The sequence below is a fragment of the Desulforegulaceae bacterium genome, from assembly GCA_034006035.1.
Classification (GTDB): Bacteria; Desulfobacterota; Desulfobacteria; order Desulfobacterales; family JACKCP01; genus JACKCP01.
The window spans coordinates 1-57671 of sequence record JAVETN010000013.1; the positions used below are offsets into that span (position 1 = coordinate 1).

The following is a 57671-nucleotide window of genomic DNA, read 5'->3' on the forward strand; positions in this document are numbered from 1 at the left end:
CAAGTCTTTCTGAAAGTATCCAGGAGATGATTCAGCAGTACAAGGTGTGATTATAAAAAATAATTGAAATTATTTGTGTTTTTTAATACCGGACAATAAATTTTATTGTCCGGTATTGTTTTATAAATACCATTGATCTAATTGAGAGTTATATTTTCGTGAAAATTAATTATGGTTAAAAGCAGGGGGATATATTGAGCAAAAAAAGTTATGGGATTGGAATAGATACTGGAGGAACTTTTACAGATTCTATTTTAAAAAACCTTAAATCAGGTGAAGTAGAATCTTTTGCAAAGGTTCCCACCACTCACTTTGATCTTGGAAAAGGAATAGAGGCCTGCCTTGAAGTTCTTTTGAAAGATAAAAATATACAAAAGGAAGAAATAGAGGTGATTGGGGTTTCAAGCACACTTGCAACCAATGCTGTTGTTGAAAAAAAGGGGGGAGATACAGCTCTTTTTATAATAGGGATTGAAAAACATATGGAGCTTCCTGTTGCTGGGTTTAAGTTTATTGAAGGAGGTCATGATGTGTTTGGCAATGAAGTTAAACCTCTAAATATGGAAGCTTTGGTTGACGGAATTCTTTTTTTTAAGGGAAGAGTAGATTCCTATGCTGTTGTATCAGCAATGAGTTTTGCAAATCCTTCCCATGAGCTTGTTGCAAAAAAAGCAATAATTCTTGTTGATGATAAACCTGTTTATATTTCTTCAGATGTAAGCACAGCTCCTGGTCTTGAAGAAAGGGCTGCTACAGCTGTTTTAAATGCAAGACTTATGCCTGTGATGGAAAACTTTATCAAAGGCCTTAAAAAAAGTGTTGAAAAATACGCTGATATAAAAACTCTTAAAATTATTGACGGAGAAGGCGGGTTTTTAAATTTTGACGAGGTAGTTGAGCGCTCAGTTAAAACCTTTGGAAGCGGGCCTGCCTCTACTGCTTACTTTGGTGGATTAAATTCTGACAATGCCATTGTCTGTGATATTGGAGGAACAACAACTGATATTTTACTTGTTGAAAATAAAAAGCCTGTAATTGACGACACAAGTAAAATTGGTGAACTTGATACCCATGTAAGAACAATAAGAATGAAAACAATAGGACTTGGCGGTGACAGCAGAATAGGTCTTGATTTTAGGAAAAAGCTTTTTATAGGGCCTAAAAGAGTGGAGCCCCTTTGTTTTAAAGATAAAATTTTATCTCCTGATAAATGGATGGAATCCTTTGAAAATGATCTTTTATTTTATTTAAATCTTAAGGAAGAAGCCTCTTTAGAAATAAAAAAATGTTTTGAAAAAAAAGAGTATTTAACAATAAAAGATTTTTATTTAAATATGGGAAAAAATGAAAAAACAAAGGAACAAATTCAAGACTTTGTAAATAGAGGAGTTTTAGGGGTTTGCGGTTTTACTCCAACAGATGCTTTGTGCATTCTTAAAAAAATTAAAGCTCCTTTTGAAAAAAACTCTTTAATTGCTGCTTCAATTCTTTCAAAGGAACTTGGGATTTCTGTAAATGAATTTTGTGAAAAAGTTCTTGGAATTATTGAAGATAAACTTGTTGATTCTATAGTTGAGTTTTTGACTTCACACTCTTCAGGTAAAAAAATTAAAGAAGTTTTTCCTGACTGGAGACAGAATAAGTATTTAAAAATAGAGTTTGGTTCAAAATTTCCTATTATTGGTGCAGGAGCTGCCTCGGGACATTTGCTGGAGGGTGTGGCCAAAAAACTTAATACCAAACTTATTCTTCCAAATTTTCATGAACTAGGCAATGCTCTTGGAGCATTAAGTATTGTGATTGAAAAATAGTTTTTATTTAAAATTAAAAATTCTTTTAAATTTTTAAAGCACGGACTCACCAATAAATTAAGTGGGGTCGTGCTTTTTTTGATCTAAATTCAACACAATTTAAAAAAAAAGAAGTTATTTTGTATAAGACTGAAAGAAGTTATTTTGTATAAGACTGATAAAAAAATAATGGAGATAAAAAAATGCAATAGAGTGCCTAATCTAAAAAAGAGTTACTAACTTCTTTTTAACAGAATAATTGTTTTTTTGCTAAAAAATGTTTAGAATAGTTTCACTGTATAGTTTACAATATCGTTGTTTAATTTATCTTCAATTTATAAGAAAGGGAGCTTTAAAAAGTATTTTTGTTAGTAAGTAATTTGTTTTTATATCGAACAATTATCTTTAATAGGCATTTGGCTATAATAAACTCAGTAGGAGGGGAAATGGGTTTTTTTAATAACTTAAAAGTTGGACTGAGGATGAGCATAGGGTTTGGGGTTTTGGTTTTAATAATTTTTTATATTGGCTTGTCATGGTATTTTGCAGGAGCAAGGAATATGGAAAATGTAAATGAACTTGCCGAAGAAAGACTTCCAGGTGTTATTGCTATCCTTACAATGGAATATGAGTTTGAAAAGGTTGTCAGGGCTCAAAGAACTCTTCTTAATCCGGAAAACCCAGCTGAAGTGATAAGCCGGCAGTATCCAAACATAGAAGATGCAAGGGCAAGATATAGAAAGGCTATGGATGATTATTTAAAATCTGAACAGACTGAAGAAGAAAAAAAATACTGGGATGAATTTACAACTCACCTGGCAAGGTGGGGTGAGTCAAATGAAAGATTTTTAGCTCTTTCCAGAAAACTGGACAATACAGGTATTTCAAATCCAAAAGATATTATGAGCCAACTTCAAAGGTTTAAAGGTGATCATTGTGAAGTTATGAGCAAGGCTCTTCTTTTGATTGTTAAGGGACAGGATTTTGAAGGAGAAGAAGATGCTGCCACCTGTGCTTTTGGACTCTGGCGTTCAGGGTTTTTTACAAGAAATTCGGTGATTAACAGTGTAATAAGCAGTGTTAATACACCCCATATTAGATTTCATCAGGCTGTGAAACAAGTAAAAGATGCTGTAGGAAAAGGAGATATTGAGCTTGCCCATAAAATTTTTGATGAAGAAATGAGGGTGAATGCTGAAATTATATTTGCAGGTTTTGATAAAATAATTGAAGAGATTTTTGAGGCCTATCAACTCAGGGAAGAAATGGCAAGGGTTGCAATGGAAGAAGTTCGTGAAATAGAATCTCAAACTTTAGCTGCCCTTGGAGAAATAGCAAGGATTCAGATTCAGGGTGCTGATGATCAGAAAGTTTTAGCCAACAGACAGGGAAGGGCAAATATGAGGCTTTCCCTTATCACCCTTTCCATAGGATTTGTTTTAGCAGTAATTTTTGGTTTTATTGTTACAAGAAGTATACTTGTCCCTCTAAGGCAGGGTGGGGAGCTTTTTAAGGCCATAGCAGCCGGAGATATGACACAAACAGTTCCAGAAGAGCTTTTGGAACAAAAAGATGAACTTGGTGATATGGGCCGTCAGATCAATGAAATGACCACTGCTTTGAGAAAGATGTTTAAAGATCTTGGAGAAGGTGTTGAAACTCTTGCCTCTTCTTCAACAGAGCTTTCAGCAGTTTCAGATCAAACAGCCCAGGGAGCCAAAGAATCAAGGGATAGGGCTGAAGCAGTTGCAGCGGCAGCTGAAGAACTGACAGCCACCACTGATTCCATGGTTGTTAAAATGGAAGATTCTGCAGGAAACCTCAATTCTGTTGCATCTGCAATGGAAGAAATGACTTCTACTATTGCTGAAATAGCCTCCAACACTTCCACTGCCCATAATAGCACTGAAGAATCTGTTCACCAGGCAGAAAGTTTTGCAGTAGTGATGAGAGAGCTTGGAGATGCAGCCCTTCAAATAGGAAAGGTTACTGAAACCATAACCAGTATTTCAGATCAAACAAACCTACTTGCACTTAATGCCACAATTGAAGCTGCAAGGGCAGGGGAGGCAGGAAGAGGTTTTGCAGTTGTTGCCGGAGAAATCAAGGATCTTGCAGCCCAGACTGCTGAAGCAACCCAGGATATAAGTGTAAGAATAAATGGTATCCAGGAAGCATCAAAAAGAGCTGAAACAGATATAGATGTTATTATCAGGGGAATTGGCAAGGTAAATGATATTGTGTCTGCCATAGCTTCTGCCATAGAAGAACAGACTTCTGCAATAGCCGAGGTAAGTACAAATATTAACCTTGCATCAGATATGGTAAATGAAGCAAGTAATCAAAGCAGTGAAATGAAAAATGTTTCTGAAGAAATTTCAAGGGATATGGCAAGTGTAAGTGCCTCTGCAGTTCAGGTTGAAGGAGCAAGTGCTCAGCTCCAGCAAACTGTAAGGGAACTTTCAAGTCTTTCTGAAAGTATCCAGGAGATGATTCAGCAGTACAAGGTGTGATTATAAAAAATAATTGAAATTATTTGTGTTTTTTAATACCGGACAATAAATTTTATTGTCCGGTATTGTTTTATAAACACTATTAGATCTAATTGGAAAACAGTGTTTATTTAAAATTAAAAAATTCTTTAAATTTTAAAAAGCACGGACTTACAAATAAATTAAGTGGGGTCGTGCTTTTTTGATCTAAATCAAATACAATTTAAAAAAAAGAAGTTATTTTTTATAAGGCTGATAAAAGATAATGGAGATAAAAAAATGCAATGGAGTGCTGAATCCAAAAAAGAGTTATTAAAAGTTCCTTTTTTTGTAAGAAAAAAAGTGAAAAACAAAGTTGAAGATTATGTCAAAAAATTAAATCTTAAGCTTGTGGAGCCAATTCATCTTGAAGAAGCAAAGAATAGTTTTTTGGAAAATATGGAAAAAGAAATAAAAGGCTATAGTCTTGAAGCATGTTTTGGAGAAAAAAATTGTAAAAATGCAATCAAGGGCAGCCCTGATTTTTTAAATAAAATAGAATCCCTTCTTGTTAAAAAAGACATTTTGTCTTTTCTTAAAAAAAATTCAAAGGGCCAAATAAAGTTTCATCAGGAATTTAAAATAAGTGTGTCTTTTTGTCCAAACTCATGTTCAAGACCCCAAATTGCAGGCATTGGTCTTATTGCAGCATCAAAACCTGTTATAACAAAGGAACCTTGTATTCAATGCATGGAATGTGTGAAGGTATGTAGAGAAAGAGCTGTTTTTTTTAAACAAGGCTCTTTAATAATTGATTATGGAAAATGTCTTTATTGCTCTGATTGTATAAAAAAATGCCCAACATCAACTATTGCTGAAACAAAAAAAGGTTTTAGAGTCCTTGTGGGAGGAAAGCTTGGAAGACATCCAAGGCTTGGCAGGGATTTAGGTGAAATTTATTCAGAAAATCAAGTTCTTAAAATAATAAATTCAGCAGCAGATTTTATGGTTTCACAAAAAAAAGGTGCAAAACGATTTTCAGATATTTTTAATGAAGAAATTTATGATTCATTGAAGCAAGGGGCTGAAAAATGAAAAAAATAATTTTTATTTTTATAGTTTCAGGGCTTATATTTTCAGGAGTTTTGATTGTAAAAAAAAGAAAAGAAGTTTTAAACTCTTTTACCTCGGTTTCTGAAAAAGAAGTTTTGGTTGATTTTGTAAAAATTAAAAAAGGAAGTCTTGATTTAAAATATAAAACAATAGCTGAATTAAATGCAGATGAAATAATAAAAATTATTTCCCGAACAGAAGGCCGCCTTGAGTTTATGGAAAAAGAAAAAGGAGACAGGGTTTCAAAGGGAGAACTTCTTGCAGTTTTAGATACAAAAATAATTTTACAAAGAATTGAAGCTTTAAAAGGTGAAATTGAAAAACTTAAATCTGAAGCTGATTTTTTTCAAAAACGATATTCAAGGAACAAATCCCTTTTAAAAGGCGGAGGTATTTCAATAGATGAATTTGATAAATTAAAATCAGATTATGAAAAAAGCCTTGGTCTTTTAAAAAAAGCAGATGCCGATAAAAAAGCTTTGGAAAAAGAACTTGGCTTTTCTAAAATTTACTCTCCTTTTGATGGAATAGTAATTGAAAAAAAAGCTAATAAATCAGAATTTATTCCAAAAGCTACTACTTTATATGAAATTGAAAACACCGGAAAAGGTTTTTATCTGCTTGTAAATGTCCCAAAAACTTTTTTACCTTTTATTTCAGATAATAAAATAATTTTAAATCAAAACATCAAAGAGTTTTCAACTTCAGTTCTAAAAATTAATCCAAAAATTGAAAATAACAAAGAAACAATTCAACTAGAGTCAAAAAGATTTAATTCAAAAGATTTTTATCTGCCTATAGGTACTAAAACAAGTGTTTTTCTCATAAAAAAATCTGTGTCAGGTTTTGTTGTGCCAATGAACACAATTCTTTCACTTAAAGATTTTGATTATGTTTTTAGAATTAAAAATAACAATAAAACAGAGAAAATTAAGATAGAAATCCTTGGAATTGAAGGAAATCAAGGGGTTATTTATTCAAATCTTCTTGATGAAGATGATTTGCTTGTATCAGGGTATCCTTCTTTTTTAATGACTCTTTCAAGAAATTTGGAAGTAAAACCTTTAGAAAGATAAAAGATGATGGACTTTTTTAAACAATATCAAAATTATCCTCATTTTATGATTTCAGTTTTTTGTATTGTAATGATTCTTGGGTTTACAGGGTTTAAAAAGCTACCCTTAAATCTTTTTCCAGATGCTGATTATCCCGGAGCTTCTGTGGTTGTAATCTGGCCAAATGCTCTGGCAGACGATATTGAATCAAGGGTTGCTAAAAAAATTGAAACAGCTCTTAAATCAATTGATATGGCAAGAGATATAACAACTATTTCAAAAGACGGGAGCTGTGTTGTAAATATTGAGTTTGAATATGGAAAAAACGCTTCCCTTGGAGCTTCTGAAGTATCAAATGAAATAAATAAAATAAGTTCCCAATTCCCCGCTGGGGTTCTTCCAGCAAAAATTTTTAAAATAACTTCAGCATCTGCTCCTGTGGCAGTTCTTGGTGTTTCGCCTAAAAACTCTTCCTTAGGGCTGGATGGTATAAGGCAGATTTGCGATAATGACATAAAGGAATATCTTTTAAACGCAAGTCTTGTATCAGATGTAGAAGTTTTTGGAGGTCAAATACCTGAAGTTCAGATTTTAGCTGATCCCCTTAAAATGGAAGAATATAATTTAAGTCTTAATGAGGTTATCCTTGCTCTTTCACAAAACAACTTAAATATCCCGGGTGGAATTATAAGAACTGATTCTCAGGAAATTTCAGTATCTTTGATAGGTGAAAAAACAAGAATTGATTTAATAAAAGATATTTCAGTAAAGGTTACAGACTCAGGCGAAACAATATATTTGTCTGAGATTGCAAAAGTAAAAATGGGGGAAAGTTTTAAAACTTATTTTTATCATGGCAATTTTAAAAAAGCAGTAGCCATAAATATTTTAAGAGCTGAAAATAGCAATACCTATGAAGCATACAAGCAGATAAAAGAGATTCTTCCCAAACTTCAAAAATCATATCCTGATTTTAATATTGAAATTACAGATACTCCCGGAGAAATAATAGAGCTTTCTGTTTCAAATATGATAAATGCCTTAAAAAGTTCAATTCTTTTAACAGGAATAGTGATTTTTATTTTTCTTGCAGGAACAAGGCCTACTTTTTTGACTCTTATTTCAATTCCAATAACTTTTCTTCTTACATTTGCGGGAATGTATTTTTTTGATATTGAGCTAAATATTGTAACTCTTACGGGAATAATTCTTGCAGTGGGGCTTCTTGTTGATGACACTGTTGTTGTTGCAGAAAATATTGACAGACATTTAAGAGAATATAAAAAGCCTGCAGTAAAAGCTTCGGTTGACGGGTTAAAAGAAGTTTTTTTAGCTGATTTTTCAGGCACAATGACAACCATTGCTGTTTTAATTCCTGTAATGTTTGTTGGTGGATACACCCAGCAGATTTTAAGGCCTCTTGCAATTGTTCTTACCATGGCTTTATTTTCTTCATTTATTGTGTCGGTTACCCTTATTCCCCTTTTGTTTCCCTATTTTAAAAAAGAAACAAAAATAGAAAAGCTTATTTCAAATACAATGGAAAAACTTTCTTCTTTTATTGTTTCACCCTGTATTAAATTTTTTGATTTTATTTTTAAAAAATCTGTAAATAAAAAATATTTTTTTATTATCCCCATGATTTTTGTTCTTGTTATAAGTCTTCGGCAAATTCCTCTTGCAGGAAGAAATCTTATGCCCCCAATGGATACAGGAATAGTGATAATAGATTTTAAAACCTGGCCGGGAACTCCAATTGATAAAACAGAAGAAAAAGCATTTGAAATTCAAGAAATTTTAAAAAAAATTGAAGGTGTAAAAAGGGTTTCTGTTTTAGGTGGTTCAGAGCCAGGCAAAATAAGTTTTGGTTCCAAAAGAACCACAAATGAAGCAAAAATTACAATAGCTCTTGTGGACAGGTTCCAAAGGGACAAATCCATTTGGGATATTAAAAAAGATTTGAGAAAATCCCTTGGACAAATTCAGGGAATAAAAAACTTTGAAGTTTATGAATACGGAGCAACACCCCTATCTTCAATTTCAGCTCCAATAGATCTTATGATTACTGGAAAAGATCCTGATATTTTAGATAAATATGCTGAAATTGTAGAAAAAAAGCTTAAAAAAGTTAAAGGGATTACAGATGTTTCAAGATCATGGAATAAAGACAAACCTGAAATAATGATAATTCCTGATTTTGAAAAACTAAAAAGACTTGGAATAACTCCCTTAGATTTGGGAAAATATTTAAATGCTTCCTCAACAGGAATTGATGCTTCTTTTTTTAATGTTAAAAATACCCAGGGCTTTTTTCTAAATTTAAGGTTTGGTCAGGCTGAGCAGGAAATAATAAATTTTTTAAAAAATTTATCAGTAAAAACAAATAAAGGATTTCTTCCCTTAATTGAACTTGCAGAATTTAAAACAGAATTTAAAAGGGAAACAAATACAAGAAAAAATTTTGAAAATTCTGTAAATATAAAAGGTTTTAGAGATCTTGCCCCAATTTCATTTATTCAAAAAGATCTTGATAAAATAATAAATGAATTAAGTCTTTCCCATGGATATGAAATTTTCCAGGAAGGTGAAAAAAAGGCAATGGATCAAAGCTTTGGAGGGCTTAAGTCTGCTATTTTGCTTTCCATTGTTCTTGTTTATTTTTTCCTTGTAATTTCAAACAAATCCTTTGTTCTTCCTTTTGTTATTATGCTTTCAATTCCCTTTGCCATGATAGGTGCTGTCTGGGCAATTCTTCTTTCAGGTGAAAGCCTTTGCATGCCTGCTTTTATGGGGCTGATACTTTTGTCTGGTATTGTTGTTAATAATTCAATTTTACTTCTTGATTTTATTTCAGAACAAAGAAAAAAAGGAGCCAGTCGTTTTGGGGCTGTGACCATGTCAATTAAAAAAAGAACAAGGCCTGTTTTAATGACTGCGGCAAGTACTATTGCCGGGATGCTTCCTGTTGCAATGAAGCTTGCTGTAGGGCTGGAAAGACTGGCACCTTTGGCTGTTGTTGCAGTGGGTGGGCTTGTTGTTTCCACTTTTCTTACTCTTTTTTTTATCCCTCTTTTTTATTATATAGCCGATGATTTACTGAACTTTTTTAAGAAATAAGTCATTATCACAGGGATTGGAAGTGTTTTAAGTTAGGACTTTCAAACAATTATTAAGATTTCTATTTGACTGAAAGTTTTAAATAAAAGTTGAAAACTGATTGAGATTGCTCAAGGATTTTGTTATTCTCATTTATACTTACTAAACTTCGTTTTTTGTGAACAAAAAATCAAAGGTGAATTTATTGAAAAAGAAAAAGGTAATCACCATATCTTTTCTTCTTTTCGGGCTGGCCGTTTTTATAGGTTTTCTTTTGACAGCTTTTACCTACAAGGTAATGACCATTACATCCACACCTGGATTTTGTGCGTCTTGCCATGAAATTGAAGCTGCTGTTCAAACCTGGAGAACTTCAACCCATGCCTCCAATGACAAGGGACTTCGTGCAACCTGCATGGATTGTCATCTTCCCAAGGCTGAAAACACAATTGAATTTTTTTATTTAAAGTCAAAGCATGGTCTGAAAGACGTTTTTGCACACTTTTTTTTCAAAGAATATAATACAGAAAAAATGCAAAATAAAGTTCATCAGGAAATGGAAAACAAAACTTGCATGAATTGTCATTCAAACCTTTTGTATATCCAAACAGACAGAGGTGCCATGAAGGCCCACAGGGAAGCAATATATTCAGAACCTCAAAGAAGCTGTATGGAATGCCATGCTCCTCTGGTTCACATAAAAAAGGAAACTTATTCAGCAGGAATAACGCTGAATTAAACTATACCGAGGGATAACAAGGAGAAGGAGTATTGTATGAAACTAAAATCAATATCAGCGTTTATAATTTTGATTTTTATTTTTGGGCTGGCTTATGCAGGTGTTGCAAACTACTCCAAGCCCAAGGTTATGAATGTTGAAAGAGCTATGCCTGAAGAAGCAAAAGCCTGTATTGAATGTCATAGTGAGCTTAACCCCGGACTTGTAGCAGACTGGGCAATGAGCAGACATGCTCACGCAGGAATTACTTGTTATGATTGTCACAGGGCTGAGCCCGGCGACAATGATATTAACAAAGCCCATAGAAAAGAATATAATAACAAGGATCTTCCCTATGGTGATTCAAAATATTATGTTCCCATCTCAACCATAGTTTCTCCAAAAGACTGCTCGCGATGCCATGCCCAGGAAGCAGAAGAATATGCAAAAAGTAAACATGCAAATACACTTGAAATTATATGGAAAATAGATCCATGGCTCAATGACGGAATGAACTCTGAACTTGAAAGAGAGTCGGGCTGTTATTATTGTCATGGAACTGTAGTAGAAATGGAAAAAGACGGTTCGTTTAAAGAAGGTTCCTGGCCCAATGTTGGTGTAGGTCGTCTTAACCCGGACGGAAGCCTTGGAAGCTGTACAAGCTGCCACACAAGGCATAGATTTTCAATTGGAGAAGCAAGAAAGCCTGAAGCCTGCGGTCAATGTCACCTTGGCCCGGATCATCCCCAGATTGAAATTTTCAATGAATCAAAACACGGTGATATTTACCATACTTTTAAAGATGAGTATAATTGGGACTCAGCTCCTGGAACCTGGTCTCCAGGTGTTGATTATAGAGGACCTACCTGTGCCACATGTCATATGTCAGGGGTAAAAGGAGTGAATACCAGTCATGATGTTACAGAAAGACTTTCCTGGGAACTTCAGTCTGCTTTGACAATCCGTCCTGAAAATTTTGAACCTTTTCCTGCTGATACAAACTGGAAAGAGGAAAGAGCTAAAATGGCTCTTGTTTGTCAGCAATGTCACTCAAAATCATGGACAGATGAGCATTATAGAAAAACAGACAATGTAATTAAAGAATACAATGAGGTTTATTATAAGCCTGCCAAGGAAATGCTTGATAAATTATATGCAGAAGGAAAGCTTGATGATTCAAGGATGTTTGATGAGCCATTAGAAATTGAGTTTTATGAGCTTTGGCATCATGAAGGAAGAAGAGCAAGAATGGGAACAGCCATGATGGCTCCTGATTATGCCTGGTGGCATGGATTTTATGAGTGCAAGAAAAGATTTAATCATTTCATGCATGAAGCCCAGCTTCTTTTAGACGGTAAAATAGATTCCAAAAAAGCAAAGAACTATCCTAATGCAACTGGTTCAAGAACAAAACCTGAAGCTCTTAAGTATAAAAAGTAGAAAAATATAACAAATCAAGAAACCGGGCAAAAAAGTCCGGTTTTTTGATTTAGATCAAAGATATATATCTTAATCTCTGCAATTATCAGTTCAAAACAATGAAATTAATAATTTATAAATAAGGAACTGATAATGATTTTTAAAAAACTTTTCAAAAGTAAAAAGAATTCAATCCCAAAATCAACAAAGGAGGTTTTGCCCATGTTTTGTTTTCAATGTCAGGAAACTGCAAAAAATCAGGGTTGTACAAAAAGAGGAGTATGTGGAAAATCAAATGACACTTCAAATCTTCAGGATCTTCTCATTCACAGCGTAAGAGGTATGTGCGTAGTTGGATCAAAAGCTGAGCTTAAAGGCGACAAACTGAATGATTGTGCAGGATTTGCTGCAAAAGCTATGTTTTCAACAATAACAAATGCAAATTTTGATAATGATAAGATTAATGCTCTTACCAAGGAAGCTATTTCAAGAAGAGATGCTTTAATTAAAGACTTTGAAATTAAAGGTGATTTGCCTGAGTCTGCCAAATTCAGCGAAATTACAGATGAAAAAGCTGCAACTTCAGGAATTCTTTCAGAGGAAAATCCTGATATCAGATCTTTAAGAGAAACTATTACCATAGGTTTAAAGGGGATCTGTGCCTATTATGAGCATGCCAATATTTTAGGATATTTTGATGAAGAGATTTCAAAGTTCATCATTGATTGTCTTTCTGCAACAGAGGTTGAAAAAGACGGAGACAAACTTCTTCAATGGCTTTTGAAAACAGGAGAGTTTGCAGTAACTACAATGGCAATCCTTGATAAAGCAAATACTGAAACCTATGGAAATCCTGAGATTACCCAGGTAAATATAGGAGCTGGGAAAAATCCTGGGATTTTAATAAGTGGCCATGATCTTAAAGATATGGAAAATTTGCTTAAGCAGACCGAAGGTACAGGAGTTGATGTTTATACCCATGGTGAAATGCTTCCAGCAAACTATTATCCTGCTTTTAAAAAGTATGAGCACTTTGTTGGAAATTATGGGAATGCATGGTGGAAGCAAAACGAAGAATTTGAGTCTTTTAACGGTGCAATTCTTATGACCACAAATTGTATAATCCCTGTTAAGGATTCCTATAAAGACAGAATTTTTACCACAGGAATGACAGGTTATCCAGGACTTGTTCATATTGAAAAATCTGAGGGCAAAGAAAAAGATTTTTCAGCGGTAATTGAATGTGCAAAAAAATGCAAGCCTCCTGTTGAAATTGAAACAGGAACTATTACAGGCGGTTTTGGCCATCACCAGACTCTTGCACTGGCAGACAAAATTGTTGAAGCTGTAAAATCAGGTGCAATTAAAAAGTTTGTTATCATGGCAGGATGTGACGGAAGAATGAAGTCCAGGGAATATTTTACTGATATGGCAAAAGCTCTTCCCAAAGACACTGTAATTCTTACAGCAGGATGTGCTAAGTACAGATATAACAAGCTTAATCTCGGCGATATAGGCGGAATTCCAAGGGTTCTTGATGCAGGACAGTGTAATGACTCATATTCCCTTGCTGTGATAGCTCTTAAACTAAAAGAAGTATTTGGAGCAGAAGACATAAATGATCTTCCAATTGATTATGCAATTGGATGGTATGAGCAAAAAGCTGTAACAGTTCTTCTTGCACTTCTTCATCTTGGATTCAAGGGTGTAAGAATAGGGCCCACACTTCCCGGATTTTTGTCTGAAAATGTTGCAAAAACTCTTATTGATACTTTTGGCCTTAAAAAAACTACAGATGTTGAAACAGACCTTAAAGATATCATGGGATAAATAAAGTTTTATAAATATAGCAGTAAAAAAATCACACCGGATTTTTCCGGTGTGATTTTGTTTTTTCTAAACTATAGAGTTGGGTTGTTTGTTTAGTCAGAATAAGATTTAAGTGTTTGCTGCTTTTCCAGGCTTGGTTCAGCCTTAGTGTTTATTTTAAAGCCCTGTTGCAGATTGTATTTTTTGATAAGATTATGGTATGATTAAAGACTTGGCAACAGGGAGTTGCAGTAATTCTTTCTAGTGATTAGATTGGAAAAGACTAAAGAGTTGAAAAATTTAAAATCTGCAAACTATAACTAAAGGAGATAAAATGGATCTTTCAACCAATTATATGGGGCTTAACTTAAAAAGTCCTGTAATAGCAGGAAGCTCAGGGCTTACAGGTTCTGTTGAAAATGTTAAAAAATTTGCTTCAAACGGTGCAGGTGCTGTTGTATTAAAATCAATTTTTGAAGAAGAAGTAAGGTATGAATATGCTGATTTTTTAGAAACTGCCAAAAAAAAATGGGGTGATCCTAAATATTTTGATTATGAAGGTCAAAGAAACCCCATTGAATATTATGATTATCTTATCCGCGAAGAAAATCTAAAAAAATACACTGAATTGATAGAAAATTGTAAATCAGAAACAGATATTCCCATAATAGCAAGTATAAACTGTTTTTTTTATTCAGTTGAATGGCTTGCTTATGCCTCAAACCTTGAGCAGGCAGGTGCTGACGCACTTGAGCTTAATATGTTTTTCCCTCCTACAGATTTTAAACATACAAAGCAGGAAAAAGAAGATCTTTATTTTAAAATTATTGATGAGGTTACCAAGGTAATATCAATTCCTGTTGCATTGAAAATCAGTCCTTATTTTACAGATCTAGGGCCTATGATTCAGAAATTGTCTCAAACAAAGATTAAAGGACTTGTTTTATTTAACAGATTTTTCAGTCCTGATTTTGATATTGAAAAGCTTGAAGTAAAACCTTCTTTTATGATGAGTACCCCTGCTGAGCTTGCTTTATCCCTTCGCTGGGTGGCATTTATGGCAAACAAAGTTGATTGTGATCTTTCGGCTTCTACAGGTGTTCATGATTCCGATGCTCTTATTAAGCAGCTTCTTGCCGGAGCAAGCAGTGTTCAGACTGTTTCAGCTCTTTATAAAAACGGAGCAGGCTATATAAAAGAAATGATTGACGGACTTGAAAAATGGATGACTTCCAAAAAGTTTACAAGTATTTCTGATTTTAAAGGAAAGTTAAGCCAGGAAAAAAGTTCTGATCCCGCTGTTTATGAACGTGCTCAGTTTATGCGCTATTTTGGGGGAAAGAAAAATATCATTCTTTAAATTTTTATCTGAATATTTAAAATAAAAAAATGCCTGAGTGATCTTGGAATCACAAATAAAACCAGGATTTACTCAGGCATAAAAGTTGTTCTTATCCTGTTTCTTTTGTTTTTCTAAATACAAACCATTAAAGATAAAGCTTCAGGCTGTTTTCCTCCATTTGCATATAAAAAAGATTTAATCGTAAACCATGGTTTAATTCTTAGATTGTTGTTTTATTTATCAATCATTCTAAATTCGGGACTATTAAATTTGTACAAATTTAGAAAAAAGATTGATATATTTGATCTGGATCAAAGAAAAAATAAATTAAGAGCTGTATTATGAGATAAAACACTAATAAGGAGGTAGTAAAGATGGCAATAAAAAATATTTTAAACAATGGTTTTTCAGAGAAGAGTTTGAAGATGACTCTTGTTCATGAATCAGAAAGTTTTAAAATTGTAAATTTTAATTTTAAAGAAGGTCAGTCTCTTCCTGTTCATTCCCATGATATTGATGGGGAAGCTTCGATTACAATTCTTGAAGGAGAGGGGAAGTTTCTTGGAGCCGACGGGGTGGAAATTCCTGGGAAAAAAGGTGATATGCTTATTACCCAAATAAGAGAACCCCATGGAATCAGGGCTGATACTGAAATGAAGGTTCTTGTAGTAATAGCTCCTCCAATTTGATGAAATTAACCTGCCGGGTATTTTTATTTAGCCCGGCATTAAGTTTTATTTTTCTTTTCCAAGGATCAGCTCTACCCATTGCCCACATCTTTTTTGCTAATTCCCAAGTTCTGGCTTGGGAACCTAAGACTCTGAAATGATAAATAAAATTTAAAGTACAGGAAGAATATCACCTGCACTGAGTTTTCCCTGAAGCCAGGATTCAATCTGAACCTTTAAAAGAGAGTATTTTCTAAATCCCTGATTTAAAACTTTAGTACCAGACTCATCTTGAAGAACAAGAGAGGGAAAAGCTCTTACACCAAGCTCTTTTGCTTTTTCAATGTCTTTTACTGCAAGTTCTTTGGTAACAGGATCATTAAATTTTGATGAAAAATAATTTTTGTCAATCCCAATTTCTACAGCAAGTTTTAAAAGAGTTTCAAATTCAAAGATATTTTCAAGTTTTTCATAAAAAGCTATGTGCATATTTTTGTAAAATTTATATGCAAGCTCTTCGTCTTGTAATTTTATAGCCTGAAATCCTATACATCCAGGGTCTGAAATATAAGGTGTTTCTCTTGCTTCTTCAATATTTACAGAAGCTTTGATATGCTTACCTGTTTTTGTTTCAACTTCTTTCCAGTTTTTCTTAAGAAGTCTTTTTAAGGCACGATCTAAAACTATTTCCCTTTCAAAAACAAGGCCTCCCATTAAATATGAAAAGCTCAAATCTTTTGAAAACTCTTTTTTTATTTCTTCAAAAATATCTGTAAATGCATAGCACCAGGAACACACAGGATCTCCAACGTAAAAAATCTTTTTCATTTTATCTCCCTGATAAATGACAAGGTTTTGTTTAATTTAAATTGCACACTTTAAATTGAAAATTTCATAAATTAATTTAAATATATAGAAAAAATATATTTAATTCAGGTTGAATATCTAATTGTCATAAAATTTACTTTTTATCAATACAACTGATAAGCAGTTTTATTTTCAATTTTTATATGGTGGTCAGAAATTCTTTTAATTTGTTCCATTGAATGTGAAACCATTATAATTGTGCATTCCTTTTTAAGTTCTTTTAAAAGGGTTTCAATTTTTTTTTCAGACTCAGGATCAAGAGATGATGTTGGTTCATCAAGCATAATAATTTCAGGTTTTGCAATAAGAGCCCTTGCAATGGAAAGCCTTTGCTGCTGTCCTCCGGAAAGGGATGAAGCAGGCATTTTAAGTCTTGATTTTACTTCTTCATAAAGATGAACTTTTTTTAATGTGGTTATTATTTCTGTTTTAAGATTTTTAGATTTAATTTTTGGAGCAGTTAAAAGCCTGAAAGGGAAGTAAAGGTTTTTTTCTATACTCATTGGAAAAGGATTGGGATTTTGAAAAACAAGTCCTGTTTTTTGTCTGAGCCAGGGAAGTGAAACAGATTTGTCAAAGATATCAATCCATTTATTATCAAGAAAAGAATGAATGCTTCCCTTTACTTTTGTATTTTCAAACTCTTCATAAAGCCTGTTTAGGCAAAATAAAAGTGTTGATTTTCCCGCTCCTGAAACTCCTGAAATAGCAGTTATTTTATTTTTTTTGATTTCAAGACTTATGTCTTTTAAAATATTGATATTTTTATATTTAAAAAAAAGATTATTAATTTTTATTTTCATTTTTTATTATGCCTGTAAAAAACAGCCTTTCTGATTAAAAAAGATAAAATAAAAAGAAAACAGCAAATAGAAACAAGTAAAACAGAAGCATTGTAAGCCATTAAAAGTTCGCTTTCAGATGAGTATTCTGAGGATGTATAGTAAATAAAAAATGGAAGAGCTTCGTATTTTTCAAAAATATTTCCTGGAATCCCTGAATTTGCAACCGCACCTGTAAGCATTATAACAGAAGTATCTTCAGCACACCTTGCAACAGCAAGAAGGATTTTACTTAAAATCTGGTTAAAGTTTTTTGGAAGAAGAACAAGTCTTATATTTTCAATTTTTGAGGCACCAAGCAAAACTGCTGTCAGTCTCAGGGCTTTATCCGTTGATTTTAATGCTTCTTCAGTGCTTTTTGCAATATAGGGAAGAACAAGAAATGAAAGTGAAAAACCAGAAGCTGCAATGGAAAAGCCAGGTCCTTTTCCATCAAATATTTTGTGAATTAAAAGAATAATTGAAAATCCAAAAAGTCCTGTAACAATTGAAGGCAGTCCTGCCAAAATATCAATTGATGTACTTAGAAATTTATATGTTTTTTTACCCGCATATTCACTTAAAAAAATACCTGTGCCAGTTCCTGCAGGAATGGCAATGAGCATTGATGTGATTATTATGAGAAAAGTTCCTGCAATTGCCGGAAAAAGCCCTTCAAATACAGGTTCATTAAGAAGTATTGCTTGTATTGGGTTGGCATTTCCAAATATTGATGATTTTGAAAAAGGATTTTCAGCTTTGATTAAAAGCCAGGAAATAAAATAAACAAGAACAGATGAATAAAGACAAAAACTTAAATAAGAAAAATATTTAAATAATCTTATTTTCATTAATAATCTCCTGTTTTTTTGTAAATAAGTTTTGATAAAATACTTAAAACAGCAGTTATTAAATAAAGAAGAATGCCACAGGCAAAAATTGACCCAAACTCAGGACTGTCATAATCAGCAGCCATTACAAGCCCTATATGAGCAGTAAGTGTTCTTCCGCTTTCAAAGGGAGATAAGGGAAATGAAATTGAATTTCCGGCAAGCATAAGACTTATCATTGTGTCTCCGATTGCTCTTCCCATTCCAAGAAAAATTCCTGAATAAATTCCGTTTTTTGCATTGGGAATAACCAAATATAAAAGGGTTTCGGTTTTTGTTGCCCCAAGAACAAGTCCTCCGGTTTTTAAAGATTTTAAAGATTTAATTATACTGTCATAAAAAAAGAAAATCATTGTTGGAGAAATAAGCAGTGCAAGCATTAAAGAGGCACTTAAAATACTGTATCCTGAACCTGTTGCCCCAATATTTCTTATAAAAGGAACAATAAGAAAAACTCCAATAAAAGCATAAACAATAGTTGGAATGGCAGAGGCTGTTCTAATTAGTGCAATTGAAGGTTTTTTTAAAAAGCGGTGTCCTGTTGAAGCTGCAAAGCAGGCAAAACCAAGGCTTAAAAAAAATCCTGCAAAAACAGCAGGAACAGCTATTATAAATGTAGTATAAATCATGGGTAAAATTCCGTATTTACCCTTACCTGGATTCCATGTGTCAAAAAAAATGGAAAGTCCCGATTCTTTAAAAAAAGGAATTCCAAGAAAAATAAGCAAAATCAAAATGGAAAAAATAACAGCAGCACCACAAATGGTTCCAAAATAAATTGTAAATTTAAGTAAAAGATCTGATTTGGCTTTGCTCTTTAAATTGAACAATTATAATTTATCTTTCAACAGGAATAAATCCTTTGGATTTTATAATTTTTTGACCGTCCTCAGAATAAAGATAATCTATGAACTTTTTGTTAAGTCCTTTTGCTTCACCTTTTGTATTGCTGAAAAGTCCCCTTGAAACATTGTATTTTCCTGATTTTACATTTTCAAGATCAGGGTATGCTTTGTTTAGAGAAACACCTTTAACATTATTGTCAAGATGGCCAATAGATATATATCCAATTGCATTTTCATCTTTTGAAACAGCAGTTTTCATGGCTCCGTTTGAAGAAATAAAAATGGCTTTTTGACTTATATTTTCTTTTAAAAGGGCTTTTTTCCAAAAAACTTCCCTTGTGCCGCTTGCTTCATCTCTGGTGTAAATGTTTATTGATCCGTTTTCACCACCCAGTGTTTTCCAGTTTGTAATTTCTCCGGAAAATATTTTTTGAAGTGTCTGGGTATTAATATTTGATATAGAATTTTTTTTGTTTACAATAATAGCAACCCCGTCAATTGCCCACCTGTACATGGAAAGGTTGTATTTTTCAATTTCATTTTTACTTGGTTTTCTACCTGAATTTCCAATATCAATAAGCCCTTCACCAAGTTTTTTTATTCCTGTACCTGAACCGCCCCCTCCAATTGTTATTCTAATATCCGGGTTAAATTTCATTATATTTTGGGAAGCTTCTTTTAAAACAGGAATATGGGCTGTTCCTCCGGCAATATCAATTTTTCCCTTTTCATTTTTAAAAGGTGAAAGACAATTTTGTGCAAAGCAGTTTGTGGAAATAAGAAGAAATACAGAAAAACTTATAAAAATTAATTTTTTCATTTTTATCCTTTATTTGATGATAGTTAATATTTGAATTCAACTATCTATCATTTGATAAAAATGAAATGCAAATTCATAATCTTAATTGAGATTTAAAAGAGAATAGAAAAATTCTATTGCTTTAAAAAATAAAAAAAGGTGTAAAAAGCTTTTATACTTTTTACACCTTTAAAAATCATTAAAAGGATTGTTTGACCTAAATTGAAAAGCCCCCAGGGTTTGATATTTTTAAATATAATAAGCTTGATTTATTAAAAACTTTTTAATTTAAAAATATGAAACGCTCAACTTAGGTTTGACTTAAATCAGCCAATACCGCCAAGGGCAATATTTAATATAAGAACAAGAGCTGCAACCGGTACAAAAACATATTTGGAATAAAATTCAAACCATTTGCCGAATTTGAAACCGTCTCCTTTGTTTATTTCTCTTCTTGCATTGGCAGTTCCGTAAATCCAGAAAAATACAAAAGCTGAAACAAGAGCACCAAAAGGAAGAACAAATACTGTTGTAATATCAGCCCATTTTCCAAAAAGATTCATATCAATATCAAGGGGGATTCCTATTACAAAGGCAAGAACAGAAAGAAGAACAACAGCTTTGGTACGAGACATTTTTGTTTTGTACATAAATCCTTCAACAGCAGGCTCAAGCATACTTATTGAGGAAGAAAGAGCTGCAAATACAACTGAAAGAAAAAAAACTATTCCAAAAAGCATTCCACCGGGCATTTGATTTACGATATTTGGAATTGTTATAAAAAGAAGAGCAGGCCCTGCTTTTGGGTCAAAATTAAAGGCAAAAACAGCTGGAATAATGACAAAGGCAGAAAGAAGAGAAGCCAAAAAATTAAAGGTTACAGTCTGAAATGCAGCCGAAGGAATTGAGGTTTCATCCTTTGCATAACTTCCGTAAACAAGCATGGTAGCTCCTCCAAGACTTAAGGTGAAAAAAGCCTGTCCAAGGGCCATTACCCAGGTTTCAGACATTGCTATTTTTGACCAGTCTGGCATTAAAATATATTTTATTCCTTCAAAAGCACCGTCAAGGGTAAGGGAACGGAATAAAAGAAGGATAAGCATTCCAAAAAATAAAGGCATGATAATTTTATTGGTTTTTTCAATACCTTTTGAAACTCCAAAAAATACAATTACAAGATTTATTAAAATGGCAATTCCATGCCAGGGAATTGATGTTGAACTTCCGGCAAAGCTTGAAAAATAATTTGCAATATCCATTGTGGCAAAATTACCTGAAACAGCTAGAAAAAAATATTTGATAAGCCAGCCTGTAACTATTGTATAAAAAATAAAAATTGAATAAATAGCTATCACAGGAATCAGTCCAAGTGCTGTGCCGTATTTTTTGTATTTTTCATTTTTGCTTTTAAACACATTTTCAAAGGCCCCTATAGCACCTTGCTTCTGACACCTTCCAAAAGCCCATTCTCCCATAAGTCCTATAGCAGCTATGCCAAAAACAAATAAAATATATGGTATAAGAAATGAAGCTCCTCCGTAAGCTCCAACCCTCCATGAAAAAAGCCAGATATTGCCAAGTCCTATAGCAGAACCAACACTTGCAAGTATAAATGCAAACTTATTGGTCCATGTTTCCCTTTCCATAAATCCCCCTGGTTAACTTTTGCTTATTTTGGTGAAAAAAACTTCTCTTGCTAGATATGATGCAATAAAAATAAACACTATATCTCTGGCTATATAATAAATATAATCAAGGTTTGTAGCCTCTTCAGCTACTGAAGTAAAACATCCGCATGAAATGTTAAGGCCCCTTGCTAAGTTGAAAATAAGACTACCTCCAAATGAAATAAGCAAAATAAGGGAGATAATCACAGCTCCTTCAAGGAAAAGCCCTGAGATAAGCATTATTGCAATTGTTATTTCAAGGTAAGGAAGGAAAAATGCTGTTAGATTAACAAGATAATCTGGAACTATTTGATAGTTCATTATTATTTCAGCAAACAATAGGGGGTTGATAACTTTTGAAGCTCCTGCAGCAAAAAAAATTATTCCCAAAAGAATTCTAGCAGTAAAAACCGAATGTTTTTTAAATTCTGTTTCCATTTTATCTCTCCGATAATATTCAGTTCCCTGTGAAAAAACCAGGAAGATTATCTTCTTTCCAAAGGCTCCAGCCGTTTATTAAAATATTTACATCTTCATAACCTAAATCGTTTAAAAATTCTGTTATTATATGACTTGAGTCACAGTTTCTTCCATCACAATATACTATTATTTTAATTGACTTATCAGGGTAGGCCGATAAAAAATCAAAAGAATATTCAAGGTAATTGTCAGCTGGGATATTTATAGCACCATCTATATGGGCTTTTTCATAAAACCTTTTACTTCTTGAGTCTATAAAAAGTCCATTTTTATTTTCAAAGACTGACTTGGCCTCTTCAAAGGAAATTTCTTTTTTGTTTATTTCAGATAACCTGGTTTCTTTAAAGGAAAATTCTATACCTGAAAAATAATACATCAAAAACCCTGATGACAAAGTTATTAAAATGATGCAGACTGTATCCTTTATGAAGTTTGGAGTTTTTTTAAGCAAGTTAAACATATTGAATATCCTGTAGTTTAAAAGATTAAACAATAAAAGTGAAATTGAGATATCATATTTTAGCTGTATTTTATACTTTTAAGTACTAAAAAGTTTTTAATGATTAAAGTTTAGGTGTTTCTATAGAAAGAAAATTACCATTGAGGTTTTTTAAAGTCTAGAGTTATAAGGTCTAAAAAAGGAGATAAAAATGACAGTTTTTGAAAATAGTGAGTCTTTTTCTAGGGAAGAAATAGATAAAAGAAAAAAAGCAATTTTTGATTCAATGGGAAAAAGAACTCAGTCAGCTATTTTAAGAAAAGGTTTTGATTCATGGGATCCTTTTGAGGAACCAAAACATCCGGTAGAAATAAGAAAAGATAAGACAGGTAATACGGTTTCAGGAATAGTAGAAAAGTTTTTTAATGATTTCCCTGAAAAAAAAGGGGATAGTGCCTATAGAAAAATTGTTGAAGAAATGTCTCTTGGAGTTATAACAGGAGATGATAAAATAAAGGCACGTTATGTTTTTTCAATGTGGTATAAAAAAGTTCTTGAAGAATCAGGAATTGAAGAAGATTGGACATAAAAAAGGCAGTTAAGTTTGGCTCAAATAAATTAGAAGCCAGACCTTTAACATAATGGAGAGTTTAATTTTATTTGGGAAAAAACATAAGCATTAAAGTTTAATGTCAAACTCATAAAACTTGTTTGTCAGCCTTATATAATCTTCAAGTTCAAGGTCTTCACCTCTCGATGAAGTAGAAAGGTGAAGGCTTTTAAAAATTTCTTCAAGAAGAGCCTTATCTTTAAAACCTTTTCCAAGTGAATTTCTCAAAGTTTTTCTTCTCATTCCAAATGAAAGCTTTACTATTTCATGTAAAAGTTCGGGATCCTTTGCCTTGATTTTATTTTTTTTGTTAAAATCTATTAAAATTACACTGGAGTCAACTTTAGGCCTTGGGTAGAAAAGTGTTGGCTTTAATCCTGCAATTATTTTGATATCAGAATGATATTTGAGAACAATGGAAATTCGCCCATAATCTTTTGTGCCTTTTGGTGAAACTATTCTTGTTGCAAGTTCCTTTTGGAGCATAAAAACACATTTATCAATTTTTTCTTTGTGATTAATTGCCAGAAAAAGTATTTGAGAAGAAATATTATAGGGCAGATTTCCGATAAGATAATTTTTTTTGTCTTTACTCAAAAACTTGGTCAAATCAGTTTTTAAAATATCTTGATTAATTACTTCAACATTTGTGCAATTGTTTTTGTTTAATTCTTTTTCAAGTATTGGAATAAGTCTTTTATCTTTTTCAATTCCAAATACAAAGTCTCCCCAGTTTGATGCAGCTTTTGTCAATGCCCCAAGTCCAGGGCCGATTTCAATAATGTTTGAACCTTTTTCTATCCCTGATTTTCGGATTATCATTTCAGGAGTTGAAGGATCCACTAGAAAATTTTGACCATACTCTTTTTTAGGAAAATATCCGTATTCTTTAAGTATTTTCGATGGGTTTGTCATTCTATGGTAATATCCTCTTCATTTCTCAGTCTTTTTACCCAGTACTTTGAAATAAAATATGAGGCTATTGCAGATGGAAGACCAAGAACAACCCCTCCAAAAAGCATTGAATAAAAAATATACATTTCTGATTCTAAAAGAATTTGTATCTGCTCGATTTTTATTCCAAGTTTAATTTTACTGCCAATTATATCTATAAGTTCGTAAAGAATACCTATGTCTGCATGCTCAAAACCAAGAAGACTGATACCTGTATAATATGAGGCTGCATAGAAAAGAGGAATGGTGATGGGATTGCTGAGCCAAACAGCTATCATTGCTGCTCTTTTGCTTCCTTTTACAAAGAAGGCTAAAGTAATTCCAAGAATTGTGTGAAAAGGAACAAGAGGGGAAAAGGATATAAAAGTTCCTGCTGCAACACCTCGGGCAATGTTTTCTGCACTTCCATCAAGGGTTGCAAGTTTCCATAAAAATTTTTGAAATCTTTTCATTTATCTGCAAATCCTCAAAAGTAAATTTTAAGGTAAAATGTTTTGGTTTGTTTCATACCTTTAGAGATAAATTTTTGCAATTGAAAAGGCAACTATTTTTAATCATTTTAAATAATGGCCTTGTACCCTTGTTTAAAATTTAATATATTAAGGAAATAAAAGATGATTTTTTTCCATTGTTTTATTTTAAATAAGTTTTGTGTGTGAAAACAATATTAATTGCAGGGATTGTTTTTTGTAAAGAATATGGAGAGAAAATGAAGTTTCAAGACATTGGAGTAAACTATAGGTATAATTTAAAGATTGTTGGAAAAGTCGGTTTTTATTCCGCAATTGTTTTAATAATTTAAAAGGAGCTGTTAATGGCTGGGAAAAAAAATAAAAGTATCGGGTTTTTGATTTCTGAACTTATGGAAGAGTACAATATTCCCACTAAAAAAGATTTTGAAAGACTTAGTCAAAGAATTGATGAACTTGAAAACCTTTTAAAACAGGTAACTCTAACATCTTCATATCGAGTTGGAAAGGTCTCTTCTTTACCTCGCAAGGGTAAAAAAATAACAGCAGCTGAAATGGTTTTTGATATTGTCAGAAATCAAAAAAAGCCTGTTAATTTTAAATTTCTCAAAGAAAAAACAGGTTTTGAAGATAAAAAACTGAGAAATATAATTTTTAGATTGAATTCTACAGGTCAAATAAGACGAGTTGAAAGGGGAGCTTATCTTCCTGTTGAATCAAAAGAAGAATGAACTTAAATTTGTTTTTTTAAACATTGCTGCGATTATAAGCTGAATAAAAACCGGTTTTGTCTTGTTTTTAGCATCAAGTTAAAAACTGATCCCTTAAATGTTCTGCTATTATATTAAGGATGAATTTATATCTTTCCTGGCTGAAACAACTTTTTAGTTTTCTATTTTCCTCTATTTTTTTCAAATTCTTCAGGCTAAAAGTTTATTTGTCGATACTGGAATTTTCAGTATAAGCTTAAAAGACTGTTGTCTTGCTTCCTTATGTTTTGCAACCCTTGTAAATTAAAATACTCAGGTTATATTCAAAGATGAATTTATTTTATTGAAACTATAGTTGTTACCAATTTTTTTATACATTTTTGAAAGGTTTTTATTCTATGTCAGATAAGAAAAAGAAATTTAATGAAGGTGATTTGATTTTTGGGCATAAGCTTTTACGAAAAAAAAGGCTTGAACTTATCAATGCTGATTATTTTGAGTTTATTCATGAAAATACCAAGGCAAAGCATATCCATATAAAAAGTAGCGACAGGGAAAATGTCTTTGGAGTTGCTTTTAGAACAGTTCCAAAAGATTCAACAGGGGTTGCCCATATACTTGAACATACAGCCTTGTGTGGTTCACAAAAATACAAGGTCAGAGACCCTTTTTTTTCAATGATTAAAAGGAGTCTCAATACTTTTATGAATGCATTTACAGCCTCAGACTGGACAATGTATCCTTATGCTGCTCAAAATGAAAAAGATTTTTATAATTTAATGGGTGTTTATCTTGATGCTGCTTTTTTCCCAAATCTTGATAAATTAAGCTTTATGCAGGAAGGGCATAGGCTTTCTGTTGATGAAAAAGGCGAGCTTTCCTACCAGGGAGTAGTTTTTAATGAAATGAAAGGTGCAATGTCATCCCAAAACCAGGTTATGGGACGTTCCCTTTTAAATGCTCTTTACCCTGACACAACCTATGGGTTTAACTCAGGAGGAGAACCCCTTGAAATTCCAAATTTGACTCACAAAGATTTAAAAGACTTCCATAAGATTCATTATCATCCTTCAAATTCCTGGTTTTTCACCTATGGAGATCTGGATATTGAAAAGCATTTAAAATTTATTGATGAAAATGTTTTAAGTCGTTTTGATTCAATAGATCCTGGAACTGAAGTTTCTAATCAACCCAGGTGGGATAAGCCAAAAGAACTTGTTTATACCTATCCTGCAGACGGTGAAAAAAACATTGAAAAAAAATCCCAGGCAGCTGTTGCCTGGCTGACTTCTGATGTTACAGACAGCTTTGAAACTTTAGTTCTTTCACTGCTTGACCAGATTCTTCTGGGTAATTCAGCTGCTCCTCTTTATAAGGCTTTGATAGATTCAAATCTTGGTTCATCTCTTACAGATGTTTCAGGCTTTGACGGGGATAATAAAGATACTTTTTTTGCCTCGGGACTTAAAGGAATAAATCCTGAAGACGCAAAAAAAGTGGAAAAAATAATTTTTGATGTATTTAATGACCTTTATGAAAATGGAATTGATAAAGAGCTCATTGAAACTGCTGTTCACCAATTTGAATTTCACAGAAGAGAAATAACAAACACGCCCATGCCCTATGGAATTAAAATGTTTCTTGGGATTGGAAGCACCTGGTTTCATGGCGGGGATCCCCTTAGTGTTCTTTTGTTTGATGAAAATCTTGAAAAAATAAGAAAAAAAGCCTTAAATGAAAATTTTTTTGAAGGATATATTAAGAAATATTTTATTGATAATCCCCACAGAGTTTTAATGATATTAAATCCTGATCCTGAAAAAGGTAAAAAAGAAGCCCAAAAAGAACAAAAACAGCTTGAAGAAAAAAGAAAGAGTTTAAGCGATTCAGATATTGAAAAAATAAAAGAAAGAGAAAAACAGCTTAATTTTCTCCAGGAAACAAAAGAAGATCTTTCATGTCTTCCCAGTCTTGAAATTTCAGATATTTCAAAGGAAGTAAAAAAAGAATCTCCTGATAAAATTTCTCATGATAAAAAAATTTATTATTATGAAAAACCCACTTCAGAAATTTTTTATTTTAATTCTGTGTTTGGAACCGGCCATTTGCCTCCCGAACTTATTGAATATGTTCCTCTATTTACCTTTCTTGTTTCAAAAACAGGAACAAAAAAGAGAAACTATATGGACTTTACAAGAAAAATTGATGCTGTTACAGGCGGATTTGGATTTTCTCCCATGGTAAGAACTTCTGTTTTTGAAAATAGCTCAACTTTTTCATCCATAGGGTTTGGGGCAAAATGCCTTGAAAGATATCAAAAAGATATGTTTGAGCTTAGTGCAGAACTTATAAGTGATTTTTCCTTTGAAGATACACAAAGAATAAAAAGCCTTTTGCTTCAATTTAGATCAGGGCTTGAGTCTTCTGTTGTTCAAAACGGACATAAGCTTGCTATTTTGCTTGCATCAAGAAATCTTTCCCTGACCTCGTCTTTGGCTGAGTCATGGAGCGGAATTTCACAGCTAAGGCTTGTAAGAAAAATCACAGACTCCTTTGAATCAAAAATTGAAGAAGATAAAGTTTTATCATCCTTAAAAGAAAAAATGGAGCTTATAGGAAGGCTGTGTTTCAATGAAAATAACTATAAAGTCTGCATGGTTGGGGGAGAAGGGAACTTGAAAACCGGAGATGAAATTTTTTCAATTTTTTCAGATTCCTTGTCAACTAAAGGGTCAAATGGGTTTATTTCTCCTGCTTTTAAAAAATTTAACAAGCCAATAAGGGAAGCCTGGACAACTCAAAGTTCTGTGTCTTTTGTGGGTGCTGCATCCAAGGTAGCTTCTTTTGAAAAAGAAGATGCTCCTTATTTTTCAGTACTATCAAGGCTTTTAAAGTCAAATTATCTCCATAAGGAAATAAGAGAAAAGGGTGGGGCTTACGGAGGCTTTGCTCTTTATAATTCAGAAGAGGGAATTTTTTCCTGCGGTTCCTATAGAGATCCAAATATAAAACGAACCATAGATACTTTTAAAAATGGAATAGAATTTCTTAAAAAAGGAAATTTTGATTCTGATGAAATAAAAGAAGCTATTCTTCAAACAGCTTCAGAACTTGACAAACCTGATTCTCCGGCAGCTTCGGCTTCAAAAGATTTTTTCAGAAGAATTTTGGGTATTCCTGACAGCAAAAGGCAGGAGTTTAAGGAAAGACTTTTAACTGCTGACAGTGAAAAACTTGCAAATGCTGCAGGTAAATATTTTGGCTCAGATGCATTTAAAGATAATATCGCTGTTATCACAGGCAAAATTCCTTTGGAAAAGGAAGAATCTCTTTTAAGAGAACTTCACCTGGACGAAAAAGAAATCTAGCTGTTTGTTTAAAAAGTGATTGACTTAAGTTTGAGTTTTTTAAACTAAACAGGGTCAATCACTTATCAGTCTGAATTGAGCGATTTTTTAAGTTTGCTATTAGAACCGCCAAAACATGAAGTTCTCAATTCAGGTTAGCCAGTAATTCTTGGTCTGGCAATTGCTTGTTTTTATTATAAAAAGTGAGATTTTTCCCATAATCCAAGATCCTAGCCCCAGGATACTAAAGTAATCCGAAGATTTTAACTATAGCCCTGCCTTCCTTTAATCAATAAATTTTCAAATATCCTTTTTTGTAAATTGAAACTTCTGTTAATGTATTATATTGATGAAAAATCAAGATAATTAAGTTTAAGGATACTCTGATGTTTTATACAAAAAATATTGAAGATTGTTTAAAAGCTTTGGATACCAGCCCTAATGGATTAACCAGTGAAGAGGTTAAAACCCGTACAAAGCTCTATGGAAAAAACTCTTTACCCGAAACAAAAAAACAAACTTTAATAAATGTATTTTTTGCACAATTTAAAAGTCCTATAATTTATATCTTATTAATTGCTACTCTTGTTTCTTTTTTTATTAAAGAATTTACTGACGGTTTTTTTATACTGGCAGTGCTTTTTATAAATGCAATAATTGGGACATATCAGGAATATACAGCAGGAGAAAGAGCTGGTGCTTTAAAAAAAGTGATAAAAACTTTTGTAATTGTTTTAAGAGACGGGATTGAACTTGAGATTCAAAGTGAAGATCTTACCCTTGGAGATATTGTTTTTTTTGAATCTGGGGTTAAAGTTCCAGCTGATATACGTCTTATTGATGCTTATGAATTATATGTTAATGAGTCTCTTTTGACAGGTGAATCTATTGATATAAATAAAGACTCTTCATATATTTCAACAAAACCAGATGAACCTGTTGGAGATAGAAAAAATATGCTTTATGCCGGTTCAATGGTTACAAGAGGTAGGGCTATTGGTGCGGTAACTGCAATTGGCGGTGAAACAGAAATTGGTAAAATTGCTGATCTTCTGTCCCGTTCAAAACTTGCCAAAGCACCTCTGATAGAGCGTATGGAACGTTTTTCATTAAGAATTGCTTCAATTATAGCTATTGTAGTTGGTATTGTATTTATAATTGGAATCTACCAGGAAGCCCCATTAAAAGATGTGTTTTTCTTTGCAGTGGCTTTAGCTGTTTCTGCAATCCCAGAAGGACTTCCTGTGGCAATTACGGTTGCTCTTAGTATTGCAAGTGCTTCAATGAGCAAACGTAATGTGATAGTAAGAAAACTATCAGCTATTGAAGGACTTGGTTCAAGTACTCTTATAGCAAGTGATAAAACAGGCACCCTGACCCAAAATCTTCTTAGTGTAGAACATTTTGTCACACCTAAAAAAACATACACTTCAAAAGAAAATATTGATAAAAACGTACTTCTTTGCTCAATTTTATGTAATGAATCAGCCTATCATAAAGAAGATGGTGAATTTAAATTTCTAGGAGATCAGGTGGATGTTGCTTTAGCAAGATATGCACTTTCTTTGGATAATTCACTGGTTGATAAGCACAAAAATTTAACAGCTATAAACAAATTGCCCTATGAACCAGAAAATAAATACTCAGGAATGACTTATGAAATTGATAATAAAAAAATGCATTTTATTAAAGGTTCTCCTGAGGTTATTTTAAGTAAATCTTTATTAAGTAAAGCTGAAATTAATCTGATAAATGAGCAAGTTGATTTATGGGCGGCAAAAGGATTTAGAAATATTGCCTTAGCTTATAAAATAAGTAATGAAGAGGAGATAGCCTCCTATGATTACACTTACCTTGGTTTTGCTGCTATTGCAGACCCTTTAAGAGAAGGGGTTGCAATGGCTGTGAAAACAGCCGAAAAAGCTGGGGTAAAAGTTTGTATGGTAACAGGAGATCATCCAAATACTGCATTTTTTATCTCAGAACAACTTGGGATTGCAACAAATAGGGATGAAGTAATAGATGGGGTGGAAATTTCCAGATGGCAAGAGGGTGGAGCAAAAAAGGAAGAACTTGCAAATAAACGTGTTTTTGCACGGGTCTCCCCTGAACAGAAACAATTGATTGTTCAAGCATTTCAAGCTCTTGGCCATTATGTAGCAGTAACAGGGGATGGAGTAAATGACGCTCCGGCACTTAGACATGCAAATATTGGAATTTCCATGGGTAAAAGCGGGACAGATGTGGCACGTGAGGCCAGCGATATTATTTTAACAGACGACTCTTTTGGTTCTATTGTAAATGGAATTGAAGAAGGACGTGTTGCTTATGATAATATTCGTAAAGTTATCCACCTGCTTATATCTACAGGGTTTGCAGAAGTTATAATGGTTTTATTATCCTTACTTTTTTTTCTTCCCCTACCTTTATTACCTGTGCAGCTTTTATGGTTAAATCTTGTTACAAATGGTTTTCAAGATGTTGCTCTTGGTTTGGAAAAAGCAGAACCTGGAGTGTTAGAACGTAAACCTCGTAAGCCAAAAGAAGCTATTTTTAATAAGGTTATGATTTCAAGGGTTGTTGTAGGTGGTTTATACATGGGTATTACAGCCTTTGCTCTTTTTTATACACTTCTTAATTTAGGTTACCAAGAAGATTCAGCACGGAATCTAACACTTCTTTTAATGGTTTTATTTGAAAATATTCACGTGTTTAATTCTCGTACAGAACATATTTCTGTATTTAAAATAAACCATTTAAAAAATAAGTTTTTATGGATTTCTGTTTTAGCTGCCCAAAGTGTGCATATTGCATCTATGTATATTCCATTTATTGAATCTGTACTAAAAACCCAGCCAGTGAGTTTAAAAGAATGGACTATGCTGCTTGTCCTTGCATTAACACTTTTAATAGTTATGGAAGTTGAAAAAATTATAAGAAAAAATATATAAAAAATACAAAAAGTTTTTGTGCTTAATCAAGAGCTCTTAAAATAGTTTCTGCTTCTTTTTCTCCAAGATGACCTGATTCTTTTGCAATTTTAACAGTATGTTCGCACATAATCTTATAGAAACTGCCCATTTCTGGGATTGATTGTAAAATACTTTTTCTATGGGATTTAATTGTTTGGCTGTCACCCCTTGCAACAGGCCCGGTAAGTGCTTTTCCTGTGCCTTTGGCCATTATGTTTTCAAGGGTTCCTCTTATCAGGGGAGCTATTATTTGAAGGCCGTTTTCCTTTTCTATTCCTGCTGCTTCAAGAAAAGAAAGTGAAATATCAGTTAGTGTAACAAGATAGTTTGAAGCAATAACAGCCGCAGCATGGTAAAGGGTTTTACCCTCTGTTTTAAGAGTAAAAGGAACACTTCCCAAAAGAATTGCAAGGTTTTTTCCAATATCAACAGCTTCATTTTCTCCTTCAATTCCCATAACAATCCCTTTGAATGGATTTTTTGAGACCAAAAGACCTGCAAAACTTTGAAGAGGGTGAAAAGATGCGGTAAAGCTTCCTTTGTTTTTAAGAGATAAAAGTATGGTTGAAGGAAGGGAACCGCTGCAATGGAAGAAAAATTTGTCTTTAATTTTAATATCTGATTTTGAAATTTCAAGGGCTGTTTTTTCAATAATATCATCTGGGGTTGTTATGAAAATAATTTCAGAGGCTTCAACAAGTTCATTTGGGTTTGAAAAAACTTTTGAACCTGTGATTTCCCTGGTTTCTTCTGAGGTTTGAGTTCGAGAATTGAAAACTCCAGATATTTCAATTTTTTTTTCTATAAGGTAGTATAAAAGATTTTTTCCAAGCCTTCCTGTTCCTATGATTCCGATTTTTTTGTTCACCAGTCCCCCCAAGTTAATTTGTTTTTAATCTTCAGCAGATATGAAAGTTAATTAATCCAGGTAAAATAAAAAAAGGCAGGGAAAACCCTGCCTTTAAAAAAATCAAACTAAATTATTTTTTACTTACTTGCAAATCCTGCTTCAGGCATTGCCATAACAGAAGCAGTTGTGTTTTTTACTGCGTCCATACGTCCCATTGCTGCAGGAAGAAGCATGTCATAGAAAAATTTTGCTGTTTCAATCTGACCTTGGTAGAAAGGAATATCTCTTTTCTTTGCAGACTCAAGTTTTTGTGTTGCAACAGCTGCTCTGTCAGCATGAGCCCATGCCATACACATGTCGCCGCAGATTTCAAGGAAGATGGTAGCTGTACCAAAAGCATCCATGATTTTATCGCTCATGGCTGTTTTACCCATATGCATTGCACAGTCGCCAACTTTGTTAAGAGCTTCCTGAAGTTTGTCAGCCATCTCTGGAAGACCGGCATTTTTAGCTTTTTCAATTGTAGCCATAACTTCGCCCATAAGATCCATCAAAGGCTTACCTTTTTTCATACCAAGTTTACGACCAAGAAGGTCCATAGCTTGAATACCGTTTGTACCTTCATAGATACAGGTAATTTTTGCATCTCTATAGTGCTGTGCCTGAGGATATTCTTCAATAAATCCGTAACCACCGTAAATCTGAACTCCGCTTGAAGCAACTTCAACAGCCTTGTCAGTTGCGTAGGCTTTTGCAATAGGAGTAAGAAGTTCTATGATTCCGTCCCACTTTTCTTTTTCTTCAGGAGTTTCAGCAAGTGTGCCAAGGTCGAAACATCTTGAAAGGTAATAGATAAGATAACGGCATCCGTCAACATAGGACTTCATAAGAAGAAGCTGTCTTCTAACGTCAGGATGATGGATGATTGAAACTTTTACAGGATCAGGGTTGAAAGCGTCAAGAAGGTTTGGTCCCTGAATTCTTTCTTTTGCATAATCAACTGCATTTGCATAAGAAGCGGACTGGAAGCCTAGTCCCTGAAGAGCAACGCCCTGACGAGCTTCATTCATCATGAGGAACATATACTTCATACCTCTATTCTTCTCGCCTATAAGTTCACCTATACAGTTCCCTTTTGAGCCGAAAGCAAGAGTACATGTTGCGTTTCCGTGGATACCCATTTTTTCTTCGATACCAACAGTTTCAACGTCGTTTGCTTCACCAAGAGAACCATCTTCGTTAACTCTGATTTTTGGAACCAGGAATAGAGAAACACCCTTTGTACCTGCAGGCTCGCCTTCAATTCTTGCAAGAACTGGATGTACAATGTTTTCTACAAGGTCAGAGTCACCGCCTGAGATGAAAATTTTAGTCCCTGAAATTGTGTAGGTACCGTCATCATTTAGTTTTGCAGTGGTTTCAAGAGCACCAACGTCAGAACCAGCGTTAGCTTCTGTAAGGCACATGGTTCCGCCCCATTTACCTGACCAAAGATTTCTAAGGTAGGTCTCTTTTTGCTTATCTGTACCAAATGCGTAAATAATGTTTCCAGCACCATGGGTAAGACCTGGGTACATAAGAAAAGCACAGTTAGCACCTGTGAAAAGCTCACCACATGCCATTGCAAGAAGGTGAGGCATTCCCTGTCCGCCCCATTCTTCTTCATCCATCATTGCAATCCATCCGCCTTCGCAATAGTTTTTGTAAGGCTCATGAAATGAGGGAGGAACAAATACTTTTCCATTTTCAAGCTTAAGCCCGTCTGGATGACCGTTTTCCACGTCAGCTAGCTTGTTTGTTGGAAGAATTTCTTTTACAGCAAGATTTCTTGCTTCTTTAAGAAGCATCTTTGATGTTCTTTCATTGTAAGCTGCAAATTTTTCAGTTTCAGAAACTGATGCACCATCAAAAACTTCAAAAAGCAAAAATTCTTGATCTCTTGGATCTGCTAGTTCTAAAGCCATTAATCTCTCCTTAATATTAAGTTAGTTAACCAAATTTACTTAAAATCAGTTTAAAAGGGACCCTTGTGCCATAAAGGTAACTTAAAAACTTTTTTTATTTTTTAAAAGACCTGAGGTGAAAATCTGAAATCCATTGTCAAGTCTTTGTTTAAACTTTTGATTGTCTTCCCTGTTTATTATCCACGAAGAAGCCGATGAAGTTATAATTGAAATAAAAAGTTCGCTAAGCTCTTTTGTCGAATAGGATTTAAAATAACCTTTGTCAATCCCGTCATTAAAAACATCAGTAAAGAGGCTAAGTAGTTTTTCAACCAAAATTTTTATTTCATATTTTAAATTTTCTTCAAAGAGTTCCCAGAAGCCCTGTCTTTCCTGAAGGTATATTTTTGTAAAATCTTTGTTCTCAAGGCAAAAAAAATAATGCTCATTCATTCCTTTTCTAAGTCTTTCAAGAGGGTGGGTCTCTTTATTTTCAATTGCTTCTTTAATAGTTTTAGTTAGTTCTTTCCCTTTTATTTTTAAAAGCTCAAAGTAAATGTTTTCCTTGCTTTTAAAAAGACTGTAAATCGTTGCAAGAGGAAGTTCTGACTGAGTGCTTATTTCTGACATTGTTGCACCATGAAAACTTTTTTTGGCAAAACAAATTAAAGCAGCTTCAATAATATCGAGCTTTCTTCTTTTAATTTCTTTTTGTTTTCTGGTGAGTTTTTCCATAATCTTAATATATTATAAAGAACTTTTTAGGACTACTAAAAAAAAAGCATCCTTGTCAAAATAAAATGAGTCGGTTGCTTTTATTTCTTTTCATTATCATTCTTTTCATCGTCTATTTCTTTTAGAGCTTCTTCATTGCCGGTTGAAGCTTTTTTAAAGTTTTTGATTGCTTTTCCAAGTCCGCTTCCTATTTCAGGAAGTTTGCCTGCTCCAAATACAAGAAGAACTATAACAAGAACTATTATAAGTTCAGTAACTCCTATTCCTCCGAACATCTCACACCTCTAATTTCCGGATAAATTTATAAGTTTATCTGGAACAGTATTTGTCTATTATTAGTTAAATGTTATTAACACTACAAAGTTTGAGTGTCAATCATTTAAAAGAAGAGGTTTACTTTAGATTGAAAAGTCCAAAAGGGCCTGTTTTACTAAGATATCAGGCTCTTTTTTGGGTAGACTAAATCTTTTTTTAAAACCTTGGTCAATACTCTGTAAATTGCATAGGTTTGATTTTTTTACAAAGCTGGGCTCCTGATTCAGAATAAAGAATACTTGACCTTGACTTTATCCTGATAATATTGTCAGAGGTAGCTTGAATTTTAAATACAAATAATTTTTTAATAAATTGCCGGAGAATAAAAATGTCAGATAAGTTGTTAAATAAGTTTGAGGGTTCTCAAAAATATGTTCTTGACGAAGAGCTTGCAAGAATTGTTAACATTTCCATTGGCCTTGAAATGCCGCTTTTACTTAAAGGTGAACCAGGAACCGGAAAAACAATGCTTGCCCATGCAATAGCCCAGAGCCTAAGGATGCCTCTTTTAGTCTTAAACGTCAAATCAAGCATGAAGCTTGTTGAGGCTCTTTATCAATATGACACTCTTACAAGATTGAATGACAGCCGTTTTGGTGATTCTTCAAGGGATGTGAGTAATATTGAAGATTATATTAAAATGGGAACCATAGGTAGATCTTTTACAACAGATGAAAGAACTGTTTTATTAATTGATGAAATAGACAAGGCTGATACAGATTTTCAAGATGACATGCTTGATGTTCTTGATCAAATGGAATTTGATATAATTGAAATTGATAAAAGGGTAAGTGCAAAGAACAGGCCGGTAATAATAATTACCTCAAATGCAAAAAAAGATCTTTCAGATCCTTTTCTTGGCAGGTGCAACTTTCATCATATTGCATTTCCTGATCCAAAAATGATGCGTAAAATTATTAATGTTCATTTTCCGACTATTGATTCTGATCTTGCTGAAAATGCAATTTCAACATTTTTTAAGTTAAGGGAGCTTGACGGAATAGAAAAACGACCGGCAACAAGAGAGCTTATAAACTGGATAAGAGCACTAGATCTGGATCCTGACTTTCGTGCAAAGGATCTTATCAAAGGCAAAGTTCCTTTCCTTGGAATTTTATTCAAAAAAAGCCCTGATTATGAAAGAGTCGGAAACGCGTTGGGCAGAAGACGATTGATTTAGGCGGGATAAAATTATGTTTATAGGTTTTTTTTATACACTGAAAAATGTTGGGGTTCCAGTTAATCCCACAGCTTTTCTAAGACTTCAGGAAGCCTTATCAAAGGGCTTTATTACAAATCTGGATGATTTTTATTTTTCAGCAAGAACCATCCTTGTAAAAAGTGAAAGATATTTTGACATTTATGATCAGGTCTTTGCCTATTATTTCGAAGGTGCTGAGCTTCCTGAAGAGGAAGGTCTTGAACTTGATGAAATTGTAAAGGGGCTTCTTGATGAATGGCTTAAAAATCCAAAGGAAATTTCAGATCTTCTTGGAATTGATGAAAATAAAATAAGTCAGCTTTCCCCAGAAGAATTAATAGACTATTTCAAGGAAAGACTCAAAGAGCAGACCGAACGCCACGAAGGCGGAAACAAGTGGATAGGAACAGGAGGAACCTCTCCTGTAGGGCACTCAGGATATCATCCCGGCGGAATGAGAGTGGGAGGGGTTTCAAGGAATAAATCCGCTTTAAAAGTTGCCAATGAAAGAAGATATAAAGATTACTCAGGAAGAGGCCCTTTAAATCAGTCCATGATAGGCGAAGCACTTAAAAGACTTAGGAATTTGATTCCTGCAGGGCCAAAAGATCAGGTAAATATTGACAAGTCTATTTATCAGACCATGAAAAATGCAGGTGAAATTGAAATAATTTTTGACAGATCCCTTAAAGACAAGCTCAAGGTTGTTCTTGCAATAGATAATGGCGGCTGGTCAATGGATCCCTATGTTGATTTGGTTCAGACTCTTTTTGATTATGCCAGGGCTCAGTTCAAGGAAGTAAAAACGTATTTTTTTCACAATACAATCTATGATTATGTTTGGGAAGATTCCACAAGATATAAAAAACCTGTGAAGGTTTCGGACTTTTCAAAGTTTGATCCTGAAACAAGGTTTATTATTATTGGCGATGCAAGTATGGCTCCCTATGAACTTCTTGCAAGAAACGGGGCAATAAGTATAAGCCAGATGTCTGGGAAACCAAGCGTTGAACAGCTCCAGTTTATCACTGAAACTTTTCCCCATCATGTATGGCTAAATCCGGTTCCAGGCTCTGTCTGGGGATATACACATACAATTACTGTTATTTCACGTCTTTTTCCCATGTTTGAGTTTACCCTGGATGGTCTTGAGGGTGCAGTTACCCAGCTGATGAAAAAAGATTGATAGTTGTTTAATCTTAATTTTAGAATACAAAATTATTTTAGGCTGGGTTACTTTTTTATGTTTTTTGGGATTTAAATTTTTATACTTTGGTGCAACTTTGTAAAAATTTAATTTTTTAAATCGGAATTGTTTTGAATTTAGCCTTATCATTTAAATAAAATTAGTTTTGAGTAAAGGCCTATAATGGAGAGCAAATGAAGAGCTGGTTTATATTAATTTTAATTTCAGTCTTTTTTTTAACTGGTTTAAACGGCTGTGATTCAAAAGAAAAAGAAAAAACCTGGCGTTTAACTTATAGTGTTTTTTTTCCTGCATCCCATGAACAATTCAAAGCTGCAGAAAACTGGGCCCGGGAAATTGAAGCAAAAACAAACAATAAAGTCAGAATTGTAATATTTCCAGGGGGAACCTTAACCAGTGCAAAAAACTGCTATGATGGTGTTGTTTCAGGTATTTCAGATATAGGAATGTCTTGTTTTGGATATACAAGAGGAAAATTCCCTGTAATGGAAAGTCTTGATTTGCCCCTTGGATACCCCGATGGAATAACTGCTTCAAAAGCGGTTAATGAATTTTATAAAAATTTGAGGCCAAAAGAGCTTGATGAGGTAAAAGTTTTATATGTTCATGCCCATGGGCCGGGGCTTCTTCACAGTGTAAAAAAAGTTGAAACCCTTGAAGATTTTTCAAAACTTAAAATAAGATCCACAGGGCTTAGTTCAAAGGTTGTTGAATCCCTTGGGGGTATTCCTGTTGCCATGGCTCAGGGAGAGACCTATGAAGCAGTCAAAAGAGGAGTGGTGGAAGGAACATTTGGACCCATTGAAGTTTTAAAAGGCTGGAGACAGGCTGAAGTTGTAAAGTCAACAACAGACACTTCCAACATAGGATATACCACAACAATGTATGTTGTGATGAATAAGAAAAAATGGGAAAGTCTTCCTGAAGAAATAAGAAAAGCCATTGAAAAAATAAATGAAAAAGCTGTTTTAGCCCATGGAGCAGCCTGGGATAAAAGCGATGCTGAGGGAAAAAAATTGAGCCTTGAACTTGGTAATAGCTATCTTACTCTTTCCCAGGAAGAAAAAGCTTTGTGGAAGGAAAAAGTTAGCCCTGTTATTCAGGAATATATTGATTCTGCAAATTCAAACGGATTTGACGGTAAAAAAATAGTTGGTGAAATTTTAAGGCTTATCAAAATCCATTCAAAAGATGCTGGTACTGAATAAAATCTGATTTTAAAAACTTTTAATTTCAATCAGGCTTGATAAAATTAAAAAAGTCCTAATAACTTTATCAAGTTTTTTGATTTTAAGATAAAAGTTTATATAAAAGACTTTACTTTTGTAAAAAGTTCTAATTTTCAGGTATAGGCAAAACTATGATGGACATAAAAACTTAAAAATAATATAACAACCGGGTTTTAGGCTTATAAATTTTGCAAAAGGTTGAACTTTGGTTTCAAGAATTAATAAAAAAACAGATAAAATTATTACACATCTTGCTCTCAAGCTTAATTACGGAGCGTGTATTACCCTTTTTCTTATGATGCTCATAACCTGTGTTGATATCATAATGAGATTTTTTAGACATCCTCTTCCCGGAGCATATGAACTTGTGGGTTTTTTTGGTTCCCTTACTGTTGCTTTTGCATTGGCTGCAACCTCCCTTGGAAAAGGGCATATAGCTGTTGAGTATCTTGTAAGTAAATTCCCAGAAAAGCTTCATAACTTTATAGAAAGAATCAACTGCTTTGTTTGTTCAATAATTTTTGGAGTTATTACATATCAGACGTTTTTATATTCTTTCAGCTTAAAGGCAAGCAATGAAGTCTCAATGACACTTCAGGTGCCGCTTTATCCTTTTTCAATGGGAATAGCTGTTGGTTGTGCCATGGTTTCAATAGTTATGCTTTTTCAGTCTTTAAATCTTGCCCGTTATGGCTTAGGGGAGTGAAATGTCTTTTACTCTTATAGGAATAATTGGAGTTTTAGCGCTTTTTGTGCTTATTTTTTTAAGAATGCCTGTTGGTTTTGCCATGCTTTTAACAGGAGTTGTTGGATTTGCAGTGATTGTATCGCCTTCAGCCGCCCTGGCAATGATGGTAAATGATTTAGTAGATGTTTTTGGTTCATACAGCCTCACTGTTATTCCTTTGTTTATTCTAATGGGCCAGGTTGCTTTTCATGCTGGAATAAGCACCAGACTGTTTTCTGTTGCACATAAATGGATAGGTCATCTTCCAGGAGGAATGGCAATAGCAGCAATTGGTGCCTGTGCTGGATTTTCTGCAATTTGTGGTTCTACCAATGCAACTGCTGCAACAATGGCGGCTGTAACCCTTCCTGAAATGAAAAAATATAAATACTCAGATGCCCTTGCAACCGGAGTTATTGCTGCAGGCGGAAGTCTTGGTATTTTAATTCCTCCAAGTGTTATTTTCATTGTTTACGGGATTATAACAGAGCAATCAATTGGTGATCTTTTTATGGCAGGAATTATTCCCGGAGTTGTTCTTACTCTTTTATTTTCAATTGTTGTTGTTGTTTGGAGTATTTTGAGGCCAATGGATGCCCCAAGAGGTGAAAAGCACGATTTTAAAACAAAAATAAAATCCCTTACAGGAGTTTTAGAAACAATTTTGCTTTTTATCCTGGTTATGGGAGGTCTTTTTGGAGGTTTATTCACTCCAACAGAAGCTGCAGGTGTAGGATCTTTTGGAACAATAATTTTAGCTGTTTTAAGAAGAAATATTAATTTCAAAGGGCTTTTGGACGCTTTTACAGAAACAACAAGAATTTCATGTATGATTTTAATGATTGTTGCAGGAGCTACAGTTTTGGGACATTTCCTTGCAATAACCCAGATTCCCTTTCAAATAGCAGGCTGGGTAGGGGGGCTTGATTTTCCCTCATGGGCTGTAATTTCAATTATAATTTTAATTTACGTTATAGGCGGCTGTTTTATTGATGCACTTGCACTTATAATGCTAACAGTTCCAATTTTTTATCCGGTTGTAATAGGACTTGGGTACAATCCTGTGTGGTTTGGGGTTGTAATAGTGCTTGTCACCCAAATTGGAGTTATCACCCCTCCGGTTGGTATCAATGTTTATGTTGTTAGAAGTGTGGCAACAAATGTAAGAATTGAAACAATATTCAGGGGGGTAGTTCCTCTTTTATTTGCAATAATAGCGGCCACTGCTCTTTTGTTGATTTTTCCTTCCCTTGCTTTGTTTCTTCCTGAATTCATGGCAAAATAAAATGAAAATATTTGTAGATGCAGATGCCTGTCCCAAGGAAATAAAACAATTTATTTTTGATGTCTCAAGAAGAACAAAAATAAAATCAGCCTTTGTTTCAAACAAGCCAATAAAAGTGCCTTTATCTCCTCATATAGAAACAATAGTTGTAACTGCAGATAATGATGCTGCAGACAATGAAATAGTAAAACTTGCAAAAGAAAAAGATCTTTGTGTTACTTCAGATATTCCCCTTGCCTCATTTTTAATTGAAAAAGAATGTTTTGTCTTAAGTCCTTTTGGTGAGCTTTTTACAAAAGAAAATATAAAAGCAAAATTAAATACAAGAGATTTTATGGATTCTTTAAGGGGAAGCGGGATTAATCCAAAAGGAAGTCCTCCTTTTTCTGTGAAAAACAAACATCTTTTTTCAAACAATTTTGATAAGATTATTGTAAGATATTTAAACAGTTTAAAAAAATAAATTTCAGGGTTTAAATTTCCTTTTTACCAAACAAATCTTCTTTTTTTTCCCACCTGTCATGAAACCAGAACCAATGTTCAGGGGTTTGATAAATTTTTTCACCCAAAACTTTATTGTAGATTTCTGTATATGTTTTTAAATCTTTTTTAAAGTCCGATCTTAAAGGTCTTTTTAAAGGAGGAAAAAACTTTAATTTATATTTGCCATTTTCAAGCCTATAGCAAAAAATTGGAACTATTTCAGGTTTGTATCTTAAATCAAAAAGAGCAATCCCCTTGTTTGTTTTTGAAGGATGTCCCATGAAAGAAGCATCAACAGCAGAGTTTCCAAGGGCCCTTTGATCTGTTAAAACTCCTACCACTCCTTTTTTTCTTAAAATCTGGCTTATCATTGTTGCACTTTGCTTTTTGTCTATAACAAGATTACCTGTTTTTCTTCTTATGGTTTTTATGAGCTGATCAAGGGGTTCAAAGTCAAGTTTTCTTGCTATGAGGTGAATGGGTTGATGAAGAATAAGAGGGGCAGACAAGGCCATTAGTTCCCAGTTTCCAAAATGAGCACTTAAAAGAAAAATCGGCCTGTTTGATTTTTTTGCCTTTAAATAATTTTCAAAACCTTCAACTTTTTCAATTTCATTGATAATTTGAGATTTAGAAAGCCTTTTTAGCCTTAAAATTTCAAATGTTGTTATTGAATGGAAAATAAAGTTTTTTCTTGCCAGTTTTTTTATCTCCACAGGACTCATTTTGTCTGAATATATTTTTTTAAGGTTATGGATGGCAATAAACCTTCTTTTTTTGCCAAAGGCAAACCAGATTTTTCCAAAAAAAATTCCAAGATATCTTCCAGTTGATTTTGGGATAAATGAAAGAAAATTTGCAATCATATTTATTATAATAGTTTGAAGTTTTTGCATTTTAGTTTCCAATTCTAAAAAGGGAACAAGTGTTTTGAAAAATAGTTTCTGAAGTTTTTGAAACATCAATATTTTTGATCTCGGCAATTTTTTTAACAATTACAGGAAGAAAAGAAGGCTCATTTCTTCTTGTTTTGTTTTTATGGGGTGCAGGGGTAAGATAGGGAGAATCAGTTTCAACAAGAATTCTGTCAAGGGGAATATCTTTTAAAAGTTCTCTTAGTTTTTCTCCTCGTTTTTTTATTGTAAGAATTCCTGTAATCCCTATGTAAAAACCCAGATCAAGATATGAGAAAAGCTCATCTCTATCACCGCTAAAGCAATGAACAACCCCGTTTTTTATATTTTGACTTTGAATTATTTCAAGAAATCTTTTGTTAGTGTCCCTTTCGTGAAAAATAAGGGGAAGATCAAGAGCAGATGCTTCTTCAATTTGTCTTAAAAACCATTTTTCCTGGTCTTTTTGGGGAGAATGCATTCTATTGAAATCAAGTCCTGTTTCTCCCCAGGCTTTTACTTTTTCATCTTTTGCCATTTCTTTAAGTTTAGATATTATTTCTTCCGAGCAATTTGATGAATCATGGGGGTGAACTCCCACTGAAATAAATACATTTTTATATTTTCTTGCAATTTCAAGGGCTTTTTTACAGGTGTTTAAACTGACTCCTGCAATCATTAAATGGGAAACTCCATTTTTTGCTGCCCTTTCAATTACCTGGGGCAGATCTTTGTTAAAGCTTTTGTCGTTTATGTGGCAATGACTTTCAAAAATTTTCATTTAAATCCTGCTTTTTTTGTCACGTTAATAGTTTTTGTATCTCAATAGCACTGGAATAATAAAAATTCAACCTGTGCAGGAGGCTGTTTAAGTTTTATAAGCCTTTCAGGTTCAAGTTTCAAATAGCCAACCCGGGTTTTAGTTAGAATAATTTCTGATTTTATTGCTTGATAAGGAAGTCTATTGTGAATAAAGTATTTTTAGAAATAATCTGACACTTGGAAAAAAAATTCCTGAGGAGATATTTATGTATGAGATAGTCAAAAGAAAAGAAATAGCAAAAGATATAATTTTAAATGAGATTAAGGCTGCAGATATTGCCATGAAGGCAAATCCAGGTCAGTTTGTTCTTGTTAAGGCCAATGAACATGGAGAAAGAGTTCCTTTTACAATTGCCATCTCAGATAAAAAAAAGGGCACAATCACAATAATTTATATGGTTATTGGAAAATCAACCATGATTTTTTCTTCCCTTAAAGAAGGAGATTATTTTGAAGATGTGATTGGTCCCCTTGGAATGGCTACTCATTTGGAAAAGCTTGAAAGAGTTGTTTGTGTTGGAGGAGGAACAGGAATAGCTGTTTTATATCCCCTGGCAAAAGGTTTTGTTGAAAAAGGCAGCAATGTTGATGTGATTTTAGGTGCGAGAAATAAAGAGCTTTTGATTTTAAAAGATGAAATGGATGAGATTGCAAAAAATCTTATTATTTGTACTGATGACGGGAGCCTGGGAAGAAAAGGTTTTGTTACAGAGGCTTTAAAAGATGAGCTTGAAAAAGGAAAAGTTGATCTTGTAATTGCTGTTGGTCCTGTGATGATGATGAAGGCTGTTTCAGAGCTTACTAAAAAATATAAGACCAAAACTTTGGTGAGCCTAAATCCTATTATGATTGACGGAACAGGAATGTGCGGTTGCTGTCGTGTAAGTGTTGGCGGTAAAACAAAGTTTGCCTGTGTTGACGGGCCTGAATTTGACGGCCATGAAGTGGATTTTAATGAGCTTCAAATGAGACTTACAGCATATAAGGACAAGGAGAAAAAAGCCTGTGAAGATTATAAATGTAAAGTAAGAGAGCAGGGGGACAATAAATAATGGCTGAAAAACAAAAAAAAATTCCAAGACAAAAAATGCCCGAGCAAAAACCTGAAATAAGAAGATCTAATTTCAAGGAAGTTCCCTTTGGTTTTGACAAGGAAACAGCACTTCTTGAGGCTTCAAGATGTCTTAAATGCAAAAAACCTTTTTGTGTTGAAGGTTGTCCTGTGTCAGTTCCCATCCCTGAGTTTATTTCTTTAATTCTTGAAGAAAAATTTGAAGATGCAATCACTGAAATAAGAAAGAAAAACTTTCTTCCTGCGGTTTGCGGAAGGGTTTGTCCCCAGGAAAATCAATGCGAAGGAAGCTGTATTTTAGGAAAAAAAGGAACTCCTGTTGCTATTGGTGCTTTGGAGCGTTTTGTAGCAGACAGGGAAATAAATTCAGGTAAAAAAGAAGTTTGTTTTAATATAAAAAAGACAGGTAAAAAAGTTGCAGTTGTAGGATCAGGACCTTCAGGGCTTACAGTGGCAGGAGATTTGGCTTTAAAAGGACACGAGGTAACAGTTTTTGAAGCCTTTCATAAGGCAGGCGGTGTTTTAGTTTATGGAATTCCAGAATTTCGACTTCCCAAAAAAATTGTTGAATATGAAATTGAAAAATTAAAATCCTGCGGAGTAAAATTTGTTTTAAATTATGTGATAGGAAAAATAAAAACAATTGATGACCTTTTTGAAGAAGGTTTTGATGCTGTATATATAGGAGTAGGAGCAGGGCTTCCCAGATTTTTAAATATTGAAGGTGAAAATTTCAATGGAGTTTATTCAGCTAATGAATACCTTACAAGGGCAAATCTTATGAAGGCCTATGACTCTGATTATGATACTCCTATTGCAATAGGTAAAAATGTTGTGGTTGTGGGAGCAGGAAACGTTGCAATGGATTCTGCAAGAACAGCTTTAAGACTTGGCGGAGAAAATGTTTCCATTGTGTATAGAAGATCCAGGGATGAAATGCCGGCAAGAGCTGAAGAACTTCACCATGCAGAAGAAGAGGGAATTGATTTTAAGCTTCTTAGAAATCCTGTAAAAGTTCTTGGAGATGAAAAAGGCTGGATCAAAGGAGTGGAGTGCATAAAAATGGAACTTGGCGAACCAGATGATTCAGGAAGAAGAAGTCCTGTTGAAATCAAGGGGAGTGAGTTTGTTCTGGATTGTGATCTTATGATAATTGCGGTTGGAAGCGGAGCAAATCCTGTACTTACAAGTTCTGAAAAAGAATTGAATCTTTCAAAAAGAGGCTATATTGAAACTGATTCTGAAACTGGAAAAACTTCAATTAAAGCTGTGTGGGCAGGAGGAGATATTGTCACAGGTCAGGCAACTGTAATTATGGCAATGGGAGCTGGAAGAAAAGCTGCCAATGATATAGATAAATATTTAAGTGAACTTTGATTGGAATTCTTTTATTTTATCTTTTAAACCCAGGCGGATTTTTCCGCCTGGATTTTTTGTAAATATGGGTAATTATGAAGTCGGGGATTTTTTTAAACACCTGCCGGGTTTGGAAATAAAGAATTTTAATTCTCAAGTTTTTTAGTAATCTTGAAAATTTGGTTGTTTTTAAGGCATCGCATCAATTCTTAAGAAACTGAGCGAAGCCTGATCTTTCTTTTTATTTAAGTTCAATCTTAAATGGCACAGCTCTTTAAATTTTCTTTAATTCTTTTGTAAACATCCGAAAACAAAATAAGACCTACAATTTCGTTCCCTTCTTTAACAAAAAGAGAGCCATGGCGGTTGACAATGAAAAGGTGAAAAGCAACGTCTATACTATCGTTGATATCTACCATCTGGGCAGCTTTTGGCATTTTAATAAAATCACGTATTTTGATGGAATTTGCTCTTTTGCAAAGTTCTGCAAAAGGCTTGTTCCACAATTGCAGCTGATCCTTCATTGCCATAATTGAACTTTTAATCAATTCGGAATATTGATTGGTTTTGAATCTATCCATATAGTCATATTTAGGCTCTAAGCCCTCGACAATATCCATGGGAGATATTTTCCCAATGATTTTTCCATTGTTGTCATGGACGAGTAAAATTCTTTCAGGAGTTTTCCCTGCCTTAAACTCCTCGTCAACATTTTCAAGGGTCGCCACTCCTTCCATAAAGGTGGCGCTGCTTGGAATAACTGGGAATCCGCCTATGGGACGCATTACTTCATTTACTTTGATATTATCCATTAATTTTTCTCCTTGAGGTTTAAGCTATCCTAATTCCAATCCACAACGTGAAAAAAGAAAACTGAATTTAATCTTTGATTGTTTTTAGATAGAGGGTTGTGAAAATAATAAAGTACTAGTTTAAGGAATAAAAAAAATTATAACACAAGCTGTGTGTGTGTTCAAGAAGATTAATAGCAGTTGTAACTGATTAAGGGCGGGTGGCTTGCTATTATTTTAAGATTCTCCTGGAGCAGGGCTAGTTCAGTTTAGATCCAGGATATTTAATTTTAAATTTATCAATTTTTTTCATTAATCTGTGGGTTTTGAACAATGTCATAATTGTTTTCTAAAAATTCAGGATTTAGTCAAATTTTAAAACTTCACCAATATTTTTAAAATTATTTTTTGAAATAACCAGCCTTAGTTTTTCCTAAATTGCATCAGGCATCGACTGAAGTATAGCCTGATGCAAATTGGTTTTATCTTTGAAAAACCTAAAGTTTCTCAATTCAGGTTTAAATCAAATTTATATATTTTCAGGATATAAAGCCGCTGCTTTAGAATCCAGGACAATGGTAAGGTTTTTATGCTGTTTCAAGGCGGAAGCAGGCAGGGCTTCATCTATGGGGCTGTGAAAAAGTTTGGCCATAATCTCTGCCTTGTTGCTTCCTGTTGCCACTAAAATTATTTCTTTTGCTTCTAAAATATCCAAAATACCCAGGGTGATTGCATGGGTGGGAACTTCTTTTTTGTTTTTAAAAAATCTGCCATTATCAATTCGGGTTTGCCTGGTAAGTTCAATTACATGGGTACGGCTGGAAAAGCTGGTGTGGGGCTCGTTAAAGCCAATATGCCCGTTTGAGCCGATACCAAGCAGCTGCAAATCCAGTCCACCTATGTCCTGAATTGCTTTGGAATATTTTTTGCATTCTTCTTCAACATTTTCAGCCATCCCATCGGGCAGGTTTACTCTTTGCTTTGGTATATTCAGGTTGTTAAATAAATGCTCATACATATAGTAGTTATAGCTTTGCGGATGATTTGCACTTAAACCTATATACTCATCTAGATTAAAAGTAGTCAGTTTAGATAGATCCAGAGAGGTTTGAGAAATAAGTTCTAACAATTTTGCATATACCGGCTCCATTGTACCTCCGGTTGCCAACCCTAAAATAGTATTTGGTTTTGCCTGAATTTTTTTCATTATCCTTTGAGCGGTGTATTTTGAGACTTCATCCACAGTATCGAAGATTTTGTACATAAAGAAAGACCTTTATTTTATATTTTGTTGTAGTTAATTTAGTTTTGAGCTGTTTTTATTTTGTTGATTTTTCAATTTCCAGAATTTAGCCTTTAATTAATTTTTTTGAATTAAATCTTATTTTATATTAATTATGAACAAATATACTTATTAAGTTTTTTTAAATGAAACAACAAAAAAATATCTATTTTTATCAACCAAGACTAAATTTTTTAATTTTAATCAAGGTTAAGAAAACTCCGCTTTACTCGATGGTTACCAAGATAGGACTAAATGAACAAAGGAATTAATTATTGCATCTTCTGAAAATGAGTAATAAGACTAGTTTAATTAAATAATGAGCCGAGAGAAAGTCAGATGAAACAAAATATCATATATCATGCTGGTCTGGATATCGGTTCCACCACTGCAAAGCTCGTTTTGGTGGATGATGCCAGACAATTGGTTTTTTCAAGGTATCAGCGGCACTATGCCAAGATCACTGATACTGTTTCTGTTTTTTTTAACGAGGTTTTGAAAAAGTTGGGTAATTGTCAGTTTCAGCTTGCAGTAACTGGATCTGCAGGTATGGGAATGGCCCATGAAATGGACTTGCCCTTTGTTCAGGAGGTAATTGCCACCCATGAAGTGGTTATGGATTTATATCCTGAAGTTAGTACGGTTGTAGATATTGGAGGTGAAGACTCCAAAATGATTTTCCTTTCTTCTAACAGACCTCCAGATATTCGTATGAATGGTAATTGTGCCGGTGGTACAGGTGCTTTTATTGATCAACTGGCAGTCTTGCTAAATTGTTCTCCTTCGGATTTAAATAAATTTGCCAACCAGCATAAAAGAGTTTATCCCATTGCATCCAGGTGCGGAGTATTTGCCAAAACCGATGTTCAGAATTTGTTGAGCCGCAATGTGCCTGTCCCTGATATAGCGGCATCAGTGTTTCATGCAGTGGCCATTCAATGCTTAAATACTCTGGCCAGAGGGTATGAGGTTAAACCTAAGCTTTTGCTCTGCGGTGGAGTATTTGCTTTTTTGCCTGAACTTGTAAAAGCCTTTTTAAAAGTTCTTGATATTCCAGTTTCTGATACTGTGATACCTGAGACTCCGGCTCTTTTGCCGGCCATTGGTTCAGCTATTTTAAGCTGTGAGCATCCCCATGTTTTTTCTGCTTCTGAGTTGATAAATAAAATGGCTCAGGCCGAGGATCGTTCCTATACACAAAAAAATCGTCTTGATCCGCTTTTTTCAACTGAAAATGAAAGAATTAATTGGGAAGAAAATCGTCATCAAATAAAAATTTCCAGGGTCAAACTTGCTGATTATTCCTCTTCTGAGTGTTTTTTGGGAATAGATTCTGGTTCCACTACCACAAAGATTATTGCCATAGGCATAAATAATGAGGTTTTGTTTTCTTGGTATAGGAACAATGAGGGTAATCCCATTGAGGCAGTTGCCTCGGGACTTGCTGTTTTACGAGATGAAATTAAACAAAAGAATCCAAAACTTCTTATCACTGGAACTGCTGTCACCGGTTATGGAGAAGATCTTATTCGTACAGCTTTTGGAATGGATATGGGTCTGGTGGAAACTATTGCCCATTTTGAAGCTGCCAAATATATGGATCCTGAGGTTTCATTTATCCTGGACATAGGAGGTCAGGATATGAAGGCTATTTTTATCCAGAATGGAGCCATTTCACGTATTGAACTCAATGAAGCCTGTTCATCTGGCTGTGGATCTTTTATTGAAACATTTGCCAGTTCTTTGGGATATAAAGTTGATGAATTTGCCAGCCTTGCCATGGAAGCAAAAGCTCCCTGTGATTTAGGTTCCAGGTGTACTGTTTTCATGAATTCCCGTGTCAAGCAGTCATTAAGGGAAAATGCGGCTGTGTCTGATATCAGTGCAGGACTTTCTTTTTCTGTAATAAAAAATTGTCTTTTTAAAGTACTTAATCTTTTAGATATAGAGCAAATGGGAGGCCATCTGGTTCTTCAAGGCGGGGCAGGTAAAAATCCTTCCCTTGTTCGTGCCCTTGAAACTCTTGCAAAGGTGAAAGTTACCCATTCTGATATCCCTGAAATGATGGGATCCTTTGGGGCTGCCCTGGCTGCCAAAAAATTTGCTGAAGAAAAGAAAGACCGATTTTCCAATCCGTTTACAGCTATTTATAATCTTGAAGCCATTTCAGACTTTAAAACCCGTCAGATTGTGTGCAATGGTTGTGAAAATACTTGTGCAATTACCCAATTTGTTTTTTCCAATGGCAGATCCTTTTATTCAGGCAATAGATGCGAGAAAATATTTGGATCCAAAGGAGAAGAGGTTATTGAAAAAGGATTTGATTTTGTTGATTTTAAATACAGGCTTTTGTTTGACAGGGAGCTAAGTCCCCATGCCAATCCAAAATGGACCATTGGAATTCCAAGATGCTTAAATTTTTATGAAAATTTTCCTTTTTGGCATGGGCTGTTTAGTCATTGTGGAATAAATATTGTTTTGTCTGGGCCTTCCACCATGGCAATGAGTGACACTGCCAAAGGAAGTATAATGTCAGATAATATTTGTTTTCCAGCCAAGCTTGCCAACGGTCATGTTCTGGATTTGGTAGACCAGGGTGTGGATCGAATTTTTTATCCCATGGTTATTTATGAATATGATGAGTTTCAGCAGGCGGTTAATGCTTTTAATTGCCCTATTGTGAGCAGTTATGCAGATGTGATTGACAGCAGTTTGGATTTGGATACCAGAAAAGGGATTCCTTTGGACAAGCCTGCTATTACTTTTAATGATGAAGCTTTGCTTACTAAGGCATGTTTGGCTTATCTTCAGCCTCTTGGAGTTTCAAAATCCAGTATCAGGGACGGAGTTAAAAAAGGACTTAAAGCTCAGGAGTATTATAAAAAAACCATCCGGGAAAAAGGAAAAGAGATGGTAGTCCGGGCAAATAAGAGCAATCGACTTTTAGTGGTGTTGAGTGGCCGGCCGTATCATATAGATTCTTTAATCAATCAAAAAACTTCTCAAATTCTCAGTGATTTTGGTGTGGATTTTATTACTGAAGATGCAGTGCCTGATGTTGAGAGTACTGAGTTTGAATCTCTCCAGGTTTTAACCCAGTGGGCTTATACGAATAGATTGTTTCATGCCGGGACCTGGGTGGCAAACCAGCCTGATAATATTCAGATGATTCAGCTTAATTCATTTGGGTGCGGGCCTGATGCGGTTTCCATTGAAGAAACCCGTCAAATTCTTGATACAGGCGGTAAAAATCATACAGTGATAAAAGTTGATGATATTTCAAGTACAGGTTCTGTAAGACTGAGAATCCGTTCCATGGTGGAATCTTTAAAACGTCAGACCAGTCATTCTCAGCCTGGGCATGTTTTGAGAAAAACTACTCCAAATTTTGAAAAAAAAGACAGGAAACGGAAAATACTTGCTCCTTTTTTTGCAGAAAGCTATTCAGATTATCTGCCTCCGGCCTTTGAGATATCAGGATATGAAGTGGAGGTTTTGCCTCCCCCGAACCAGGATTCAGTAGAAATCGGACTAAAATATGTGGGCAATGATATTTGTTATCCTGCAGTGCTTGTAACTGGAGATATAATCAAGGCATTGAAAACCGGACGCTATGATCCTGAAGAAATTGCAGTGGGAATTACTCAGACCGGAGGTCAATGCCGGGCATCCAGTTATTTGTTTTTGATTCGTAAAGCCATGGTAAAGGCGGGATTTGAGGATGTTCCGGTTATTTCGGTGACCAGTGCCAAGGGGCTGAATCATCAGCCTGGATTTGATATTAATTGGCTCAAGATGCTCAAAATTATGTATGTGGCCGCCATGTATTCCGATTGTATAGCTAAAATGTATTACTCAACCGCAGTAAGAGAAGTAAAGCCCGGAACCAGCCAGGAATTGAGGAAAAAATATATTTCAAAAGCTCAATCCTGTATTTTATCCAAAAATTATGAACAGTTTTTTAATTTGCTGGATAAGGCTGTGGCTGATTTTAACAGGGTGGCAATTCATGATAAGCCAGTTGGTAAAATAGGAATCGTAGGAGAGATTTATATAAAATACAATTCCTTTGGCAATCAGTTTATGACTGATTTTTTCATAGAAAATCAAGTTGAACCTGTTGTTCCTCCAATTTTAGATTTTTTTATTCAGGACTTTGTCAATTACAGGGAAAATATTCGGGCCCATATAAGACATAGAAAAATTACTGATATTTTGGGTCAGTTCATTGAAATTTATTTAAACAGGTTTCATAAAAAAATGGCTCAACAATTTGAAGCTTTTAGATTTCATACCCCTTTTCATGATATCCACGAGGTGGCAAAAAAAGCCGGAAGGATTTTATCTCCTGTAAATCAGTTTGGTGAAGGCTGGCTTATTCCAGGTGAGATAGCCTGTATGGCAGAAGAAGGAGTAAATCATATTGTCAGTGTCCAGCCTTTTGGCTGTATAGCCAACCACATTGTTTCCAAAGGAGTGGAAAAGAGAATCAAGAGTCTTTATCCAAATATGAATTTGCTGTTTTTGGATTTTGATGCAGGAACTTCTGAGGTCAATGTTAGAAACCGGCTGCATTTTATGGTGGAATCTGTGTTGAAAGCTGAAGGGATAAAAAAGACTCAGCCTTCCCTGGTAACTTCTGTTTGAGATTGATTTAGATTCGCTCCCAATAAAATCTTGGGAGCGAATCTAAAACTATTCATCTTTTCCAAGAACTTTCTTTTTAAAATCTTCAAAAGTTTCTTTTCTTACATTTATTGTTATCTCTTTTGTAACAACAGCATTTTGGTCATCTTTAACCGAGGCGATTACATTAAACTTTCCTGGTTTATCAAAAGTAAAATTAAAAACTTTAAGGGGATTTCCTTTTCCACTAAATTCTTTTCCGTCTATATTTAGATAATATTCTGTTATTTGCCCGTCTTCATCATTGGCAATAATTTTAAAATTCACATCAAGGGGAGCATAACCAGACTTTTTGGAGGCATAGATACTTAGTTCAGGTTTGATGTTTTTCTTTGGCTCTTCCTTTATAGCTTCTTGTTTTTCTTTTAAAACTATTGGCTCTTCTTTTGTAGCTTCCTGTTCTTTTTTTATAATTATTGTTTTTTCAATTTTCTCATCCTTGGTCACAGGTAAAGGCTCTATTGTGAAAAACTTTTCTGTTGAATATAATTTTATATTTCCTTTTTTATGGCCAACAGCAATTAGAGTTTTGTCTTTTGAAAGATCTGCAGCAGTGAATTTATCATCAATATTTTCTCCTTTGGCAGCAAACTCTTTGGTAATTTTATTTTGGTTGAAATCAAAAAGCATTGCCTTGCTTTTAGCCAAAACAATGAATTTATGATCCTCGCCTGTATATAAAACTTTTTCAATTCCATAAGATTTAAAGTTTTTACTTTTAAGTAAAGGCTCAGCTGTTCTTATATTAAAGAGGTAGCCATGTGAGTTTTTAGGCCCTGAAGTGAAAGCATAGAGAATGTTATTATCAATAATACCTAAAGATACTATGGGATTTAGCAGTTTTGGGAGAGAGAGCATCAAGGTTTTGTTTTTTATGTCCATGATATAGATGGTATTGTAAGTATTAGAAAGAATCAGGTATTTGTTATCCAGTGAAAAAGAATTGATTGCTGCACGTTTTTTAAATGTATGGATCAATTCTCCTGAAGAAATATCATAGACATTGTGCTTGTTGCCATAGTCATAAGTTAGATTAAGAAGAAAAGTATCTTTTGATATATTGCAGCTTTTTATTTCGGGTATCTTTTTTTTTGATAATTGTTTGAATGTAGAGGTTGAGTAAATATAAAAGGATGAGTTGGTTATAATTATTAGTTTTTTATCATTGTCAGCAAATTTTGCCTGGATCAGGTTGTTGAATTTAAGTGTTTTGATGAGCTTTTTAGCTTTTATATCCCAAATTTTAACATTTCCGTCTTTTGAAGCAGAAACAAGCAAATCACCCGATTTCCCAATGTTTACAGAAAAAACCTCTTGGCTATTGCTTCCCTGAAAAACAGGCTTGAGCACACCTTTTTCTTTTTTTCCCTGATTGTAAAGGCTGGTGGCGATTAATGGTGTGGATGAAAATAAAAACACAAACAAGCAAAACAAAAACAGATGCTTTTTCATATTGGGATCCCTTCTTTTTTTCAATATAAATTTAAATCATCATAATGTTACAGGATTTTTATGTCAATTATAAGCAAGCTTTGAAATTAATCAGGGGAGGCAAATCCGCTTCCAAGAAAATCTTGGAAGCGAGAATAAGCTCTTTGGAATAAGGGAGTCTTTTTTTAAGCACAGAGTTTGGGAACCAGCAGGAATTATACTTTGTGCTTTTGTGTCAGCTATTTATCATGGAGGTAAAGGAAATATCTGTTATTTCATTTTTCATTAACTTTTTTACAATTAAATTTACTATACTTGTTACAGGAATTTTAAATCTATAGTAAATTCTGTGTTTTTAATTTTCAAAAACAGGAGCTGCTGAATTTTTTTCTATTTTATCCTGGCTTACCCAGACCCCAATAAGAATAAGAGCACCTGCAAAGCATTGAGTAAGGGTAAATCTGTCGTCTAAAAGAGCCCATCCCCAGATTACTGAAAAAATAGGAATAAGATTTACAAAGATAGAAGCTTTGCTTGCAGGGATTTTGCTTACTCCGAAATTAAAAAGTCCATAAGCTCCCATGGTGATAAAGGTTCCAAGGTAAATAAGGATAAATACAGGAAAAACAGGCCATTCTGTAGGAAAGGCAATTGTTCCTGTAAGGCTTCCTGTAAAAAGAATAAGTGCAAAAAATATGGAACCGCAGAAAGTTTGAATAGCTGTAAGGAAAAAAGGGTTGTAGGTACTGCTCAGTCGTTTTAAAAGAAGGGTGTATCCTGCTGCACATATCATTGCAAGGAATTCAAAAAAGTTGCCCAGGATGGGATTTGGAGATTCCGCATCTCCTCCTCCTGAAAAGCTTAGTGCAATAGCCCCTATAATTGCCATTATAAAACCTGCGTATGTTTTTTTTGAGCTTGTTTCTCCAAGAAATAAAGCTGCTCCTATGGCAACTATAAGAGGAAGAAGGGCAGTGATCATCCCTGCCTGGGATGAAGTTGTATTTTTAAGAGCAAGAGCTTCAAAAACAAAGTAAATACATGGCTCTAAAACAGCCATAGCTAAAATAAGATAAATATCTTTTCTTTTTATTTTTATGGGTTTTATAAAAGGAAGGAGAGGAAGAAAACATAGGCTGGCAATAATCATCCTTGAAAAAATTACAAACATGGGCGGAAAATATCTGAATGAATATTTTAGGGCAACAAAAGTGCTTGACCATAAAATCATTGCAACAACTAATGCTATAAAAGGTATAGATTTTCTCATTTAAAATCTCCGATTCTTTGTTAATGCCCAAATTTAGGCAAAAGATCTTTTTATACCTTTTTTAATTGTTTGTGAAGGGATTTTTAAGATAAGCCTGGATATACTTTAAAACAAGGGACTTAGCTTTTTCCTTCAAGAAGATTTTTTATCTCCATCATCTTGGATACATGAAAATCCGCCTCAAGCTTTTCATTGCAAAAGGCAATAAATTTAACTTCGGCTTTAAATGCTGCAATTTGGTCAAGTGGTGAGTCACCTATATAAAGCATGTTTTTAAACTTTATTTTAAGCTCATTTTTTATTTTAATAAGCTGTTCAGGGTGGGGCTTTGGATTTTCAACATCAGAGGCTGTTACAAGAATATCAAAGTAGGGATTTAGATTGAAAACTTCCATTACCCTGTCCATTGTATTTGATCTGTTTGTAGCAATCCCTGTTTTAAAATTATTGTTTTTTAAAAAATTAAGAAGCTCCATAAAGTTTTCGGTCATTTCCATATAAGGAACAAAATCTATATAAGGAACTCTTTTTCTTTCTTTTTGGATAAGTTTAGGATCAATGTTGTGGTTTTCAAAAAGATGTTTAATTGAATCTTCTCCTGTGTGCATTTTTACAAATTCAGACTGGGAGTCTGTCATTGGAGGAAGGTTCAGTCTTTTAAGAATGGCATTATAATATTGTCTGTTTAGTTCTTCTGTCTGAAACATTACTCCGTCGCAGTCAAAAACTATGGTAGTTATATTTTGAAGTGAATTCATTTTATTTAATATTCCCGAAAATGTTGATTCTTAGTGCTGGTTTAAGTTTGCTATCTGTTTTTAAAAATAAAATATCTGAATAAGTTCCTTTTTCTTTCTTTTTATTGGAGATAACAAGACTAAAGGAATTATTTTCAAGCTTTTCAAGTTTGTAGTCAATTGATTTCCCATTTGCCGCAATCATATCAAGGATTTTAAATTCGTAGTTTTGTCTGGGAGTTATGATAATTGTTTCTTTTACTTCTTCTCCTACTTTTCCCCATAAATGTGCTTTTTCAGGCTCAATTGAAACAATGGAATTTATTTTAGCTGTTATTTTTAAAACAACCTTTTTGTTTTCATTATCATTGGTGTAAGCATAAACTTCCTCAACAATAGTTCTTCCCCCTTTTCCTGAAGTTGGGATTATGATTTGAATTTCTCCTGTCATACCTGGCAGGACTTCCTCTGAGTAAGAGGGAATATCGCAGCCTCAGCCCCTTGCCTTTAGATTTTTAATTTCAAGTTTTTCATTGCCCGAATTTTTGAACTTAAAAGTATGAACAAGTTTTTTTCCTTCAATTAGATCCTCATAAATAACCTCAGGCTCTTTTATTTCGAACTTAGGACTTTGGGCATAAATAAGGCTGGTCATTAAAATAAAGAGGGTAATTGTAAAAAAACAAATTTTTTTCATTTTAAATTTTTACCTTTATTATTTCACTGGTTTTGGTGTTGTAAAGAGCAAATCCCGGGCTTCCTTCTTTTCCCATTATTTCTCCAGGGTTCAATAATAGTGTTGAGTTTATTTTTTTGCAATACCAGGTATGGGAATGCCCAAAACACACAAGATCGTATTGTTCTGATTTTGCAAGGGGTTTGGCTAGATCAAAATAATGGGTGAATGCTATTTTTTTAAAGTTTAAGTTTATTTCTCCAAATCTTTCATAGAGTTTTACATTTTTAAGAATTGTTTTTGTATACTCAATCATTTTTATTTTGTCACCGTCATTGTTTCCAAAAACTCCGTAAAAAGGTATGTTAATTGATGCCAAAAGCTTTAAGGAAAAAGGAGCAATAAAATCTCCGCAATGGATAATTGCTTCAACTTTTTTTTGCCTGCATATCAAAAGAGCTTTTTGAATCATATCAAGGTGGTCGTGGCTGTCACTCATTATTGCTATAAGCATTTGTTTTCACTCAAAAGGAAAGAAATTAAAATAAATATAAAAACACCTAAAAAAGCCTGAACCATCTTTTTTCCCCTCAAGATTTAAATATTTGAGATATCCCAGGATAAGCTTTTTATCATCAACCAAACAACTTTAACTAGAGCAGAGCTGATTTTAGGCTTGTCAAATGAATCTGTCAAAATATTAAGGGCTGATTTTGTTTTTTTACATCATTGAGTATGGGTCGATATCAAAAGTAACTCTTAAATCAGAAGGCAGGGATGAAAAAGTTGATTTAAATTGTTTTAAAATAAGATTTAATTCTCCTGCGGTTTTTGATTTTAAAAGAATTTGAAAACGAAACCTTGTCGCAGCAATATAAACTGGAGATTTTGCTGGTCCCATTATAATTATTTCCGATTTTAATTCAGACTTTAAATTCTCAAGACAATTTCTGCATTTTTTTGAAAATTGATCCGCAAGCTCTTCTTTGGTACCGGAAATTTTAACAAGGGCTATTTTTGCAAAAGGAGGATAAAAAAGCGACTTTCTAAAATTTATCTCTTCTTTGTAAAAATTTATAAAATTCTGGGTTTTTGCGGTTTGAATGGAAAAATGGTCGGGATTATAGGTCTGCATAATGACTTTACCTTTTTTTTCACCCCTTCCAGTTCTTCCTGCAACCTGAGACAAAACCTGGAATGTTTTTTCGGCTGCTCTGAAATCTGGGAAATTAAATCCATGGTCGGCATTTATTATTCCAACAAGGGTGATGTTTGGAAAGTCATGGCCTTTGGCAATCATCTGGGTTCCAATAATAATATCTGCTTTT

The 57671-nt window shown here is 33.9% G+C and carries 48 protein-coding genes (1 of these 48 running past the window's edge); 23 read left to right on the forward strand and 25 right to left on the reverse strand.

Going from position 1 to position 57671, the window contains the following annotated elements:
* The first annotated feature begins 194 nt into the window (after window positions 1-194).
* The 10 genes from RBR53_09790 to RBR53_09835 all read left to right on the forward strand — a co-directional run bounded on the left by RBR53_09790 (window position 195) and on the right by RBR53_09835 (window position 15502).
* The gene (locus tag RBR53_09790; protein ID MDY0132946.1) at window positions 195-1811 is read left to right on the forward strand and encodes a hydantoinase/oxoprolinase family protein; all 1617 of its coding nucleotides are present in this window, start codon (window positions 195-197) and stop codon (window positions 1809-1811) included.
* 425 nt (window positions 1812-2236) lie between these two features.
* Window positions 2237-4303, forward strand: a complete 2067-nt coding sequence (locus RBR53_09795; protein ID MDY0132947.1) for a methyl-accepting chemotaxis protein — start codon at window positions 2237-2239, stop codon at window positions 4301-4303.
* A gap of 258 nt (window positions 4304-4561) precedes the next feature.
* The gene (locus tag RBR53_09800) at window positions 4562-5356 is read left to right on the forward strand and encodes a sulfite reductase (protein ID MDY0132948.1); all 795 of its coding nucleotides are present in this window, start codon (window positions 4562-4564) and stop codon (window positions 5354-5356) included.
* Window positions 5353-6450 (forward strand): efflux RND transporter periplasmic adaptor subunit, encoded by a 1098-nt coding sequence (locus tag RBR53_09805; protein ID MDY0132949.1) that lies wholly within the window; start codon window positions 5353-5355, stop codon window positions 6448-6450. The genes RBR53_09800 and RBR53_09805 overlap by 4 nt, the downstream gene beginning before the upstream one ends.
* A gap of 3 nt (window positions 6451-6453) precedes the next feature.
* Window positions 6454-9546 (forward strand): efflux RND transporter permease subunit, encoded by a 3093-nt coding sequence (locus tag RBR53_09810; GenBank protein ID MDY0132950.1) that lies wholly within the window; start codon window positions 6454-6456, stop codon window positions 9544-9546.
* A 184-nt stretch (window positions 9547-9730) separates the two neighbouring features.
* Window positions 9731-10264, forward strand: a complete 534-nt coding sequence (locus tag RBR53_09815; GenBank protein MDY0132951.1) for a NapC/NirT family cytochrome c — start codon at window positions 9731-9733, stop codon at window positions 10262-10264.
* Between the two features lie 36 nt (window positions 10265-10300).
* Window positions 10301-11683: a multiheme c-type cytochrome gene (locus tag RBR53_09820; GenBank protein MDY0132952.1), complete on the forward strand. Its 1383-nt coding sequence runs from the start codon at window positions 10301-10303 to the stop codon at window positions 11681-11683.
* 201 nt (window positions 11684-11884) lie between these two features.
* Window positions 11885-13492, forward strand: a complete 1608-nt coding sequence (gene hcp / locus RBR53_09825) for a hydroxylamine reductase (protein ID MDY0132953.1) — start codon at window positions 11885-11887, stop codon at window positions 13490-13492.
* Window positions 13493-13805: 313 nt separating this feature from the next.
* Window positions 13806-14831: a dihydroorotate dehydrogenase-like protein gene (locus RBR53_09830; GenBank protein MDY0132954.1), complete on the forward strand. Its 1026-nt coding sequence runs from the start codon at window positions 13806-13808 to the stop codon at window positions 14829-14831.
* 356 nt (window positions 14832-15187) lie between these two features.
* Complete coding sequence (locus RBR53_09835; GenBank protein ID MDY0132955.1) at window positions 15188-15502, forward strand: cupin domain-containing protein; 315 nt, start codon at window positions 15188-15190, stop codon at window positions 15500-15502.
* Window positions 15503-15652: 150 nt separating this feature from the next.
* Here RBR53_09835 and RBR53_09840 read toward each other — a convergent pair whose 3' ends face one another.
* From RBR53_09840 to RBR53_09875, 8 genes are all read right to left on the reverse strand, one after another.
* Window positions 15653-16309, reverse strand: coding sequence for a DsbA family protein (locus tag RBR53_09840; GenBank protein MDY0132956.1), 657 nt, complete (start codon window positions 16307-16309; stop codon window positions 15653-15655).
* 143 nt (window positions 16310-16452) lie between these two features.
* Window positions 16453-17151 carry an ATP-binding cassette domain-containing protein gene (locus tag RBR53_09845; GenBank protein ID MDY0132957.1) on the reverse strand — a complete coding sequence of 233 codons (699 nt, stop codon included), beginning with the start codon at window positions 17149-17151 and terminating at the stop codon, window positions 16453-16455.
* On the reverse strand, window positions 17148-18020 hold the full coding sequence (locus RBR53_09850) for an ABC transporter permease subunit (GenBank protein MDY0132958.1): 873 nt from the start codon (window positions 18018-18020) through the stop codon (window positions 17148-17150). The genes RBR53_09845 and RBR53_09850 overlap by 4 nt, the downstream gene beginning before the upstream one ends.
* Window positions 18020-18889 (reverse strand): ABC transporter permease subunit, encoded by an 870-nt coding sequence (locus tag RBR53_09855; protein ID MDY0132959.1) that lies wholly within the window; start codon window positions 18887-18889, stop codon window positions 18020-18022. The genes RBR53_09850 and RBR53_09855 overlap by 1 nt, the downstream gene beginning before the upstream one ends.
* 7 nt (window positions 18890-18896) lie before the next feature.
* Window positions 18897-19724 carry a phosphate ABC transporter substrate-binding protein gene (locus RBR53_09860; protein ID MDY0132960.1) on the reverse strand — a complete coding sequence of 276 codons (828 nt, stop codon included), beginning with the start codon at window positions 19722-19724 and terminating at the stop codon, window positions 18897-18899.
* Window positions 19725-20029: 305 nt separating this feature from the next.
* On the reverse strand, window positions 20030-21349 hold the full coding sequence (locus RBR53_09865) for a sodium-dependent transporter (protein ID MDY0132961.1): 1320 nt from the start codon (window positions 21347-21349) through the stop codon (window positions 20030-20032).
* 12 nt (window positions 21350-21361) lie between these two features.
* Window positions 21362-21808 carry a MauE/DoxX family redox-associated membrane protein gene (locus RBR53_09870; GenBank protein ID MDY0132962.1) on the reverse strand — a complete coding sequence of 149 codons (447 nt, stop codon included), beginning with the start codon at window positions 21806-21808 and terminating at the stop codon, window positions 21362-21364.
* 19 nt (window positions 21809-21827) lie between these two features.
* Window positions 21828-22226 carry a rhodanese-like domain-containing protein gene (locus RBR53_09875; GenBank protein MDY0132963.1) on the reverse strand — a complete coding sequence of 133 codons (399 nt, stop codon included), beginning with the start codon at window positions 22224-22226 and terminating at the stop codon, window positions 21828-21830.
* A 274-nt stretch (window positions 22227-22500) separates the two neighbouring features.
* On the opposite strand from RBR53_09875, the gene RBR53_09880 reads away from it, so the two are divergent.
* Window positions 22501-22878: a hypothetical protein gene (locus tag RBR53_09880; GenBank protein ID MDY0132964.1), complete on the forward strand. Its 378-nt coding sequence runs from the start codon at window positions 22501-22503 to the stop codon at window positions 22876-22878.
* A gap of 90 nt (window positions 22879-22968) precedes the next feature.
* On the opposite strand, the gene rsmA is transcribed toward RBR53_09880, so the two are convergent.
* Both rsmA and RBR53_09890 read right to left on the reverse strand, forming a co-directional pair.
* On the reverse strand, window positions 22969-23814 hold the full coding sequence (gene rsmA, locus RBR53_09885) for a 16S rRNA (adenine(1518)-N(6)/adenine(1519)-N(6))-dimethyltransferase RsmA (GenBank protein ID MDY0132965.1): 846 nt from the start codon (window positions 23812-23814) through the stop codon (window positions 22969-22971).
* Window positions 23811-24305, reverse strand: a complete 495-nt coding sequence (locus RBR53_09890; protein ID MDY0132966.1) for a DUF2062 domain-containing protein — start codon at window positions 24303-24305, stop codon at window positions 23811-23813. Before RBR53_09890 ends, rsmA begins: the two co-directional genes overlap by 4 nt.
* Before the next feature lie 362 nt (window positions 24306-24667).
* Here RBR53_09890 and RBR53_09895 point away from each other — a divergent pair, with 362 nt between their 5' ends.
* The 3 genes from RBR53_09895 (at window position 24668) to RBR53_09905 (ending at window position 31331) form a co-directional block, all read left to right on the forward strand.
* On the forward strand, window positions 24668-25054 hold the full coding sequence (locus RBR53_09895) for a hypothetical protein (GenBank protein ID MDY0132967.1): 387 nt from the start codon (window positions 24668-24670) through the stop codon (window positions 25052-25054).
* Window positions 25055-25431: 377 nt separating this feature from the next.
* Window positions 25432-28401: an insulinase family protein gene (locus RBR53_09900; GenBank protein MDY0132968.1), complete on the forward strand. Its 2970-nt coding sequence runs from the start codon at window positions 25432-25434 to the stop codon at window positions 28399-28401.
* A 365-nt stretch (window positions 28402-28766) separates the two neighbouring features.
* Window positions 28767-31331, forward strand: a complete 2565-nt coding sequence (locus RBR53_09905) for an HAD-IC family P-type ATPase (protein MDY0132969.1) — start codon at window positions 28767-28769, stop codon at window positions 31329-31331.
* A 22-nt stretch (window positions 31332-31353) separates the two neighbouring features.
* On the opposite strand, the gene RBR53_09910 is transcribed toward RBR53_09905, so the two are convergent.
* The 4 genes from RBR53_09910 to tatA form a co-directional block, all read right to left on the reverse strand.
* Window positions 31354-32220 carry a DUF2520 domain-containing protein gene (locus RBR53_09910; protein MDY0132970.1) on the reverse strand — a complete coding sequence of 289 codons (867 nt, stop codon included), beginning with the start codon at window positions 32218-32220 and terminating at the stop codon, window positions 31354-31356.
* A 119-nt stretch (window positions 32221-32339) separates the two neighbouring features.
* Complete coding sequence (locus RBR53_09915; protein MDY0132971.1) at window positions 32340-34166, reverse strand: acyl-CoA dehydrogenase; 1827 nt, start codon at window positions 34164-34166, stop codon at window positions 32340-32342.
* Between the two features lie 81 nt (window positions 34167-34247).
* Entirely contained in the window at window positions 34248-34880 is a 633-nt protein-coding gene (locus RBR53_09920; protein MDY0132972.1) for a TetR/AcrR family transcriptional regulator, read from the reverse strand.
* Between the two features lie 80 nt (window positions 34881-34960).
* Window positions 34961-35155: a twin-arginine translocase TatA/TatE family subunit gene (gene tatA, locus RBR53_09925; GenBank protein MDY0132973.1), complete on the reverse strand. Its 195-nt coding sequence runs from the start codon at window positions 35153-35155 to the stop codon at window positions 34961-34963.
* Window positions 35156-35523: 368 nt separating this feature from the next.
* Between tatA and RBR53_09930 the strand changes: the two genes are divergently transcribed.
* From RBR53_09930 to RBR53_09955, 6 genes are all read left to right on the forward strand, one after another.
* Window positions 35524-36375: a MoxR family ATPase gene (locus tag RBR53_09930; protein MDY0132974.1), complete on the forward strand. Its 852-nt coding sequence runs from the start codon at window positions 35524-35526 to the stop codon at window positions 36373-36375.
* Window positions 36376-36388: 13 nt separating this feature from the next.
* Window positions 36389-37582: a hypothetical protein gene (locus RBR53_09935; GenBank protein MDY0132975.1), complete on the forward strand. Its 1194-nt coding sequence runs from the start codon at window positions 36389-36391 to the stop codon at window positions 37580-37582.
* Between the two features lie 194 nt (window positions 37583-37776).
* Window positions 37777-38811 (forward strand): TRAP transporter substrate-binding protein, encoded by a 1035-nt coding sequence (locus RBR53_09940; protein MDY0132976.1) that lies wholly within the window; start codon window positions 37777-37779, stop codon window positions 38809-38811.
* 226 nt (window positions 38812-39037) lie between these two features.
* Window positions 39038-39538, forward strand: a complete 501-nt coding sequence (locus tag RBR53_09945) for a TRAP transporter small permease (protein ID MDY0132977.1) — start codon at window positions 39038-39040, stop codon at window positions 39536-39538.
* A gap of 1 nt (window position 39539) precedes the next feature.
* Window positions 39540-40844 carry a TRAP transporter large permease gene (locus RBR53_09950; protein ID MDY0132978.1) on the forward strand — a complete coding sequence of 435 codons (1305 nt, stop codon included), beginning with the start codon at window positions 39540-39542 and terminating at the stop codon, window positions 40842-40844.
* A 1-nt stretch (window position 40845) separates the two neighbouring features.
* The gene (locus RBR53_09955; GenBank protein MDY0132979.1) at window positions 40846-41307 is read left to right on the forward strand and encodes a YaiI/YqxD family protein; all 462 of its coding nucleotides are present in this window, start codon (window positions 40846-40848) and stop codon (window positions 41305-41307) included.
* Window positions 41308-41317: 10 nt separating this feature from the next.
* Here RBR53_09955 and RBR53_09960 read toward each other — a convergent pair whose 3' ends face one another.
* Together RBR53_09960 and RBR53_09965 are read right to left on the reverse strand one after the other, a co-directional pair.
* Window positions 41318-42223, reverse strand: a complete 906-nt coding sequence (locus RBR53_09960; protein MDY0132980.1) for a lysophospholipid acyltransferase family protein — start codon at window positions 42221-42223, stop codon at window positions 41318-41320.
* Between the two features lies 1 nt (window position 42224).
* Window positions 42225-43001 carry a TatD family hydrolase gene (locus tag RBR53_09965; GenBank protein MDY0132981.1) on the reverse strand — a complete coding sequence of 259 codons (777 nt, stop codon included), beginning with the start codon at window positions 42999-43001 and terminating at the stop codon, window positions 42225-42227.
* Window positions 43002-43248: 247 nt separating this feature from the next.
* On the opposite strand from RBR53_09965, the gene RBR53_09970 reads away from it, so the two are divergent.
* Both RBR53_09970 and gltA read left to right on the forward strand, forming a co-directional pair.
* Window positions 43249-44094: a sulfide/dihydroorotate dehydrogenase-like FAD/NAD-binding protein gene (locus RBR53_09970; protein ID MDY0132982.1), complete on the forward strand. Its 846-nt coding sequence runs from the start codon at window positions 43249-43251 to the stop codon at window positions 44092-44094.
* A complete protein-coding gene (gltA, locus tag RBR53_09975; GenBank protein ID MDY0132983.1) occupies window positions 44094-45491 on the forward strand; it encodes an NADPH-dependent glutamate synthase in 1398 nt (465 codons plus the stop codon). The genes RBR53_09970 and gltA overlap by 1 nt, the downstream gene beginning before the upstream one ends.
* Window positions 45492-45727: 236 nt before the next feature.
* Here gltA and RBR53_09980 read toward each other — a convergent pair whose 3' ends face one another.
* A complete protein-coding gene (locus RBR53_09980; GenBank protein ID MDY0132984.1) occupies window positions 45728-46282 on the reverse strand; it encodes a CBS domain-containing protein in 555 nt (184 codons plus the stop codon).
* Window positions 46283-46790: 508 nt separating this feature from the next.
* The gene (gene nagB, locus RBR53_09985; GenBank protein MDY0132985.1) at window positions 46791-47525 is read right to left on the reverse strand and encodes a glucosamine-6-phosphate deaminase; all 735 of its coding nucleotides are present in this window, start codon (window positions 47523-47525) and stop codon (window positions 46791-46793) included.
* 357 nt (window positions 47526-47882) lie between these two features.
* Between nagB and RBR53_09990 the strand changes: the two genes are divergently transcribed.
* Window positions 47883-52190 carry an acyl-CoA dehydratase activase gene (locus RBR53_09990; GenBank protein MDY0132986.1) on the forward strand — a complete coding sequence of 1436 codons (4308 nt, stop codon included), beginning with the start codon at window positions 47883-47885 and terminating at the stop codon, window positions 52188-52190.
* 48 nt (window positions 52191-52238) lie between these two features.
* Here RBR53_09990 and RBR53_09995 read toward each other — a convergent pair whose 3' ends face one another.
* The 7 genes from RBR53_09995 to priA all read right to left on the reverse strand — a co-directional run.
* Window positions 52239-53681 carry a hypothetical protein gene (locus tag RBR53_09995; protein MDY0132987.1) on the reverse strand — a complete coding sequence of 481 codons (1443 nt, stop codon included), beginning with the start codon at window positions 53679-53681 and terminating at the stop codon, window positions 52239-52241.
* 334 nt (window positions 53682-54015) lie between these two features.
* Complete coding sequence (locus tag RBR53_10000; GenBank protein MDY0132988.1) at window positions 54016-54930, reverse strand: DMT family transporter; 915 nt, start codon at window positions 54928-54930, stop codon at window positions 54016-54018.
* A gap of 119 nt (window positions 54931-55049) precedes the next feature.
* Complete coding sequence (locus tag RBR53_10005; GenBank protein ID MDY0132989.1) at window positions 55050-55688, reverse strand: HAD family hydrolase; 639 nt, start codon at window positions 55686-55688, stop codon at window positions 55050-55052.
* Between the two features lies 1 nt (window position 55689).
* The gene (locus tag RBR53_10010; protein ID MDY0132990.1) at window positions 55690-56118 is read right to left on the reverse strand and encodes a hypothetical protein; all 429 of its coding nucleotides are present in this window, start codon (window positions 56116-56118) and stop codon (window positions 55690-55692) included.
* Window positions 56119-56160: 42 nt separating this feature from the next.
* Window positions 56161-56364, reverse strand: a complete 204-nt coding sequence (locus tag RBR53_10015) for a hypothetical protein (GenBank protein ID MDY0132991.1) — start codon at window positions 56362-56364, stop codon at window positions 56161-56163.
* A 1-nt stretch (window position 56365) separates the two neighbouring features.
* A complete protein-coding gene (locus tag RBR53_10020) occupies window positions 56366-56857 on the reverse strand; it encodes a metallophosphoesterase (protein ID MDY0132992.1) in 492 nt (163 codons plus the stop codon).
* A gap of 207 nt (window positions 56858-57064) precedes the next feature.
* Window positions 57065-57671, reverse strand: partial view of a primosomal protein N' gene (priA, locus tag RBR53_10025; GenBank protein ID MDY0132993.1) — the end only. 1802 nt of this gene lie beyond the right edge of the window; 607 of the gene's 2409 nt are visible here — the last part of the coding sequence; its start codon lies off the right edge, out of view — the gene reads right to left on this strand; it ends in the stop codon at window positions 57065-57067.

What these genes read in the sequence shown, in the direction of transcription:
- RBR53_09795 (MDY0132947.1), top strand. Translation starts at nt 2,237, where the DNA reads ATGGGTTTTTTTAATAACTTAAAAGTTGGACTGAGGATGAGCATAGGG.
- RBR53_09800 (MDY0132948.1), top strand. Translation starts at nt 4,562, where the DNA reads ATGCAATGGAGTGCTGAATCCAAAAAAGAGTTATTAAAAGTTCCTTTT.
- RBR53_09805 (MDY0132949.1), top strand. Translation starts at nt 5,353, where the DNA reads ATGAAAAAAATAATTTTTATTTTTATAGTTTCAGGGCTTATATTTTCA.
- RBR53_09810 (MDY0132950.1), top strand. Translation starts at nt 6,454, where the DNA reads ATGATGGACTTTTTTAAACAATATCAAAATTATCCTCATTTTATGATT.
- RBR53_09820 (MDY0132952.1), top strand. Translation starts at nt 10,301, where the DNA reads ATGAAACTAAAATCAATATCAGCGTTTATAATTTTGATTTTTATTTTT.
- hcp (MDY0132953.1), top strand. Translation starts at nt 11,885, where the DNA reads ATGTTTTGTTTTCAATGTCAGGAAACTGCAAAAAATCAGGGTTGTACA.
- RBR53_09830 (MDY0132954.1), top strand. Translation starts at nt 13,806, where the DNA reads ATGGATCTTTCAACCAATTATATGGGGCTTAACTTAAAAAGTCCTGTA.
- RBR53_09835 (MDY0132955.1), top strand. Translation starts at nt 15,188, where the DNA reads ATGGCAATAAAAAATATTTTAAACAATGGTTTTTCAGAGAAGAGTTTG.
- RBR53_09840 (MDY0132956.1), bottom strand. Translation starts at nt 16,309, where the DNA reads ATGAAAAAGATTTTTTACGTTGGAGATCCTGTGTGTTCCTGGTGCTAT.
- RBR53_09845 (MDY0132957.1), bottom strand. Translation starts at nt 17,151, where the DNA reads ATGAAAATAAAAATTAATAATCTTTTTTTTAAATATAAAAATATCAAT.
- RBR53_09850 (MDY0132958.1), bottom strand. Translation starts at nt 18,020, where the DNA reads ATGAAAATAAGATTATTTAAATATTTTTCTTATTTAAGTTTTTGTCTT.
- RBR53_09860 (MDY0132960.1), bottom strand. Translation starts at nt 19,724, where the DNA reads ATGAAAAAATTAATTTTTATAAGTTTTTCTGTATTTCTTCTTATTTCC.
- RBR53_09865 (MDY0132961.1), bottom strand. Translation starts at nt 21,349, where the DNA reads ATGGAAAGGGAAACATGGACCAATAAGTTTGCATTTATACTTGCAAGT.
- RBR53_09870 (MDY0132962.1), bottom strand. Translation starts at nt 21,808, where the DNA reads ATGGAAACAGAATTTAAAAAACATTCGGTTTTTACTGCTAGAATTCTT.
- RBR53_09875 (MDY0132963.1), bottom strand. Translation starts at nt 22,226, where the DNA reads ATGTATTATTTTTCAGGTATAGAATTTTCCTTTAAAGAAACCAGGTTA.
- RBR53_09880 (MDY0132964.1), top strand. Translation starts at nt 22,501, where the DNA reads ATGACAGTTTTTGAAAATAGTGAGTCTTTTTCTAGGGAAGAAATAGAT.
- rsmA (MDY0132965.1), bottom strand. Translation starts at nt 23,814, where the DNA reads ATGACAAACCCATCGAAAATACTTAAAGAATACGGATATTTTCCTAAA.
- RBR53_09890 (MDY0132966.1), bottom strand. Translation starts at nt 24,305, where the DNA reads ATGAAAAGATTTCAAAAATTTTTATGGAAACTTGCAACCCTTGATGGA.
- RBR53_09895 (MDY0132967.1), top strand. Translation starts at nt 24,668, where the DNA reads ATGGCTGGGAAAAAAAATAAAAGTATCGGGTTTTTGATTTCTGAACTT.
- RBR53_09900 (MDY0132968.1), top strand. Translation starts at nt 25,432, where the DNA reads ATGTCAGATAAGAAAAAGAAATTTAATGAAGGTGATTTGATTTTTGGG.
- RBR53_09905 (MDY0132969.1), top strand. Translation starts at nt 28,767, where the DNA reads ATGTTTTATACAAAAAATATTGAAGATTGTTTAAAAGCTTTGGATACC.
- RBR53_09915 (MDY0132971.1), bottom strand. Translation starts at nt 34,166, where the DNA reads ATGGCTTTAGAACTAGCAGATCCAAGAGATCAAGAATTTTTGCTTTTT.
- RBR53_09920 (MDY0132972.1), bottom strand. Translation starts at nt 34,880, where the DNA reads ATGGAAAAACTCACCAGAAAACAAAAAGAAATTAAAAGAAGAAAGCTC.
- tatA (MDY0132973.1), bottom strand. Translation starts at nt 35,155, where the DNA reads ATGTTCGGAGGAATAGGAGTTACTGAACTTATAATAGTTCTTGTTATA.
- RBR53_09930 (MDY0132974.1), top strand. Translation starts at nt 35,524, where the DNA reads ATGTCAGATAAGTTGTTAAATAAGTTTGAGGGTTCTCAAAAATATGTT.
- RBR53_09935 (MDY0132975.1), top strand. Translation starts at nt 36,389, where the DNA reads ATGTTTATAGGTTTTTTTTATACACTGAAAAATGTTGGGGTTCCAGTT.
- RBR53_09940 (MDY0132976.1), top strand. Translation starts at nt 37,777, where the DNA reads ATGAAGAGCTGGTTTATATTAATTTTAATTTCAGTCTTTTTTTTAACT.
- RBR53_09950 (MDY0132978.1), top strand. Translation starts at nt 39,540, where the DNA reads ATGTCTTTTACTCTTATAGGAATAATTGGAGTTTTAGCGCTTTTTGTG.
- RBR53_09955 (MDY0132979.1), top strand. Translation starts at nt 40,846, where the DNA reads ATGAAAATATTTGTAGATGCAGATGCCTGTCCCAAGGAAATAAAACAA.
- RBR53_09960 (MDY0132980.1), bottom strand. Translation starts at nt 42,223, where the DNA reads ATGCAAAAACTTCAAACTATTATAATAAATATGATTGCAAATTTTCTT.
- RBR53_09965 (MDY0132981.1), bottom strand. Translation starts at nt 43,001, where the DNA reads ATGAAAATTTTTGAAAGTCATTGCCACATAAACGACAAAAGCTTTAAC.
- RBR53_09970 (MDY0132982.1), top strand. Translation starts at nt 43,249, where the DNA reads ATGTATGAGATAGTCAAAAGAAAAGAAATAGCAAAAGATATAATTTTA.
- gltA (MDY0132983.1), top strand. Translation starts at nt 44,094, where the DNA reads ATGGCTGAAAAACAAAAAAAAATTCCAAGACAAAAAATGCCCGAGCAA.
- RBR53_09980 (MDY0132984.1), bottom strand. Translation starts at nt 46,282, where the DNA reads ATGGATAATATCAAAGTAAATGAAGTAATGCGTCCCATAGGCGGATTC.
- nagB (MDY0132985.1), bottom strand. Translation starts at nt 47,525, where the DNA reads ATGTACAAAATCTTCGATACTGTGGATGAAGTCTCAAAATACACCGCT.
- RBR53_09990 (MDY0132986.1), top strand. Translation starts at nt 47,883, where the DNA reads ATGAAACAAAATATCATATATCATGCTGGTCTGGATATCGGTTCCACC.
- RBR53_09995 (MDY0132987.1), bottom strand. Translation starts at nt 53,681, where the DNA reads ATGAAAAAGCATCTGTTTTTGTTTTGCTTGTTTGTGTTTTTATTTTCA.
- RBR53_10000 (MDY0132988.1), bottom strand. Translation starts at nt 54,930, where the DNA reads ATGAGAAAATCTATACCTTTTATAGCATTAGTTGTTGCAATGATTTTA.
- RBR53_10005 (MDY0132989.1), bottom strand. Translation starts at nt 55,688, where the DNA reads ATGAATTCACTTCAAAATATAACTACCATAGTTTTTGACTGCGACGGA.
- RBR53_10010 (MDY0132990.1), bottom strand. Translation starts at nt 56,118, where the DNA reads ATGACAGGAGAAATTCAAATCATAATCCCAACTTCAGGAAAAGGGGGA.
- RBR53_10015 (MDY0132991.1), bottom strand. Translation starts at nt 56,364, where the DNA reads ATGAAAAAAATTTGTTTTTTTACAATTACCCTCTTTATTTTAATGACC.
- RBR53_10020 (MDY0132992.1), bottom strand. Translation starts at nt 56,857, where the DNA reads ATGCTTATAGCAATAATGAGTGACAGCCACGACCACCTTGATATGATT.